This is a genomic window from Streptomyces sp. NPDC008086 (assembly GCF_042957325.1).
Classification (GTDB): Bacteria; Actinomycetota; Actinomycetes; order Streptomycetales; family Streptomycetaceae; genus Streptomyces.
Genome location: NZ_JBIBIA010000001.1, coordinates 1 through 57,671, shown reverse-complemented (window position 1 = coordinate 57,671; position 57,671 = coordinate 1). Strand labels below are relative to the sequence as shown.

Sequence of the window (57,671 nt, the reverse complement as noted above, 5' to 3'; positions counted from 1 at the left end):
GCTGGCCTTGTCGAACGAAGGTCGAAGTGACGAGCAAGGGTGCTGCTCCCGGTCGTTGCTCCCTGCGTTCCCGGGACCCCTCCCGTGGACGGAGGCGCATCATGCGGGTACGCCCGACGAGCCCACGCCCCGAGGAGACCCGCGATGACCCTCTCCACCAGCCTCGCGCGTGGTGTCGCGCCCACCACGCCCGGGACCCTGCACGCCCGGACGGTCACCGGCGAGCTGAGCGCGCCGCCCCGGCCGGGGCTCACGGTCCGTTTCGGGCGCGGTGAGAAACCGGACGTGGATCTGGGGGTCGGCGTGGACGACCTGCGGGTGAGCCGGCGGCACGGGGAGCTGACGTACCGTCAAGGGCTGTGGTGGCTACGGAACACCGGGCAGCAGCTCGTCCGGCTGCCACGCGGCCGGATGATGCACCTCAGCACCGAACCCATGCCGCTCGACACCGGCTACACCCCGCTGTTCGTGAAGGGCTCCGGCTACCGCGAGCACCTGGTGGAGCTGTACGTGGCGGGCCACGACGACCAGGGACCCCTGTCCCGGCGGCGCGCCGAGACCATCCGCCCGGAGACCTGGGCGCTCAACGACGACGAACGGCTGCTGCTGGTCGTCCTCGGCCAGCGGTATCTGCTCTACGAGGAGGACCCGCGCCCCCTGTCGTACGCCACGGCCGCCAAGCAACTCGGCTACCTCCGCCCGGAGGCGAAGTGGACGGAGCGCAGGATCGAGCACCGCATCGAGGCCGTACGCCACCGGCTCGACCGCACGGGCTTCCGGTACCCGCTGATCCACGACAAGTCACAGGGCCGCCCCGGTGACAACAGCCTGCTGCACAACCTGATCAAGGGCCTGGTGGAGTCCACGACGCTCGTACCGCCGGACCTCGACCTCATGGAGGACGACGCGGCCTGGCCCGACTCCGCGCCCTGAGTCTCAGCCGCGAAGCCTGCCGGCGGCGGAGGCCGCGAGGTCCCTGACCATCCCGCAGAGCTGGTCCGTGGGCCGCTTCCCGCCGACCTCCAGGCGCACCATCTCCGCCGCGGTCTCGGCGTCCTGGCCGCTGTACCTGCGGTACTCCACGAACGCCGCGCAGGTGTCCCCGTCGTCGCCCTTCTCGACGACGGTGCGGTGCCCGCCGAGGCTGAGGGGCGTGCCCTCCTCGGCCGACTTGGGCTGATCGCGGAAGAAGCTCACCTCCGCGTCCAGTTCGTCGACGTCGCTCGACCACTCGCAGCTCCAGTTCGCGACGCCGACCTCCGGCACGTCGACCTGGATCCCGGGAACGGCGGACAGCGCCTCGGCGTCGAGCAGTTCGCAGGCGTTCCGCCAGGCCAGCGAGGCCGGGGGGTAGGCGGGCGAACGGCGCTGGAGCGGGCCCCGGTCGAGGACCCCGGCCGCCGCCCGGGCGGCCTTGTCGGCGACCGTGCACAGGGTCGCGGTGCCGCCGACCACGGAACCCTTGCCCATGTTGACGCGGACCCCGACCAGGGTGTCACCGGAGTCGCCGTCGGCCGTCAGCAGCAGCTTGCACTCGTCGTCCTCGGCCCGCTCCTCGCGGATGCCGATCCGTCCCACGGTGCTGGAGGGCTTCGACCCCTCGGGCGGGGAGCCCTTGCGCAGGCTCACCGAGACGTCGATACGGGTCTTGTCGTCGACTCCCACGAGCACGTCGCAGCGGTCGAAGTTGCCGTAGTCCACGTCCACACGGATCTCCCCGTCGCCGAACTGCTCGAACGCGGCGGGGTCCGCCAGGGCGCACACGTCGGCCGTGTGCGGATCGCCGATCAGGGCCCGCGGCGCACCGTCCGAGGCACTCCCGTCGAGCCGGCTCCGGCTCTCACCGGGCTGCGGAGCGGCCTTGCCGTCGTCGTCGCCCTCCGGCAGGGCGACGAGCCCCACGGCCAGCGCGGCGGTGACGCCGAGTGCCGCGGCGACCAGCAGCGGCCGGCCGCGCCATCGCCCGCGCCCTCTGACCGGAGCGGTGGTGCCCGGGTCCCGGGAGGGCGCCGGCCCGGACCCGGCGACCTCCTCCAGGAGCCGCTTGACCTCGGCGGCCTCGGGGCGCTGCCGGGGATCGCGGCGCAGCATGGAGGTGAGCACCGGGTACAGCGGGCCGACGGCGGCGGCGTCCAGCTCGACGACACCCTGCTCGGCCTTCCAGTACCGCAGCCGCTCGGCCTCCTCCTCGGTCCCCGTCCCGGCCGGGGCGGCGTCGTCCACGGGGGCGCCACCGCGCGGCGGCGCGCCGGTGACCAGCGCACAGAGGGTGGCCGCCAGACAGAACACGTCCGAGGCGGGCCGTGGGACGTTGCCCCGGGCCAGCTCGGGGGCGGCGTAGTCGGGGGTGAAGCTGAACGGGCCGTTGACGGTGATGGTCTCGGCGCCGCCGACCCGGTAGGCGGCGCCGAAGTCCAGTAACTTCGCGGTGCCGTGCCGGGTCAGCCCGACGTTGGCGGGCTTGACGTCGCAGTGGACGATGCCCGCCTCGTGCAGGGCGGCCAGCGCGTCGGCGAGCTCGGCCCCGATCCGGGCCGCCCGCACGGGAGAGACCGTCGGCTGCCGGTCCAGGCCGCCGCCGGGGACGTACTCCATGACGAACCAGTACGTCTCCGGGCCGTCGCCCCCCTTCGGCGCGGTGATGACGTCGAACAGTGTCACGACATGCGGATGGTCGCGGAACTTGGCCATGGCGCGCGGCTCGCCCAGCAGCCGGCGCACCGCGGTCTCGCCCTCGCCGTCCGCCCGCTCGGGTTTGAGGGCGACGTCCTGGCCCACCACCGTGTCGTGGGCCAGCCACACATCGCCGCCCCGACCCGCGCCGATGACCTCCTTGAGGACATAGCGGTCGGCGAACTCGTCCCCGGAACGCACGGATCTTCCCCCTCGGTCGCATCCCGAACGCGGCACGGCCCAGAACCGCACGCGTGGATCGCATCGAACCTAACGCGTGGGGCGGACCGTACGCAGGGTCTACCCAGAGCCTTCATCAGTCGCACGCATGCGCAGGTGTCCCGGGTGTGCAGATGCGGTGGGACCACCGGTGTCGGGAGGGGGCCCGCCGATTTCCGGGAGGGGTCCCGGCGATCGCGCGTACCGTACGCGCGGCCCGAACCGCGCAGGGCTTTCACGGCACCCCCAGGCGACCCCGACAGAAAGGCACTTCTCCATGCCCAGCACCCGGACCCTCGTGGTGGCCGGTCTCACCGCGGCCCTCTCGACCGCCACGCTCACCCTGTCCACGCACGCCGGCGCGCAGACCCCGCCCGGGCGGGCGGCCGCCCGGTGCGCCCACCCCGCCGACGTCCTCGATCTGACGAACTGGAAGCTGACACTGCCCACCGGCGAGGACGAGGACCCCACCGAGATCACCCAGCCCGAGCTGGCGACCTTCTCCGCGAAACCCTGGTTCCGGGTGGAGGCCGGCTGTGACGCGGTGCGGTTCCGGGCCGCCGTCAACGGCGTGACGACCTCAGGCTCCAGCTACCCCCGCGCCGAACTGCGGGAGATGACCGACGGCGGCGCCGACGAGGCCGAGTGGTCCACCACCGAAGGCACCCACACCCTCGTGGTCCGCGAGGCGTTCACGGCCCTGCCCGAGGAACGGCCCTACCTGGTCGGCGCGCAGGTCCACGGCGGGGACGACGACGTCACCGTCTTCCGCCTCGAAGGCAGCAGCCTCTACATCACCGACGGCGACGACCGGCACGCCCACCTCGTCACCGACGACTACGAGCTCGGCACCGAGTTCGAGGCCCGGTTCGTGGCCCGGGACGGGGAGATCGACGTCTACTACAACGGCCGCCTGGAGACCACGGTCTCCCACGACGGCGACACCAACTACTTCAAGGCGGGCGCCTACACGCAGGCCAACTGCGACAACTCCGAGCCGTGCACCGACGACAACCACGGCGAGGTCCGCATCTCCCGCATCGAGGTCACCCACTCCTGACCGGCCGCCGGCGTCCGGGAGGGGTCCCGGGCGGAGCGTGGCACGGTGAGGCGACCTCAGGGGACGGAAGGGGCGGTGGATGACGGGGGACACGACGGGCGCGGGGAAGGCACTGCTGACCCGTGGGCAGCGGGTCAACTCCGCGCTCGTCGTGGACCGCAGGCTCGGCGAGGGCGCCTTCGCCGAGGTGTACCGGGTACGGCACCACATCCTCGGCTGGCAGGCGCTGAAGCTCTTCAAGCACGTGGCCTCGCTGGCGGCGACCTCCCGGATGTTCGACGAGGCCCGCATCCTCTCCACCCTGGGGCACCCCAACATCATCCGCGTCTTCGACGCGGGCACCGTGCAGACCTCCGAGGGGGTGCGCGGCTACATCACCATGGAGTACGTCGCCGGCGGCAGCCTGGAGCGGCTGATCGCCTCGCACTCGGGCGCCGTACCGGTCGGTGAGGCCACGGCCGTGCTGCGGCAGGCCGCCGAGGGACTCGCCGTCGCCCATGAGCGACAGCACCCCATCGTGCACCGCGACCTGTCGCTGGCCAACGTGCTCATCACCTACGACGAGTCCGGACTGCGGGTCAAGGTCAGCGACTTCGGGCTGGCCAAGGAGACCGACCCGGGCACGAGGGCCGCCAGCGCCCAGGGGACCGTCGCCTACATGCCGCCGGAGGTGCTGCGCCGGGGCACGGGCTACTCGTGCGCCGGGGACGTCTGGGCGCTCGGCACCATCGCGTACTTCCTGCTCACCGACCACTTCCCGTACGACGGCGGCGACCCGGTGCAGTCCTTCTCGCTGGAGCGGTTCAGTCGGCCGCTGCCACCGCCGAGCTCCTTCAACGACGACGTCGGGCCCGCACTGGACCGGCTCGTCCTGGACATGCTGCGCACCGACCCGACGGACCGGCCCGCCACCGCCAGGGCGGTCGCCGAACGCGCGGAGACCCTGCGGGCGGCAGAGGGGCCGCGGTCGTCCCGGCAGGGGCCGGCGGTGGTGGAGCGGTCCGTCGAGGAGCTGGTGCGGGCGGCCATCGCGCTCTCCCGGATGCCGGGCCGGCTCGCCGACGCGGCCAACCAGCTGGAGGAGGCCGTCAGCCGCCATCCCCGGCTCCGGGAGCGGCACATGGCGCGGCTGATGACGTGGCGCCGAGGGGTGGTCATGTGAGGGGCGGCCCGGCGCACGAGACGCGGACGTACCAGCGGCGGACGTCTGCACGGCGGACGTATGGAGAGGCGATGGACAAGACGACCACGGGCGGCCGGGCGGGCGAGCCGTCCGCCGCTCGCAGCGGCACCGGCAGCCTGTCCCGCTGCACCGACCTGGCCGGGACGCGGCTGTACCGCGACAACGCCTTCGCCGTCACCGGCCTCCCCGCGAACGCGCGAGGACGGGCCGTACGGCAGCACCGACAGCGCCTCGACGCGCGGCTCGCGGTGCGGGACACGCTGCCCCCGGACCCCGACTCCCCGCTCGTGGGCGGGCCCCGCAAGGAGGAGGTCCGGGCCGCGTTCGAGGAGTTCCAGGACCCGCGGCGACGGCTGGTGGACGAGCTGCTGTGGCGGTGGGGTGACGCCGACCTGAAGTGCGGCTGCCCCCGCGCCCTGCACGAGGAGCACGACGACGCGGTGCGCTTCCACGCCATGGCGCTGGAGGCGGAGGCCGGCCGGGGCAGCGCCACCGCGGAGGGACGGGACACGCTGTGGCGGGGCGCGGCGAGCGGCTGGGGACTGCTGCTGGGGCGGCCGGAGTTCCGGCAGCACATCGCCCGCCGGATCGAGGACCTGGACGACCCTCGGCTGGGCGGGCACACCGCCGACACCTTCCTCGCCGCGCTGCCCGCCCTGCTCGTCTCCCCGCTCCGGGAACTCGCCGCCGACGCCGACTTCCGGCCCCGGCTCGCCGGGGTCTGCGCGGCCTGGTCGGAACACGAGGTGTTCGCGGGGCTCTTCACCCCGCTGTTCGAGGAGACCGTGGAGGACACGGTCGAGCAGATCACCGAGGGCCTGCTCGCCGCCAAGCGGCAACAGGAGGCCGGACGGTACGACGACGCGGTCCTGACCCTGCGCGAGCGGGTCCTGCCCACGTTCGAACGGCTCGGGGAGTTCCGGGCGTTCGTCTCGGAGTGGCGGTACGAGGAGGTCGCGCACGTCGTCGCCGTGGGCCTGAACAACCTCGCCGTGGCCCTCGCGGACCACCACCTGCACCGGAGGCCGACCGCCCGGCAGCGGCAGACGATGGTCGAGCTCACGGAGGCGGCGTACGAGATCGCCCCCGACCGCGACATCCAGGGCATCGAGGCCAACTGGGACGCCATCCACTCCCAGTTCGGGCAGCACGCCCGGGACGTCGAGGCCGGGGGTTCCCAAGACGTGTGGGGCGGCCTGCGGCTGGGCTGTCTCCTCGTTCTGCTCGTCATGGTGCTGCCCGCCCTGATCGCCTACCTGGCCAACCGCTGAGTCACCGGTGCCATGACCACGGCACAGAAGGAGGAACCCATGCAGCGCCCCGTGGCACCCCAAGCACGGGAATTCCTACGCCAGTTGAGGCAGCCACGGCAGTTCCGCATCCCCCGCCCGCCGCTGGACCCCGCCCAGGCCGAGTGGATCGCCGCGGTGCTCGACGAGGTGGCGGCGGCCGAGGCCCTCGCCGAACAGGCCCGTGCCCCGCGGGGCGCCGGGACCGACGCGCTGCTCGGGGCCGCCGTCGGCATCTGGCGTGCCCTGCGCAAACTCGACCGGCAGAGCGGCGCCCTCTCGGCGGCCGACCTGCGACAGGTGCGCCGCCAGGTCCACGCGAGCCGCCAGGCGCTCGCCGACGACGGGCTGGAGATCCAGGAGCACGACGGCATGCCCTTCGACTCCGGCCAGTCCCTGGAGGCCCTGGTGTTCCAGGACGAGCCGGGACTGGACCGTGAGGTCGTCCTGGAGACCGTACGGCCCTCGGTCTACTTCCGCGGCGAACGCATCCAGATGGGCCAGGTCATCGTCGGCCGCCCCGCGCCCGACCACCCAACGGCCCCCGAGGACGGACCCGTACCCGAGGACACACCGGTCCCCGAGCAGTCCCCGGCCCCCGGCACCTGAACGACCAAGGAGACCGACCATGCGCGAGACCATCGACTTCGGCATCGACCTCGGCACCACCAACAGCGCCATCGCGGTGGCGGAGGACGACGGTGTCCGGGTCGTCAAGAACAACGACGGCTGGGAGTTCACGCCCTCCGCCGTGTGGATCCCCAAGGAGGGGGTGGTCCACGTGGGACGGCGGGCCCGCGAGCGCACGGAGAGCGATCCCGACAACGCGTACGCCGAGTTCAAGCTGGAGATGGGAGCGGCCGGCGCCCACCGCCTCTTCCACCGCACCGGCGCGTCGCTGACGCCCGAGGAACTCTCCGCCGAAGTGCTCAAGTCCCTGCGGCAGGACGCCGCCCACGAGTACGGGTACCAGCCGGAGGCGGCCGTGATCACCGTCCCGGCCTCCTTCGCCCTGAACCAGAACAACGCCACCAGCTCGGCCGCCGCCCTCGCCGGGCTCGGCGAGCAGTGTCCGCTGGTGCAGGAGCCGACGGCCGCCGCGATCGCGTACGGCGTGCAGGACGCCTCCGAATCCGCCCACTGGATGGTGTTCGACCTGGGCGGCGGCACCTTCGACGCGGCCCTGATGAGCAAGCGCGACGGCGAGCTGCAGCTGATCCAGCACGCGGGCGACCCCTACCTCGGCGGCAAGCTCATCGACTGGGCCCTCGTCGACGACCTCCTGGCCCCCGCCGTCCGCGCCGACCTGGGACTGGCCGACTTCACCCGCAACAGCCCGCGCTGGCGCAAGAACTTCGCCAAGCTCAAGCTGGAGGCGGAGAACGCCAAGATCGCCCTGTCCCGCACGGACTCCGTCGAGATCTCCGTCGACCTGGACGACGGCAGCGGCGGCATCGAGCCCTTCGAGTACGTCCTGACCCGCGGCGCCCTCGACGACCTCGCCCTGCCCTTCTACACCCGTGCCGTCCGGCTCTGCCGCGACGCCCTCGCCCAGAGCGCGCTGCGGCCCGACCACATCGACCGGCTGCTCCTGGTCGGCGGTGCCACCCTCAGCCCCGGCCTGCGCGAACTCCTCGCCGACCCTGTCGAGGGACCCGGCATCCCCCTGGACCACAGCCAGGACCCCACCACCGTGGTCGCGCGCGGAGCCGCCGTGTTCGCCCGCACCGTCCGGCTGCCGAGGAAGCCGCAGAAGGCGGCGCAGGGCGAGTTCGCGATCGAGCTCCACTATCCGGCGCAGTCCGTCGACACCACCGGCATCCCCGTCTCCGGCAAGGTGAGCAGCGGCAGCGCGGTCGACTGGACCAGGTTCGCCGTCACCCTCAGCAATCCCGACGGCCGGCCGCCGTTTCGTGGACCGCTCACCGAGATCGGCGCGGACGGCACCTTCTACACCGAGGTGGCCATCGACGCCGACACCCGCTCCCGGTTCACCGTGGAGCTCACCGACACCTCCGGCACCCGGCGCAAGCTCGCGGGCGACACCTTCTCCATCACCCACGCGGCCGTCCTCCCCGGCGACGCCGTGCTCACCGGCACCCTCGGCATCGGCAAGGCCGACGGCTCCTTCGACCCGGTGCTCCGCAAGGGCACCACCCTGCCGGCCCAGGTCACCAAGCCCTACCGCACGACCATCCCGCTGCGCCGCGCCCAGCCGGACGCCGTCATCCGCATCCCCCTGCTGGAGGGGGAGCGCAGGCGGGCCGACCGCAACACCCGGGTCGGACTCATCGAGATCCGTCCGCGCGACATCCGCATCGACCTGCCCGCCCAGAGCGAGGTCGAGGTGACGTTCGAGATCCAGGCGAGCAACCGCGAGGTCCTCGTCACCGCCGACATCCCCCTGCTGGAGCAGCAGTTCGAGGCGACGATCAACCGCTCCGAGCTGCTGGCACCCGAGCACGACGAGCTGGTGGACCGTCTGCACGACCTGGAACAGCGGGTACGCCTCCTGCAGGACCAGGCCGAGGACGTGTACTCCGACCAGGCGCGGGAGCAACTGGCCGACCTCGCCGAGCAGAAGACCATCCCCCAGCTCCGCAAGGAGGTCGACGCGGCCGCCGTCGACACCGGTGCCGCCGTCACCAGCGAGCGCCGCATCCGCGACGTGGAGGCCCAGCTCGACGACATCGAGCAGGCGATCGAGATCCCCGGACTGCAACGCGAGCTGTGGGATCTGCTCAGCGCCTGCGAGGACGTCATGGAACAGACCGGCGGCGGCCCCACGGACCGCCGGGAGCTGCAGAACATGCGCGACCGGGCCGGCTCGCTCGGCGACGACGCCACTCCCGCGGACCTGCGGCGGCTCGTCAAGCGGGCCGGGGAGTTCCACGTGGAGCTGCTGCGCCGTACCGACCAGTGGGAGTACGTGGTCTTCCACGCACTGGTCGAGATGCGGGACGACATGTTCTCCCGGGCGCAGGCGGACGCCGCGATCCTGGAGGGCCGCCGGGCCGTCGCCGCGGGGAACCGCCGAGCCCTCGCCGGGGTCAACGAGCGGCTGCGCCGGCTGCTGCCGCCGGGGGCCGCCGAGGAGGCCGAGCGGATGTCCGGTGGCATCAACTAGCCGGACCGAGAAGAGGAGTTGACGGTGTCCGCATCACCCACCCCGGTCCGGCGAGCCGACGAGCTCCGGGTCGTCCTGCTCGTCTCACGTGCTCGTGCGGCGGCCCGCTCCGGTGACCTGGACGGCGCGCTGCGGCTGCTGGACGAGGCCGACGATCCCGCCCTCGCCGGCCATCGCGACGTACTCGACCTGCTCGCCCGGGTGCACGCCCAGCGGGGCGAGCCGGCCCGGGCGGCGGAGTACTGGCGCAGGGTCCAGGAGCAGCAGCCGCGGGACCCGGCGGCGTCGGCGGGGCTGGCCAGGCTCGACCGGCTCGGCCGACGTGGCCCCCGCGCGGCGCTCGCCCGGCACCGCGCCGGCACCGCACTGGCCGCCGCGGTCTGCGCGGTGGCCGCGATCACGGCCGGCACGGTCGTCCTCACCGACGACGCGGACGGGCCACCCGAGCGATCGGCCCCGTCGCTCACCGACCGGGCAGAACGACTTGCCCAGCGCCTCGACGCCGAGCATCGGGCGCGGCAGGAACAGGAACGGGCCCGCGCTTCGGCCCGCCGCGCGGACGCGGTGGCGGCGCTGGCCCGCGAGCTGCGCGCACCGGGCGTCGACGCGGCCGTGCGCGGGGACGCGGTGGAAGTCACCTTCACCGACGGGCTCTTCGCGGAGGCCGACCGGCTCACTCCGGTCGGCGCCGACCGGCTCGCCGTCCTGGGCGGCCGTCTCGCGGGACGGCAGGCCGACGTCGAGATCCTCGGCCACACCGCCGCCGTCCCCGGCGCCCCGGACAGCGGCGGCTCCGTCCTCGCCCTGTGGCGTGCGCTCGTCGCCGCACGCGAGTTGAGCGCCGCCAGCGGCAGGCCACTGACGGCGTTCACGACGGCGAGCGCGGATCAGCAGGACGCGCCGTACCCGGGCCTCGCGCGGAACCGGACGGTCACGGTGCTGGTCACGCCCGATTGACCGGACGGTGACGCGGCGACGGAACGCCGCACGCTCAGCGGGTGACCAGCAGTCCCCGGCCCCGCAGTACCTTCCGCTCCAGCGGACTGAAGATCAGCAGGTCGATGGCGATACCGACGAGCAGGATCAGGAAGATGGCGAGGAAGACCTGGGACATGCTGCTGTTGGTGCGCCCCTGCTCCAGCAACTGCCCCAGCCCGATGCCCAGGTCGGGCGAGGTGGCGATGATCTCGGCGGCCATCAGGGACCGCCAGGAGAAGGCCCAGCCCTGCTTGAGGCCCGCCAGATAGCCGGGCAGCGCGGCCGGCATCACGATATGCCGGGCCTCGCGCAGACCGGTCGCGCCCAGCGTGCGGCCGGCGCGCAGGAACAGCGGGGGGATCTGGTCGATGCCGGAGACGAGGCCGTTGGCGACGGAGGGGACCGCGCCGAGCAGGATCACCGCGTACATCATCGAGTCGTTGAGGCCCAGCCAGATCACGGCCGGCGGTACCCAGGCCACCGACGGGAGCGACTGGAGGCCGGAGAGGATGGGGCCGATGGCCGCGCGGACGAACCTCACCCGGGCGACCAGCAGGCCGAGCGGCGTGCCGATCGCGAGCGCCAGCAGGAAGCCCATCAGGCCGCGGGAGACGGACGTCCAGATGTAGTCGAAGAGCGTGCCCTGCAGCCAGGACTGGCGCACCTCGCCCCACACGTCGGACGGCGAGGGCAGCTTGTAGTCGGGCGCGACCTCGGCCCACACCAGCAGCTGCCAGACCGCCAGCACCAGCGCGACGGCGACGACCGGCGGCAGCACCTTGCGGACCAGGGTCTCGCGCAGCGGCGTACGGCCGACCTGCACCGAGTCCAGGGCGTCGAGCCCGGCCTCCAGCCCCGCCAGATCGTCCTGCGCGGCCCCGGCCGCCGGGGAGCCCTTCTTCGTGACGTCGACCTCGATGTCGACGCCGTTGTCAGTGCTGGCCATGGCGGCGGATCTCCCCACGCAGTTCTTCGGTGATCTCGACGGACAACTCGGCGACCTCGGCGTCCTCGATTCGGCGCGGCTGCGGGATGCCGACCGTCCACTCCCGGGCGATGCGGCCCGGGCGGGACGACAGCAGCACGACCCGCTGGGCGAGCCGCACCGCCTCGCGCACGTTATGGGTGACGAACAGCACCGACAGGCCCGTCTCCCGCCAGATCCGGGTCAGTTCGTCGTGCAGCACGTCGCGCGTGATCGCGTCCAGCGCCGCGAACGGCTCGTCCATCAGCAGCAGCCGGCTGTCCTGAGCCAGGGCGCGGGCCAGCGCGACCCGCTGCCGCATACCGCCGGACAGCTCGTGCACCCGCTTGCCGTACGCGCCCTTCAGCCGGACCAGTTCGAGCAGCCGCTCCGCCTCGGGCCGGCGCTCGGCCTTGGGTACGCCCCTGAGCTTGAGGGCGAGTTCGATGTTCTTGCCCGCGGTCAGCCACGGGAACAGGGCGTGCTCCTGGAACATCAGGGCGGGCCGGCCGTCCGTACCGATCGTGCCGGCGGACGGCCGGTCCAGCCCCGCGACCAGGTTGAGCAAGGTGGACTTGCCGCAGCCGGACGCCCCGAGGAGGGTGACGAACTCGCCGGGCGCGACATCGAGCGTGATGTCGTCCAGGACGAGCTGCCGGCCCGCGGGGCCGGCGAAGGACTTCGAGACATGCTCGATCCGGGCGGCGTACGTCGCCGTCTTGGCGTGCTCGGCGACCTCGGCGGTCGTGGCCGTCGGAGTGGCCATGGTCGTCACCTCCTGGGGAACGTCGGGTGCGGGGTGTGGGCGGGGGTGTTACCCGACGCCGAGACCGGCGTCGTCGACCTCGTCCTTGCCCTCGGCCTTGAGGACCTTGTTGAGCGGCGCGAGGTCGTAGATGCCCTTGAGGTCGGGCTTCTCCAGCAGGCCGGCCTGGACCGCGTGGTCCGCCTCGGTGTCGAGGGTCGCGGCCAGCGGGTCGTCCAGGAAGGTGATCGACTTCCAGGCCGGGTCGATGACGTCGGCGGGCAGCGCCTTGCCGGAGAGCTGCTCCAAGGCCTTGTTCGCGGCGGCCTTGGCCTTGTCCGGGTTGGCGTTGATCCACGCGTTGGTCTTCACCGAACCGCGCAGCACGGCCTCGACGACGTCCGGGTGCTCCTTCAGGAAGTCCTGCCGCACGATGATGTTCGTGATCACGAACTTCTTGTCGGGCCACAGGTCGGCCTCGTCGAGGAGCACCTTGGCCCCCTCGGCGACCAGCTTGGACGCGGTCGGCTCCGGCACCCACGCGCCGTCGATCGAACCGGACTTGTAGGCGTCCGGGGTGATCTTGTTGTCGGTGCGGATGACCGAGACGTCACCCTTGCCGCTCTCCGCGTCGACCTTCCAGCCCTGCTCGGAGATCCAGTTGAGCAGCGCCACGTCCTGGGTGTTGCCGAGCTGCGGGGTGGCGATCCTCTTGCCCTTGACGTCCTTCAGGGACTTGATCTTCTCCGGGTTGACGACGAGCTTCACGCCGCCCGAGGCCGAACCGGAGACGATCCGCAGGTTGGTGCCGTCCGCCTTGGTGTAGCCGTTGATGGCGGGGGAGGGGCCGATCCAGCCGATGTCGATCGACTTGGAGTTCAGCGCCTCGATCTCCGACGGCCCCGCGTTGAACGTGGACGGCTTGATCGTGGTGCCGCCGAGCTCCTTCTGGAACAGGCCCTCCTGGACGCCCACCAAAGCGGTGGCGTGCGTGAGGTTGGGGAAGTAGCCGATCTTCACCTCGTCGGCGGAGAGCTTCTTGGCGTCCGCCGCGACCTCGGCCTGCTTGCCGTCGTCGGTGGACTCGGCGCCGTAGCCGCAGGCGGTCAGCAGCAGGGGGAGCGCCGTGATGACGGCGAGGGTGCGCAGGGTGGTGAGCGGTCTTGCGGCAGACACGGAGGTGTCCTCTCACGGAAAGGGTGATCAGGGAGGTACGGCAGGGGGCGTGAAGCCCGCGGGTGCGCACCGGCACACCACTCGCCCGCCGTCCCGGTGGGACAGCAGGGGGCGTAGCGGTGTGGGGGGACGGCCGGGAGGCGCGGAGGGACTCAGACGAGCCGACAGATGGCGCTGGCCGTCCGGCCGAAGTCGATGTGGCGGCGTGTGGTCAGGAGGGGCGACAACGGGTCCGTGTGGTCGCGCGTGCTCATGGCCACCCCACCCCACCGATTCCTAGTTTTCCTACCTGGTTGATAGGGATCGTGGCAGAACCGAGCCGCTACCCCAAGAGGCTTTTCATATAATGGACACTTCCTTCTCGTCATTCGAGAAGCCCCAGCTCACGTGCCCGGCGCCAACGGCGCGCAGAACCGCGCGCGCCACCGCGTCGTTCTGGCGGAAGGCGGGCGCGTCGGTGCGGGGGCGGGCGAAGGCGGCCACGGCCCGGCTGTTGGTCGGGGCGCCGAGCGCGATACGGCGTGGATGCGTGCCGCCGACGGACGGGTCGAGGAGGTGGCCGTCCGTGGGGGAGACGGCGAGCAGTCCGGAGCGGTGGGTGTGGGTGGCGTCGGCGATGACCTCCTCGGTGAGGGCGCCCGACCGGTGCAGCTCGCGCAGGAGGGGGTCCTCGGTGCGGTCGAGGGAGGCGGCGGGCAGATACGCCTCGATCAGCGCGGGCGCGTGCACGGTGTGGCCGGGGACGGTGGGGCTGGTCGCGGTGAAGGTGCCGGTGGTCTCGTCGGTGCCGATCCGGATGCCGGCGCCGAGGAAGCGGACGACGCCCGCCCGGGACAGGGCCAGCAGCTGGCGCAGTCGGAAGCCGGGCGGCCCGGACGCCAGGAAGCTGAAGAAGCCCTGCCACCAGCCGTCGAGCTGCTCGGCGACGGACCGAGCGGTCAGCCGCCCCGCCGCGACCAGCCGGGGCAGCTGCCCGTACAGCGAGAGCAGGGCGAGGAACGCCCCGAGGTCGGCGCTGAACCCCGGATCCTCGCGCCGGGTCACGTCCCGGGCGACGTGGTCGCGCAGATGCTCCTGGAAGGCGTCCGGGCCGGGGAAGGAGAGGCCGTCCAGGGGGTGGTCCAGGGCCTCGAGGTCCAGCCGGTCCGCCGGGTCCGGTACGGCCCCGGCGACGAGGACCGTCATCTCGGCGCCGTACCAGTCCAGTCGGTCGTACGCGGCGGCGAAGTCCGGCCAGGGCAGGGCGGTGCGCCCGGGGTGGGCGTGGAAGAGCTCGTGGTAGTGGCCGAAGCCGATCTCCTTGGCCATCAGCGGCCACACGTCGCGCCGCAGATCCAGCGGGCGGCCCCCGGCGAGCAGCCCGTCGACCGCCTCGGGGCCGAAGTACCGGGGCAGCGGGGGCCGCGGCCCCTGGAGCCGGTAGCGGGTCTTGGAGTGGTACGGCACCCCGCGCCTCGATCCGACGTGCAGGACGGGCTCGCGGCCGGACGGCAGGTAGGTGAGGGTGCCGTCCGGCTCGGTGCGGTAGGTGCCGCCGCGGCCCTCGGTGAGCAGGGACATCAGGTCGATGAAGGCGAGCCCGAAGCCGCGCAGGATGACGTGTTCGCCGGGGCGCAGCGCGGACAGGTCGGCGTCGGCGGAGAACTCCGGCGGGAGATGGAAGCGGCCGTGCCGGCGGGCGAAGGCGGCGTGGTCGCGGTGCTCGGCGGCGGGGAGCGAGCCGATGTGCCCCTGGGCGAGGACCACCAGGTCGGCGGTGAGCGGGGTGGCGCGGTCGGCCAGGTGGACCTGCTGGGGGCCGTCGGCAGGGCCGGTGACGGCGGTCGCCGTGGTGCGGTGCCACTCGACGGTGACGGTGGGCGGCAGTTCGGCCAGCGCCCTGCGGAACACCCAGTCCAGGTAGGCACTCTGGGCGCGGCGGGTGGGGAAGTCGCTCCCGGCCAGCGAGCGCAGCTCGGCGAGCACGTCCGGGTCGGCCGGTTCGACGTAGGGCGTGTGGCGCGGGCCCCGGCCGGAGAACTGGGCCGCCCACTCGGCGAGCGAGGGGCCCGGCCGTACCGGGCCGTCGATGGTGGACGACTCGTCGGTGAACATCGTGACGTCCTCGGCCATCGAGTTCATCCGTAGCAGCCCCGACTGCTCGTTCCGCCAGACGCGCCCCGGCCCCGGCGGGTGCGGGTCCACCAGATGGATCCGCAACTCCCGCCGCCCGTCCCAGAGTTCGGGCGCGTTGGCGGCGATCCGCTCCAGCAGCCCCGTGGCCCGCGGGCCCGCGCCGACGACGACCAGCACGGCCGTGGAAGGGCGGCCGCTCACCGGTCGCCGCCGATCGCCGGGCGGGCGTCGGACGCCGTCGCCGCCCGCAAGCGGAGGCGTACGGCGGTCAGGTGGCCGCGCAGCCGCCGCAGCGGAGTGGGCGGCAGGGCACGGGAGTTGCCGCGGGCGTAGTACCGCTCGACGTAGAACTGGCCGGCGCTCAGCACCGTGGTCACGGCGATGTACCACAGCGTGGCGACCATCAGCAGTGGGATCACCTGGTACGTCTGGTTGTAGATCAGCTGCACCGAGTACAGCAGGTCGTGCACGGCCAGCACGCTGACGATGCTGGTGCCCTTCAGGGTGCCGATCAGCATGTTCCCGGCGGTCGGCACGATGGAGCGCATCGCCTGCGGGACGACGATCCGGCGCAGGGCGCGGCGTCTGCTCAGGCCGAGTGCCTGGGCGGCCTCGGTCTGCCCGGCGTCCACGGAGAGGATGCCGCCGCGGACGACCTCGGCGGCGTAGGCCGACTCGTGCAGGGTCAGGCCGATCACGGCGGTGAGGGTCGGGCCGAGCAGGTTGACCGTCCTGACGGTGAGGAACTCCGGGCCGAACGGGATGCCGAGGCCCAGCGTCGGGTACAGGGCGCCGATGTTGAACCAGAACAGCAGCTGCACCAGCAGCGGCGTGGACCGGAAGACCCACACATAGCCCCAACTCAGCGTGCGCAGCACCGGGTTGGCGGAGAGCCGCATGACCGCGAGCACGGTACCGAGCAGAAAGCCGAGCACCATCACGACCGCGGTCAGCCACAGCGAGAGCAGCAGTCCGTCGAGCACGGCCGCGGTGGTGAAGTACCGGCCCACCACGTCCCATTGGAACGCCTCGTTGCGGACCACGGAGTTGAGCACCATCGCGAAGAGCAGCAGGGCGACGGCGGCGGTCAGCCACCGGCCGGCGTGCCGGCGTGGCACGATCCGGGGCAGGTCGGGGGCCGGGGTGTCGGGTGCCCGCGGGGTCTTCGCGACAGGCGTGGAGGTGACTTCGGGCGGCGTGACCATGAGGAGGCTCTCCGGGGGAGGGAACGCGGACGTGGGTGACCCGGGGCAGCGCGGTGCGGCCGGGCTTCGGTGTCGTCACGCCGCCGCGTCCCTCAACGCGGCCGGAGAGGCTGCCGCGCGGTGCGGAGCCGGTCCGCCTTCGATCGTATGTGCCCATGACGTCGATGTGTCAACAGCGCGCCGTGCGACGCCGGTCGTGGCGGTCCGGTATCCGGGGCTCGCTTGACGGGAGCCGGGATGTCCTGCTCAATTGGTCGCATGAATGCCCAGCAGCGCTTGGTCACGCGCGATCACATCGACTTCGGTCGGGTGTGGTCCGCGGCGTGTTGCGTCTGACTCGGCAGCGGGCCGTCTGACCGGCCCTTCCCTCCCTCGGTGACCCCGTCGCGGGCCGACCTCTCCCTTCGCGCGCTGCCGCCGCACTCCCTTCTTCTCCCCTCGACGCCCGGCGTCGTCACGCCCGCACCAGAGCCGTCAGCCGTCGACTGACGGATCGTCATTCATGCCTGTGCGCAAGGCAGTTCAGCACCGTCCCGGCTGCCCGCAGGGCCATCCGGCCGGCCTGCCTGTCTGCCCGTGCGCCGCATTCCCGAAAGGCCACCCCATGCCCGTGGAGTTCCTCGGCATCGCCGCCACCAACGACGGCTCCGAAACCACGCCGCGCTCCGGCGCCGCGTTCGACAAGGAGTACACGCTCCGGCTCGCCCGGGCGCACGAGGACCACGGTTGGGACCGGGTGCTGTTCGCCTACGGCTCCGGCTCGCCCGATCCGGCGCCGGCCGCCGCGTACATCGCCAGCCGGCTGGACCACCTCCAGATCCTGCTCGCCCACCGGCCCAACGTGTCGTACCCCACCTTCGCCGCCAAGACCTTCGCCACCCTCGACCAGATCAGCGAGGGCCGGCTGACCGTGCACTTCATCACCGGCGGCAACGACCACGAACAGGGCCGCGAGGGCGACACGCTCACCAAGGACGAGCGCTACGCCCGCACCCGCGAGTACATCCGCGTCGTCAAGAAGATCTGGACCACCCACGAGCCCTTCGACCACGAGGGCGAGCACTACCGCTTCCACGACTTCGTCAGCGACGTCTTCCCCGTCCAACAGCCCCGCCCCGGCGTGTCGTTCGGCGGTTCCTCGGACGCCGCCTACGCCGCCGGCGGCGCCGAGGCCGACGTCTACTGCCTGTGGGGCGAACCGCTGGCGAGGACCGCCGAGCAGATCGAGCGGGTGAAGGCCGCGGCCAGGGCCGCCGGTCGCACCGACCTCCCGCGCATCCAGGTCGCCTTCCGCCCGATCATCGCCCCGACCGAGGAGCTGGCCTGGGAGAAGGCCCACCGCACGGTCGGCGCCATCAAGGCCCGCAAGGAGCGCGGAGAGGCGATCACCAAGCGCCACAACGGGCTCGCCCAACCGCAGAACACCGGCTCCCAGCGCCTCATCGCCATCGCCGAGGCGGGCGAGCGCTACGACCGCGCCCTGTGGACCCCGACCGCCGCCGCCACCGGAGGCGCGGGCAACTCCAACGCCCTGGTCGGCACCCCGGAGACGGTCGCCCAGGCGCTGCTCGACTACTACGACCTCGGCGTCGACATCCTCTCCGCCCGCGGCTACGACCTGCTGGGCGACGCCATCGACTTCGGCCGGCACGTCATCCCGATCGTCCGCGAGGAGGCCGCCAAGCGCGACGCCGAGCGGGCGGCACGCGGCACGCAGCCCTTCACGGCGGTGAACGGATGACCTCGGCACCGGAGCTGACGGTCATTCGGGTTCCCGTCTCCGATCCCCGGGTCGAGCCGCTGCTGCGCGAACTCGGCCACGAGTACTCCACCCGCTACGGCGAGGACGCGCAGGACGAGATCGCCCGCTACCCGGACGAGGAGTTCACCGAACCGTACGGCGGTCTGCTCCTGCTGCTGCTCGAACGCGGCGAGCCCGTCGCGGGCGGCGCCTTCCGCCGGTACGACACGGCCACGGCCGAGCTGAAGCGCATCTGGACCCACTCCGCCCACCGCGGACGCGGTCTCGCCCGGCGCGTCATCGCCGAGCTGGAGCGCGCGGCGCGGACCGGCGGCTACCGGCGGCTCTATCTGACCACCGGGCCACGCCAGCCCGAGGCCCGCGGCCTGTACCTGGCCACCGGCTACACACCTCTCTTCGACACCGAGGCCGACCCGGAGACCATCGGGTCGCTGCCCTTCGAGAAACACCTCGCAGTCCGGGAACGCACGGGAAAGGCCCCCGACCAGTGACCATCCGCACGATCAGAACCCGTCTGCGCGGCGCCGCCGCCCTCGCCCTGCTCCCGCTGCTCGCCCTGACCGCCTGCGGTTCCGGCGACGGTGACGGCACGGCGGCCGTGGGCGCCCAGGGCTCGCCCGCGCCGACCGACGACCCGGTCGCCGCCGTACACAAGGTGGACTCCGTCGCCGCCCTGCTCCCGGCCGACGTGCGCGAGGCGGGCACGCTGCGGGTCGGCAGCTCGGTCGCGGGCCCGCCCAGCGCCTACTACCCCAACGGCACGGACAAGGAGCCCGCGGGCCTGGACATCGACCTCGCCGACGCCGTGGCCAAAGTGCTCGGCGTGCGGCTGGAGCGCCAGGACGCCTCCTTCGAGACGATCCTGCCCGCCCTCGGCAGCGGCAAGTACGACGTCGGCACCGGCAACTTCGGTGTCACCAGCGAGCGCCTGAAGACCATCGACTTCGCCACCTACATCGACGACGGCCAGGGCTTCGCCGTGAAGAAGGGCAACACCACGCTCAAGAAGAAGGTCACCGACCTCACCGAGCTGTGCGGGCTGACCATCGGCACCGGCGCCGGCACCACCTTCGAGGCCACCCTCACCGCACACAAGGGGGTGTGCGACAAGGCGGGCAAGAAGCCGTACGACGTGAAGGTCTACTCGGAGAACGGAGCGACGCTCACCGCGCTCCAGCAGGGCCGTATCGACGTGATCATGTCGACCATCAACGGACTGCGCCACCAGGCCGCCCAGGCCGCGTCACAGACCACGTTCCTCGGCGAGTTCCACCGTCTCGACGTCGGCTTCGCCTTCAAGAAGGGCTCCCCGCTCACCAAGGCCTTCCAGGCCGCCGTCAACGAGCTGATCAAGGACGGCGCCTACGCCCGGATCCTCACCAAGTGGGGCACGGCCGCGTCCGCGATCGACACGTCGCGGATCAACCCGGCCGAACACAGGTGACCCATGCGCCGGTTCGTGATGAAGGAGATCTCTTGAGTGCCGTCATGGTGGACGTCCACGGCGTCCACAAGAGCTTCGGTCCGCTGGAGGTCCTGCGCGGCGTCGACCTCCAGGTCCGGGCCGGCGAGGTCACCGTGATCCTCGGCCCGTCCGGCTCCGGGAAGTCCACGCTGCTGCGCACCATCAACCACCTGGAGAAGGTGAACAGCGGCTGGGTCAGCATCGACGGCGAACTCATCGGCTACCGCCGCTCCGGGAACAAGCTGCACGAGCTGAGGGAGAAGGACGTCCTGAAGCAGCGGACGAACATCGGGTTCGTCTTCCAGAACTTCCATCTCTTCCCGCATCTGACCGTGCTGGAGAACCTCGTCGAGGCCCCCCTCTCCGCGCTGCGCCGCCCGCGCAAGGAGGCGGAGGACACCGCACGCCGGCTCCTCGACCGGGTCGGCCTCGCCGACAAGGTCCACACCTACCCGCGTCAGCTCTCCGGCGGCCAGCAGCAGCGTGTGGCCATCGCCCGCGCGCTCGCCCTCGAACCGAAGGTGCTGCTCTTCGACGAGCCCACCTCGGCCCTCGACCCGGAACTCGTCGGCGAGGTCCTCGACGTCATCAAGGACCTCGCCCGTACCGGCACCACCATGATCGTCGTCACCCACGAGATCGGCTTCGCCCGCGAGGTCGCCGACACCGTGGTGTTCATGGACGGCGGAGTCGTCGTGGAACAGGGCCCGCCCACGGCCGTCCTGGACCACCCCCGCCAGGAACGCACCCGCGCGTTCCTCTCGAAGGTCCTCTGACTCCACTGACCAACCCCGGGCCGCGCGGTGGAGAAGGGTCGCGGCCCGGTCAGGCAGCTCGCGTCCGGTGGGTACGGGCGTTGCGCACGAACAGCTCGTCGAGATCGCGCACCGCGCGGGGCACGGACACGGAAGGGCGGCGCTGCAGCACCAGCAGCACCTCGGTCGCGTCGCCCGCGAGCGGCCGTACCGTGATCGCGCCCCGCCGCTCCAGCGGGTCGCCGAGGACACTGAAGTCGGGCAGCACGGTCGCCCCCAGTCCCTCGGCGACCATCAGCTTGCCCATCTCGGCGCCGTCGGTGGAGTAGGAGAACGAGGGCGTACGGCCGTCGAGCAGGCGGTGCAGGAAGCGGTGCATGACATAGCCGGACCGCATCACCACCAGCGGCTCGGCCAGCAGGCTGTCCGCGTCCACCGCCTCCAGCGCGGCAAGCGGACTGTCCGGGCGCACGCACACCACCGGCCGGCCGCGCAGCAGCTCCGTGGTCTCGAAGCCGGGCGGCAGGTCGTCGCCGCCGAGGTAGTTCACCAGCCCCAGATCGAACGCCCCCTCCAGCAGCCCGCGATGGATGTCCGACTGCTGCGCGCCGACCAGTTCGACCTGGGTGAGCGGGTGCGAGGACCGGAACTCCCGCACCGTCGGGATGACCAGCGGCACGGTGGCCGTGTTGACCGTGCCGAGCCGGACCATCCGGCTGATGCGGTGCTGGTCGCCGGCCGCGCCGCGCAGCCGGTCGACCGCGTCCAGCACGCTCATGATGTGCGGCAGCAACTCCCGCCCCTCGTCGCTGATCTTCGCGCCGGACCGCTTGCGCTCCAGCAGGTCCACGCCCAGCTCCCGCTCCAGGTTGCGCACGGTCTCGCTGAGCGCCGGCTGGGAGAGGTGCAGTTCCTCGGCGGCCCGCCGCAGCGATCCCAAACGCGTGACGGCGGCGATGTATTCGAGCTGTTCGATACGCACCACAGGAGAGTGCGCCGGGCCGCGGACCGAGTTCAAGGGAATCCCTGTCACAACCTCGTGAATAACGACTCTCAACATGTGGAATCACGTCCGGGCATTCTTGACCCGTCGGACTCCCCGCTGCTTTGATCGATGACATGAAGCGACCGGACCTCACGCGGCGACGCCACGTCGACCTCGCGCGTGTCTCCAGCTCCTGCTGTCGCTGTCGGGTCTGAGCACCCGGACCGGCCTCCGAGGGAAACCCTCGCACCCGCGCCGATCTCGCCCCACGCATTTCACCACCGACCGATTTCCGTCGTGAATTCGGCTTTTCCGGGAACAGTGCGCCCGCACGCCTGAATCCCACTCACCGAACACGATTCCCTGCCACGCGCGCGCCGTTTTCCGCGTGCGCAGTCATGCCAGGAGTTCCCCATGCCCGTACCGCCCGGATCCGACCCCGTCCGCTTCGCCTACTGGGTGCCCAACGTCAGCGGCGGCCTGGTCACCAGCACCATCGAGCAGCGCACCGACTGGGGCTACGACTACAACCGCGAACTCGCCGTCCTCGCCGAGAACAACGGCTTCGACTACGCCCTCAGCCAGGTCCGCTACATGGCCAGCTACGGCGCCGAGTTCCAGCACGAGTCGACCAGCTTCAGCCTCGCCCTGCTCCTGGCCACCCAGCGCCTGAAGGTCATCGCCGCCGTCCACCCCGGCCTGTGGCACCCCGGCGTCCTCGCCAAACTCGGCGCCACCGCCGACCATCTGTCGAACGGCCGCTTCGCCGTCAACGTCGTCAGCGGCTGGTTCAAGGGCGAGTTCACCGCGCTGGGCGAGCCCTGGCTGGAGCACGACGAGCGCTACCGCCGCTCGGAGGAGTTCATCACCGCCCTGCGCCGCATCTGGACCGAGGACCACACCGAACTCGCCGGTGACTTCTACCGGTTGCGCGACTTCTCCCTCAAGCCCAAGCCGCTGAACAGCGCCGAGCGCCCGCACCCGGAGATCTTCCAGGGTGGCAACTCCACCGCCGCCCGTGCCATGGCCGGCCGGGTCTCCGACTGGTACTTCAGCAACGGCAAGGACTTCGACGGCGTCACCGAGCAGATCGCCGACGTCCGTGCCGCCGCCGCCCAAGCGGGCCGCACCGCACCGAAGTTCGGCCTCAACGGCTTCCTCATCGCGCGTGACACCGAGGCCGAGGCCCGCGACACGCTCCGCGAGATCGTCGCCAAGGCCAACACCGAGGCCGTGCACGGCTTCCGGGACGCCGTCCAGCAGGCCGGCCCCGCCACCGCCGACGGCAAGGGCATGTGGCAGGACTCGAGCTTCGAGGACCTCGTCCAGTACAACGACGGCTTCCGCACCGGCCTGATCGGCACACCCGAGCAGATCGCCGAGCGCATCGTCGCCTACAAGCGGCTCGGCGTCGACCTCTTCCTCCTCGGCTTCCTGCACTACCTGGAGGAGGTCGAGTACTTCGGCAAGCGGGTGCTACCCCTCGTACGCGAACTGGAGGCCCAGCAGGCCGAGTTCCCGTCCGAGCCCGTCGCCGCCGCCCACGCCTGACCGAAACCCGCAGTCACAGCTGAAAGAGGGTCCCCCATGAGCACCGCCGCACCGGCCGACTTCAAGACCGCCCCCGCCCCGAAGGACGCCGAGGGCTGGCTCGTCCGGGCCGCCGAGGTCGCCGCCGTTCTAGCCACCGACGCGGCCGCCCGCGACAAGGCCGCCGCCACCCCGTACGCCGAGGTCCAGCTACTGAAGGACTCCGGCCTGGTCACCCTCCTCGGCCCCGTCGAGCACGGCGGCGCCGGCCAGCACTGGCCCACCGCCTACCGTGTCGTCCGCGAGGTCGCCAAGGCCGACGGCTCCATCGGCCAACTGCTCGGCTACCACTACCTGTGGAACTGGGCCGCTCGACTGGTCGCCACCCGCGAGCAGTGGGAGCTCGTGGAGGCAGAGGCCGCCCGCCACCAGTGGTTCTTCGGCGGCGCGGTCAACCCGCGCGACCAGGACGTGGTCGTCAAGGACGAGGGCGACACCCTCACCTTCACCGGCCGCAAGACCTTCTCCACCGGCAGCAAGGTCTCCGACGTCACCGTCCTCGAAGGCGTCCTGGAGGGCACCGACGACCACGTCTTCGCCATCGTCCCGTCCGACAGCGAGGGCCTGACCTTCCACGACGACTGGGACAACATCGGCCAGCGCCTCACCGAGAGCGGCGGCGTCACCCTCGACGCCGTACGCGTCCCCTGGTCGGCGGCGGCGGGCTACGTGGACAAGCGGTTCCGGCCGCGCGTCTACAACACCCTCAACGTGCCGACCATCCAACTCGTCTTCGTCAGCTTCTACCTCGGCATCGCCGCCGGCGCCCTGGAGACCGCCGCCACCTACACCCGGACCAAGTCCCGCGCCTGGCTGCACGGCGGCCACGAGCACGCCGTCGACGAGCCGTACGTCATCGACACCTACGGCGACCTCACCGCCAAGCTGTGGGCCGTCGAAGCGCTGGCCGACGCCGTGGCCGCCGAGGGCCAGAAGCTGCACGACGACCCGGACGCCGTCACCGAGCAGGCCCGCGGCGAGTTCGAGGTACGGGTCGCCGCCGTGAAGGCCCGTGCCACCGACGTGGCCCTGGAGGTCACCAACCGCATCTTCGAGGTGACCGGCGCCCGTGCCACCGCCTCCGCCGAGGGACTCGACCGCTTCTGGCGCAACGTCCGCACCCACACCCTGCACGACCCGGTCGCCTACAAGCGCCGCGAGATCGGCCGCCACGTCCTCACCGGCGAACTGCCGCAGCCCACCTGGTACTCCTGAAAGGTCGGTCCTCCCATGGCCACCATCCTCTCCGTCTCCGGCAGCCCCTCCGCCACCTCCCGCACCGCCCGGCTGCTGCGCCACCTGGACGAACGGCTCGCCGCCCAGGGCCACGACGTGATCCCGCTCGACGTGCGCACCCTGCCACCCGAGGCCCTGCTCCACGCCGACTTCCGGCACCCGGCGATCGTCGAGACCACCGCCCTCGTCGAGCGCGCGGACGGCATCGTCATCGGCACCCCCGTCTACAAGGCCGCCTACTCCGGCCTGCTGAAGTCGCTCCTCGACCTGCTCCCGCAGTACGCGCTCGCGGGCAAGACCGTCCTGCCGCTGGCCACCGGCGGCACCACCGCCCACGTCCTGGCCATCGACTACGCCCTGCGCCCCGTCCTGAACTCCATGGGCCCCGCCCACATCACCCCGGGCTGGTTCACCCTCGACAAGGACATCACCGTGCGCGACGACGGCACCCTCACCGTCGCCCCCGGCACCGCCGAGGCGCTGGCCCAGGTCACCGACCAGTTCTCGCTCGCCCTCGGTGGCCGCCCGGCCCTGCTGGCGGCCACCGGATGAGCACCGTGACCGTGATCGCCGACGACGCCGAGGCCCTCGGCATCGCCGCCGAACTGGCCGCGGACTTCCGCAAGGACGCCGCCGAACGGGACGCGCGGCGCCGGCTCCCGCACACGGAGGTGGAGCGGCTGTCCGCCTCCGGGCTGCTCGGGGTGACGGTGCCCGCGCGGTTCGGCGGCGCGGACGTCCGCACGGAGACGCTCGCCGAGATCTTCCGGCTGCTGGCCTCCGCCGACGCCAGCCTCGCCCAGATCCCGCAGAGCCACTTCGTGTACGTGGGCGTGCTGCGCCGGCAGGGCACGCGGGAGCAGCAGGAGTTCCTGTTCGGCGAGGTGCTGGCGGGGAAGCGGTTCGGCAACGCCCAGTCGGAGGCCGGAACCAGCCATGTGCAGGACATTCGGACGCGGCTCAGGCTGCGCCCGGACGGTTCGTACGTCCTCGACGGCGTCAAGCACTACTCCACCGGAGCCCTGTTCGCCGACTGGATCCCCGTCCTCGCCCGCGCCGACGACGACAACCTGCACGTGGCGTACGTCCCGAGGGGTGCCCCCGGCCTCACGGTGGTGGACGACTGGGACGGCATGGGCCAGCGCACCACCGCCAGCGGAACCGTCCGCCTGGAGTCGGTGCCGGTGCCCGCCGACCGGGTCGTGCCGCACCACCTCACCTTCGAGGGACCCCAACTCCACGGCGCCGTCGCCCAGTTGCTACACGCGGCCATCGACGCCGGGATCGCCTCCGGCGCGCTGGCCGAGGCCGTGGAGTTCGTCCGCACCAAGAGCCGCCCCTGGTTCGAGAGCGTCGGCGAAGGACACGCCACCGCGGCCGAGGACCCGCTGCTGATCCAGCGGTTCGGGGAACTGGCGATCCGCGTCCGGGCCGCCGACGCCCTGCTCGCCGCGGCGGCGCGGGCCGTGGACGCCGCCCGCGCAGACCTGACCGACGACTCCGCCGCCGAGGCCTCGATCGCGGTGGCCGCCGCGAAGGTGACGGCGGCGGAGGCGGCCGTGGAGGTCGGCAGTGGCCTCTTCGAGGTGGCCGGCACCCGCTCGGCGCTCGCCTCCCTGGGCCTGCACCGCCACTGGCGCGACGCCCGCACCCACACCCTGCACGACCCGGCCCGCTGGAAGGTCCAGCACATCGGCCGCCACGTGCTCAACGGCACCAGGCCGCCCCGGCACGGGCTGCTGTGACGCACGACCTCGAACGGAGACCCCCCCCCATGGCCCTCACCTTCCACTGGTTCCTGCCCACCAACGGCGACAGCCGCCATGTCGTCGGTGGTGGCCACGGCACCCCGGCCACCGCGTCGGGCCGCGACCGGCCGCCGACGGTCGCCTACCTCGGCCAGATCGCCCGCGCCGCCGAGGACCTGGGCTTCGTCGGCGCGCTCACCCCGACCGGCGCCTGGTGCGAGGACGCCTGGCTGACCACCGCGATGGTCTCCCAGGCGAGCGAACGCCTGAAGTTCCTGGTCGCCTTCCGCCCCGGCTCCGTCTCCCCGACCCTCGCCGCGCAGATGGCGTCCACCTTCCAGCGGCAGACCGGCGGACGGCTGCTGCTGAACGTGGTGACGGGCGGCGAGAGCCACGAACAGCGGGCCTACGGCGACTTCCTCGACAAGGACGACCGCTACCGCCGTACCGGTGAATTCCTCCAGATCGTCCGGGGCCTGTGGGAGGGCAGGACCGTCGACCTGGTCGGCGAGCACCTCCAGGTCGAGGACGCGAAGCTCGCCCGGGTGCCCGACCCGGTCCCCGAGGTGTACTTCGGCGGCTCCTCGCCGATCGCCGGGGAGATCGCCGCCCGGCATGTCGACGTGTACCTCACCTGGGGCGAGCCGCCGGCCGCCGTCGCCGAGAAGATCGCCTGGATCCGGGCGCTCGCCGAGAAGGAGGGTCGCAGCGTCCGCTTCGGCATCCGGCTGCACGTCATCACCCGGGACACGAGCGAGCAGGCGTGGGCGGAGGCCCGGCGGCTGCTGGCCGGCTTCGACACGGAGACCGTACGGGCCGTCCAGGCCGGGCTCGCCCGCAGCGAGTCCGAGGGGCAGCAGCGGATGCTCGCCCTGCACGGCGGTAGCAGCGACGAACTGGAGATCTACCCGAACCTCTGGGCCGGCATCGGCCTGGTGCGGGGCGGCGCGGGCACGGCGTTGGTGGGCAGTCACGACGAGGTGGCGGACCGGATCGCCGAGTACCACCGGCTGGGCATCGACGAGTTCGTGCTGTCCGGCTATCCGCACCTGGAGGAGGCGTACTGGTTCGGCGAGGGCGTGCTGCCGAGGCTGGCGGCCCGGGGGCTGTGGACGCATCCCTTCCCGGGCGCGTCGGCCGCGGCGCCCGCCGCCCAGATCCCGTTCGCGGGCGCCGGGAGCCGGTGACGTCCGGGCCACGGAAGACCATGGGCCCGCCCTCGTGAACTGGCCGGTCGAGGGCGGGAATCGGACACACCCTCGCGCATTCCCTAGATTTCCTATCGAATTACTAGGGAAGTGTTGACCCCCGTCGGTGGAGCGAGTGAGGATGACGCCATGACGATCGCTCCCTCGGCCCCGGCCGCTCCGTTCGACGACCCCGCGCGCGGCGCGGCCGTGCCGTCGGCGGACGCGACCCCATGGGAGACGGGACCGGACGACTGGCGGCACATCGCGCGTGAACTGGCCGACGACCTCGCCACGGACGCGGTCGAGCGCGAACAGGCCGGCGAACCCCCGCTCGACGAGGTCGCCCGGCTGCGTGAGTCGGGACTGCTGACCCTGCTCGTACCGGCCGAACGCGGCGGCGGGGGCGCGGACTGGCGCACGGCCTACGCCGTCGTACGGACCGTCGCCGCCGCCGACGGGGCCGTCGGCCATCTGCTGGGCGGCCACTACTTCCTGTCCTACTGCGCCCGGTTCTTCGCCGGACCCGACCGCGCCGCACGCGTCGAACGGGCCTTCGCGGCGGGGCAGTGGTACTGGGGCGGCGGAATCGCCTCCCAGGAACCGCCGCTGATGCTGACCCCCACCGCCAACGGCTATCTGCTGGACGGCCATCAGCGCTACGGCTCCGGAGTCGGCGTCGCCGACCGCCTGCTGGTCCGCGCCGCTGTACCCGGCACCGGCGAGCCCCTCGCCGTCCTCGTCGACCCCGCCCACCCGGGCCTGGTCAACGGCGGCGCCGGCGACACCTTCGGCCGACGGCTGGCGGCCGCCGGCGGGACGGGCTTCGACGCCGTACCGGTCACGCACGACGACGTGCTCGGCTCCCTCTCCGCCGACGACGGCGCCCTGTCGCCCTTCGCCGGCCTCGCCTCGCCGACCGCACGGCTGGTCTCCGCCCAGTTCTGTCTCGGCGTCGCCGAAGGCCTGCTCGGCGAAGTCCGCGAGCACGGACGGGCGGTGCGGTCGTCGTGGGAGTCGTTCCCTCCGCAGCCGTGGCAGGGACACGCACCACAGGACCCGTACGTGCTGACCGCGTACGGCGAACTCGCCGTCACCGCACATGCCGCGTCCGCACTCGCCGACCAGGCGGTGGCGGCCCTGACCCGGGGCCTGGCGCGGGGCGAGGACCTCGACGACGAAGAGTGCGCGCAGATCGCCGTCCTCGCCAGCGCGGCCGAGGCCGCCGCCGCCCGGGCCGCGCAGGACATCACCACCCGCGCCCTGGACGCCGTGGGCGCACCCGCCGCCCTGGCCCGGCACGGCCTGGACCGCTTCTGGCGCGACACCCGCACCCACACCCTGCGTGAACCGGTCGCCCACCGGCTGCGCGAGGTCGGGGACTACTTCCTCAACGGCGCGCACCCTCCGTTCAGCCTGCCCGCCTGACCCGGGGGCCGGCCGGTGGGGACGGGCGCGGCTGTCGTGGATAATCTCAGCATGCGGATCTCGGCGAGGGCGGACTATGCGGTGCGGGCGGCGTTGGAGCTGGCCGCGGCAGGAGAGGACACCTCGCTCAAGGCCGAGGCGATCGCCGAGGCGCAGGGCATCCCGCACAAGTTCCTCGAGGGCATCCTCGGCGACCTGCGGCGCGGCGGCCTCGTGATCAGCCAGCGCGGCGGCAAGGGCGGCTACCGGCTCGCCCGGCCGGCCGACTCGATCCCCATCGCGGACGTGATCCGGGTGGCGGACGGCCCCCTCGTCTCGGTGCGCGGCGTACGCCCACCCGACCTCTCCTACATCGGTCCCGCGGAGTCCCTGCTGCCGCTGTGGATCGCCGTACGCGCCAACGTCCGCAAGATCCTCGGCGAGGTCACCCTGGCGCACGTGGCCGCGGCCAAGCTGCCCGAGGACGTGCTGAGCCTCGCGGACGACCCCGAGGCGTGGACGAACCCCTGACCGGCCTCCCACCGATCGTCGGCCCTCATGACCCTCGCACAAGCCTCAGTCGGCCAAGCCTCAGTCGGCCGGCTTCTCCCACACCGACACATGGGCGCGGCTCTCGCCGGTGAACGGCTCGCGCTTCCAGTTCTCCCACCGGTCGCGCAGCCGGAGGCCGGCCAGCCGGGCCATCAGGTCCAGCTCGGCCGGCCACACGTACCGGAACGGGATCGACGAGTGCTCGGCGCGCCCGTCGACGATGGTGACGTAGTTGGAGCTCATGGCCTGGGTGGCGGGATCGTAGGTGTCGAACGCCCAGCGGGTGTCGCTGATGTGGAACGGTACGGCGCTCTGCCCGGGCGGCAGCCGCCGCAGTTCGGGCACCCCCACCTCGACCACGAAGCAGCCGCCGGGCCGCAGATGGGTGGCGGCGTTGCGGAAGCAGTCGACCTGGGCGTCCTGGGTCGTCAGATTGTTGATGGTGTTGAAGACCAGGTAGGCCAGCGCGAACTCGCCCGTCACCCGGGTCGTCGCGAAGTCGCCGATGGTCACGCCGATGGCATCGCCACCGGGCTTGGCCCGCAGCCGTTTCACCATCGCGCGCGACAGGTCGACGCCATGCACCGGCACGCCTCGGCCGGCCAGCGGCAGCGCGATCCGGCCGGTTCCGACGCCGAACTCCAGCGCCGCGCCGTCGCCGGCGAGCTCGGCCAGCAGGTCGACCGCCGGGGCCACCGCGTCCGGGCGGGACATGTCCGCCGTGTCGTCGTCGTAGTCGGCCGCGACGTCCTCGCCGAAGTAGCCGTCGTCATCGGTGCGGCCGCTGTCATCGGTGCGGCCGCCGTCATGGGTGGAGACGTTGTCATCGGTCACGTCGGGACCGTACTGCCGCCACCGTGCCCGGGCACCCGAATTTCCGCGCGCGGGGCCGGACTCGGGTGCCGGCACCACCCTGAACGGGGGGCTGGGACGACTGTGCTCGCCGCCTTCGCGACCTAGCTTCGAGACCGACGGAAGAGCGGACGCGAGGCGAGGAGACGTGATGAGCGCGTTGAGCCGAAGGAACGTACTGCGCGGCGGCGTGGTCGCCACGACGGCGGGGGTCGTGGTGCCCGGGGCGCCCACAGGTGGGACGGCGGCGGCCGGGGACGGGACGTCCTTCCCGCCCCCTCCCGGTCCGGCCATGGTCGGACGCGGCGAGCCGCGGTACCGGTCGCTGGCGTCCCGCGGCTACAACCGCCGGTTCGTGGGGAGCCCGGAGCACGTGTGGGTGGTCGGCACGACGGCGCACGTCGTACGGGCCGTGCAGCAGGCGGTCGACAGCGGGCGGCGGATCACGGTCCGCAGCGGCGGCCACGGCTTCGAGAACTTCGTCGCCGACCCGGGCGTCGAGGTGGTCGTCGACATGTCCGCCATGACGGCCGTCTCGTACGACCCCGGCCGGCGCGCCTTCGCCGTCGAGGCCGGCGCGCTGCTGGGCGAGGTGTACCGCAGGCTGTATCTCGGCTGGGGCGTGACGATCCCGGCCGGCTGGTGTGCCGACGTCGGCGTCGGCGGCCATGTCCTGGGCGGCGGCTACGGCCCGCTGTCCCGGCTGATGGGCCTGTCCGTGGACCATCTGTACGCGGTCGAGGTCGTCGTCGTGGACCGCGGCGGCAGGGCGCGCAGTGTGGTGGCCACCCGTGAACCCGCCGATCCGCACCGGGACTTGTGGTGGGCGCACACCGGAGGCGGGGGCGGCAGCTTCGGCATCGTCACCCGCTACTGGTTCCGGACCCCCGGCGCCCAGGGCGACGACCCGTCCGGCCTGCTGCCCGCGCCGCCGTCCGGTGTGCTGAGCTTCTCCCTCTCCTGGGACTGGCAGCAGCTGGACCGGACGTCCTTCGCCCGGCTGGTCCGCAACCACGGCGCCTGGGCCGAACAGCACAGCGCCCCCGACTCGCCGTACCTCGCCCTCTACAGCGAACTCGCCCTGACCCGCCGCCCGTCGGGAACCGTCCTCATGATCGGGCAGGTGGCGGCGGACTCCGGTGCCGAGCGGATGCTGGACGAGCACATCGCGGCGATCAACCGGGGTGTGCGGGTCCAGCCGGTCCGCACGGTACGGAACCAGTCCTGGCTGGCCGCGGCCCTGGCCGGCTCACCCGGCGACCCCGGACCCGTCTACCGGCTGAAGGTCAAGTCGGGCTATCTGCGCCGCCGTTTCACCGACCGGCAGATCGACGTCCTGCACCACCACCTCACCCGGTCCGACTACGACCACCCGGGCGGCAGCGTGAGCCTCTACACCCACGGCGGCAAGGTCAACACCGTGGCACCGGACGCGACCGCGACACCCCACCGCGACGCGAGCATCAAGATGTTCTACGTCAACGGATGGGAGGATCCCCGCGACGACGCCCGGCACATCGGCTGGCTGCGCGAGCTCTACGAGGACCTGTACGCCGACACCGGCGGCGCCCCCGCCGCGGCCGACGGCGCCTTCGTCAACTACCCGGACACCGACCTCGCCGACCCCGCCCGGAACACGGGCGCGCCCTGGCAGACCCTGTACTTCGGCGCCAACCACCACCGGCTCCAGCGGGTCAAGGCGAAGTGGGACCCCCGCGACGTCTTCCACCACGCCCTGTCGGTCAGGCGGCCGACATACGTCAAGGGGTGACTTCGCCGGTGGTCGGAAGAGACCTCACCCTCCACCCCCGATAAGGTGCGTGGGACATATGGAACGGCCGACGTACGTCGCCCTCCCCCGAAGGCGGCGTACGTCGGCGTTTCCCCCGGCGCCGGACCATGGACCGCAGAGTCCGTGCGCGTCAGCGGATCCGTGCCGTCACCAGCACATGATCGCTGTCTCCCCCGATCCCCAGTTGGCATAGAGACGCACCCGGACGAAATACCGGCGGCCCTTGACGAGACGGGCCCGGACGGTCGCGTTGTGCGGGGTGCCGCCGTCGTCCTCGGCGGTCACGTAGCGGGGTTCGCCGTCCCGTTCCTCGAAGACCACCACGACGGTGTCGCTGTCGCCGAAGGTGCCCAGCGTGTACGTGCGGGTCTCAGGCGGCTCGACGACGAAGTCGGCCTGCCCGGCCGGGCCGAGCCGCAGCGGCACCGAACGGAACGGCACCAGCTCGCGCGGACCCGTCGCCGCGGCAGGCGGGTACCAGCGCAGGACGAACTCCTTGTCGGCCTTGGACAGCACGCCGGGCGGGTTCAGACCCGCGCGGAACTGCTCCGGCTCCAGGATCAGCCCGGCCGAGAAGGGATACTCCATGATCGAGTGCGGATCCCAGACGGAACCGTTGACCTCGCTCGGGTCGAGCTTGCGCAGGATGTTGAAGAACGTCCTGTCCCGGCTCCAGTAGTTCGGCGGGCCCGCCAGATCGGTGTACACGGCCTCGTCGTCCCAGTGGATGCCGGCGAACGGGCTCTGGTGCTCGTGCAGCATGCCGAGCGCGTGCCCGATCTCGTGCAGCGCCGTGCCGCGCTCCCCGGGCACGGTCAGGTCCCAGCCGAAGTTCATGGTGCGCTCGTTGATACCGACGCCGAGCGCGTCCTTGCCGATGTGCGACCAGGAGCCGTCGCCCAGCTGGAACCCGATGCGCAGCTCGGCCTCCGACCGGTCGCCCACCTCCACGAAGGACAGCCCGATGCCGAGGTCCCGCCACTGCGCGAAGCACTCGCGCACGACGTCCCGCTGCTCCTTGCCGCCGACCCACGGGACATGCCCGCTCCGGCCGGTAACCGGGTCGGGGATCACGGACCCGTCGCCGTCCCGGTCGAAGAAGTAGTAGTGCAGCACCGTGCCGTTGACCCACATCCGGCTTCCGCCGATGAGCGCACGCAACCGCTCGGCGGCCAGTCCCGGCGCGAACGCGGGGACCGACTGCTGCGCGAGGGAGCAGTACCGTGCGGTCATGCGAACAGGGTGCCGTCGACCCGCCCCGGGCGCCTGAGTCGAGGGCTACTCAAGTACCCCTGTATCAAGGGTGAGTCACCGCGCTCCTACTCCCGTGACGACTTTCGAACGGGACGCCAGGACCCTGGACACGCCCTGGCCCTTCACCGGCCGGGCGGACGAACTCGACCTGGTCCGCGGGTCCCTGGCCGCCGGTCGCAACGGCATCGTGATCACCGGCCCGGCGGGCTGCGGCAAGACCCGGCTCGTCACCGAGGCCGTCCGCGGCGGCGACTGCGCCCGAGTGGTCGGCACCCCTGAGACCCGGGGGATCCGCTTCGCCGCGTTCGCGCACCTCGTCCCCGAGTCGACGTCCCTGCACGGCGCCTTCCAGCACCTTTCCGGCGTACGGCTGCTCCTCGTGGACGACGCGCAGCTGCTCGACGACGCCTCCGCCGCCCTCGTCCACCAGCTGGCCGTGCACGGACGGACCCGCCTCCTGGTCGTCACCACCGACGGCGACCCGGTCCCGGGCGCGATCTCCCGGCTGTGGACCGGCGACCTCCTGCCCCGCCTCACCCTGGAGCCCCTGCCCCGCGAGGAGACCGGCCTGCTGCTGGCTGGCGGAACCGGCATGGGCACCCCCGAGCCGCTCACCGTGAACCGGCTGCACCGCCTGTGCCACGGTGACCTGCGGCTGCTGCGCGACCTGCTGGCCGGGGCACGCGAGCGCGGACTCCTCACCCGCCTCCCGGACTCGGACGAGTGGGCGTGGCGCGGCCCCGTACCGGTCACCACGGCCGTACGCGAGCGCACCGCGCACGCCCTCGACCGCGGCTGCCCCGACGAGCGCGAGACCCTCCAACGCCTCGCCTTCGCCGAGCCGTTGCCCCTGCCGCTGGACGAACTGCCCCTCAGCACCCTGGAACACCTGGAGGCCGACTCCCTGGTCCACGTCGACGACCGGGGCGCCGTCCGCCTCGCCCACCCCCTGCACGGCCCGGTGCTGCGGGCCGCGGCCGGCCGGCTCCGGGCGAGGCGGCTCTCCCGTACTCCGGACCAGTGGATTCCCGCCCTCGACGCCGAGCGGGCCGAGCTGAACCGGCGCATCGCGGAGGCGGACGTACGGGCCATGCCGGCGCCCGTGGGGGAGTGGCTGGTCGGGGAGGGCGTGCGGGTGCCGGCCGGGTACGCGGCCGTACGCGCCCGGTTCGCGCGGCTGCGCGGGGAGCTGAGGGAAGCCGCGGCGTGGGCGCGGGAGGGGCTGCGGGAGCACGGTGACGATCCGTCCTGCCGCCTCGAACTCGCCCTCGCCGCAGCGCAGTCCGGCGCCACGCCGACCGCGCACACGATCCTGGGTGGCCGCTCCCACGGGGGTGGGGCGGTCACCCGGCCGACGACCCGCGGTGCCGCCGGCGAGCCCCTCGGCGACGACGCGTACGACGCCGTCCGCCTCGGCGCCCCCGAGCGTGCCGCGGGCCGGCTGACCGGGGTCTTCGCCGCGCACGCCGACGCGCTCGACCGCGCCGACGGCCCCGCGCTGGACCGGGTGGCCGGCGAACTGGAGGAGCGCGGCTTCCTGCTGTTCGCGGCCGAGGCGCACGCCCAGGCCGTACGGGCCCACCGCGACCCGAGCGCCGCGCGCACCTCACGCACGCGTGCCGTCACCCTCGCCCGCCGCTGCCAGGGCGCCCGCACCCCGGCGCTCTCCGGGCTCGTCCTCGGTGAACTGACCGCCCGGCAACGGCAGATCGTCGACCTGGCGGCGGCCGGCCTGAGCAACCGGCAGATCGCCGAGCGGCTCACCCTGTCCGTCCGCACCGTCGGCAACCACCTGTACAGCGCCTACGCCCGCCTCGGCGCCGGCGACCGCGGCGCCCTGCCGTGGCTGGTGGCTCTGCCGGACGCCCGGTCGGCGTAACGGAGCCGCGCCTCGCCACCGAGTCTCAGGCCGCGCCGAACGCCGAGAACGCCCACCCCGTCGCCTGGTGCAGCGCGTCACCCGGCAGCGCCGCCCGCGCGTCGCGCAGCGCCTCCGCCAGGGACAGCCTCTCGCTCAGCCCCTTGTGCAGGGCGAGCATCAGCGGCACCACCGCGGCGTCGTTGACCGGCGCCGTGCACGCCACCACGCCCGCCGTGCCCAGCGGCAGCAGGGCGGTGACCAGGCCGAGCAGTTCGTCGGCGCCGACGGAGGCGAACCGGGCGGTGTCGCAGCAGGACAGGATGATCCGGTACGGGCTGCGGTCAAGGCGTTCGAAGTCGTGCACGACGATCGGCCCGTCCGCCATCCGCAGCGACGAGAACAAGGGACTGTCCGCCCGGAACGTGCCGTGGGCCGCGATATGGGCCAGCGCGGCACCGTCCAGCTCCTCCAGCACACGCGGCACGCGCGCGTCGGCGTGCTCCAGGACGACGGCACCGCCGTACCGCCCGGCCAGATGCGGCACCTCGGCCCCGCCCGTCGCCAGGCCCGGCCCCCGCACCAGCACCTGCCGGCCGCCCGCCGGCGCCTCGGTCTCCCGGGCACGCAGCCAACTGCTCGCCGACGGCGACACGCTGAGCACCCGCTCCCGCAGCGACGGCAGCAACGCCCACGGCACCCGGTGCAGCCGGGCCGGCGGCACGATGACGACCGGGCCGTCGCCCAGATGCGCCGCGGCCGGACCGAGCAGCAGCTTCTCCAGGCACCGCCCCGCGGCCTCCACCACCGCGAGCCGTCCCTCCGCGCCCGGGTGGGCCAGCCGCCGCAGCCCGGCCTGGACATGCTCGGCCTCGGTCTCCGCGTCGGCCAGCAGCCCGGCCTCGAACCGACGCACCCGCCCCTGCCCGCACAGCAGCACCTGCACCCGCCCGTCCAGCACCGCCAGTTCGACCAGCCGCACGCCGTCCTCGCCCAGCCGCTCCAGCAGCCGGCCCGCGTCGAAGCGGTAGCCGTCGCCGGGCGCGTCGCCGCGCAGGTGCAGGGTCCGGGAGCGGATCTCCCGCTCCAGGCGCCGCTGTTCACGCTCCAGCGTCAGGATCGGCCGGTCCTCGCTGCGGGCCTCCTCGGCCCGCGCCGCGATCTCCCGGAACGCCGTCAGAGCGCTCTGGAGCTCCGGGTCGGCCGGGGGCCGGGTCGGCGGGGTCGACAGCGCGGTGGCCCGCCAGCGCTCGCTCCACACCAGCAGCCGGCGCGGACTGCCGGAGTCGAGGCTGGCCTGCTGGGCCAGCGCGGCGAGCTCGGCGCCCTGCGCGGTCGCTCGCGCCCTCAGCTCCGAGGCGCCCAGCGTCATCCGGTGCGCGTCGAGCACGTCCAGGCCACGCCGGCAGGCCTCCAGGACCCCGCGCCCCGACCCGGCCGCCCGCGCCCGCAGCGCCTGCGCCGCCCAGCCCGTCATCCGCGCCAGCGGCGGCCCGCTGCGTCTGCTGCGGGCGGCGTCGCGCAGATGCCGCTCGGCATCGGCCCGCCAGCCCAGGGCGAGCGCCATCCGGCCCGCGAGCAGCGAGGCCTCCGGCGCGGCCGGTGCGCCGAAGGAGGCCAGCCGCTCCGCGACCGCCGCCGTGTCGGCCACCAGCCGCCCCGAACTGCGCCCGGCCGCCACCCGCGCCTCGATCAGCACCAGCCGGGCATGCGTCTCCCACCAGCTGCGCCGCTGCCCGGCGAACAGCCGTACGGCCATGTCGGCGCGTGCGATGGCGGTGTGCGCGTCACCCGCCAGCCGGGCGGCCCGCGCGGCGGCCAGCAGCAGCTCGGCCTTGCGGGTGGACTGGCCGCCGATGCCGTCGAGCACCCCGATCGCCGCGTCCGCCTCGGCCAGCGCCTCCGGGGCGAGACCCGCGGCCATCAGCACCTCGCAGCGGCGGATGTTCAGCATGAACGTCGGCGTGCCGAGCTTCGCGTACCGCTCCTCCGCCTCGTCCAGCAGCCGCAGCGCCGCCGGGACGTCGCCCGACCGGAACGCGGCGAGCCCCCGGCTCTCCACCGCGTCCGCCTTGTCGTGCTCCTGGCCCGTGGTGTCCCACAGCGCCTCCGCCGCGGTGAAGTCGGCGTCCGCCCGGTCCACCGCACCGAGCGCCAGATGCACGGTGGCGCGCAGCGTCAGCGCCCGCGCCGTCCAGATCACGTCGTCCATCTGCCGCAGCACGGGTATCGCCCGGCGCACGTCCTCCAGCGCCTCCCGGTGCTGGCCCAGCACCCAGCGGGCGTAGGCCCGGCGGAACAACACGCGCGCGCGGGTGTGCCCGCTGCCCCGCTCGACCCCGCGCTCCAGCGCCGCCAGCCCCTGCTGGGTGCGGCCCGCGTGCACCAGCGCGACACCGAGCGCGGCCAGGACGTCCGCCTCCCGGTCGGCCGACTCCGCGCGGGCCGCGAGATCCCGGGCACGCCGCAGGTGGTACAGGGCGATGCGCATGTCGCCCCAGTCCCGCTGCCAGATGCCGATCACCTGGTGGGCGACGGAGGCGTGCAACGGCGACGGGTCGGCGTCGAGCACCCCTTCCGCCCTCGCCAGCGCGTCGTTCGGGGCGGCGAACACCATGGGCAGCAGTTCGAGAACCGAGTCGCTTCCCGCTGTCACTCCACGGATGGTAGTTGCAGCGGAACCGTGTCACACCGGTTTGGCGCTGTATCAATCGGCGACCGCACGGCTCTGACTGACGAACGCCGCCTCAGGGGGAGGACCCGCCATGGCACCACAGCGATTCCACGAGCAGTTCGAGCAGATCCAGCGCTCCATGCCCGACGTCCCCCTCGCGATGGGACCGGACGACTCCGCCGAGTTCATCTACGAGAAGGGGTATGTGCTGGTCCGCGACGGCGAGGACGCCCGCGTCGTGGAGGACACCGTGCGGGCGCACTTCACCGCGGACCCCGACCTGGTCCAGGACCATGTGCGCCGCGCGGGCCCGCGGACCAACCGCTCGGGCATCACCCGCATCCAGGTCGGCGACCCCGGCGCGGGCGACCGCGGCGGCGACCCCACCGTCGCACACGCCCTGCGCGCCCTGCGGGAGACCGAGGGCCGGGCCGGACGGCGGCTCGTCAGCCGCAACCACCTCGTGGGGATCACGGGGGGCGTGAACTCCTGTCCCGGTGACGAACCCGCGCCTGCCGCGCCGGCCGACGGCACCAACCCCACGGCGGCCGAGGGCGCCCACGACCCGGACAGCGCCGTCGGCGTCCTCGTCATCGACACCGGCCTCACGCACGACTACCGCTCCTTCCCGCTGCTCGCCCACACCGAGGGCGACTTCCAGGTCCAGGAGTGCGACGACCAGGGCGTGCTCCGGCAGTACGTCGGCCACGGCACCTTCATCGCCGGGCTCGTCGCCGCCGTCGCGCCCAACACCGACATCACGGTCCGCAACACCCTGCAGGACGCGGGCGCCATCCTGGAGTCCGAGTTCGGCGAGAAGCTCTTCGAGGCCGTCGACGCGGGCGGCTGGCCCGACATCCTCAGCCTCTCCGCCGGCACCTCCAACGGCCGCACCGACGGCCTCCTCGGCGTCGATGCCTTCATGCGGGAACTGCGCGACCAGCGCACCCTCCTGGTCGCAGCGGCCGGCAACAACGGCAGCGCCACCCCGTTCTGGCCCGCCGCCTACGCCGACCTGCCCGACTACCAGGACGTCGTGCTGTCGGTCGGAGCACTGCGCGGCGACGGCGAGTTCGGCGCCTGCTTCAGCAACCACGGCGGCTGGGTGAAGGCGTACGCGCCCGGCGAGCGCCTCACCAGCGCCTTCACCGGCTTCGACGGACCCGTGCCGTACGTGTACCAGCACTCCACCTACGACACCTGCCGCTACGGCTTCGGCTACGCCTGCACCTGCCTCTCCCCGCGCCACACCGGCGTGTTGAGCGAGTCGGGGGACACCGCGGAGCCGGACCAGGTGACGTTCGAGGGGTACGCGCGGTGGAGCGGCACCTCGTTCGCCACGCCCCTCGTCGCCGGGATGATCGCCGCCCACATGAGCGCGCAGACGGAGCGGGACCCGCGGGTCGCACGGTACAAGATGCTCGCCGCGAACTCCGGCTACGCCGAGGTGCGGGGGGCGCATGTGCCGGCCCTTCGCCCCCCGACCTGGCGCCCTGTCTCCGTCACACCGCCGGCTCCTCGCTCATGAGGGTCGGAACCGTCCCCTCCGCGGCGTACGATGACTTGCCGTACACGAGGGGTGGGACTGTGGACCGTGCAGATGTCGGTGCGTTGGTCCAGTCCGCCGTCGACGGTGACGCGGCGGCCTGGAAGGCGCTGGTGGAAGGGCTGAGCCCACTGGTGTGGTCCGTCGTGCGCGCGCACCGGCTGGGGGACGCCGACGCCCATGAGGTGTACCAGACGGTCTGGTTCCGCTTCGCCCAGCACCTCGGGCGGATCCGCGAACCCGAGAAGGCCGGATCCTGGCTCGCCAGCACCGCACGGCACGAGTGCCTGAAGGTGCTCAAGAGCATGCGGCGGCTGACCGTGACCAGCGACCCGCAGCTGCTGGACCGGGTCAGTGAGGACCGTACGCCCGAGCAGTCGGTCCTGGACTCCGAGGAGGCCGCCGCCGAGTCCGAGCGCATCCGCTGGATGTGGCAGGAGTTCGAGGAACTCGGGGAGCGCTGCCGCCAGTTGCTGCGCGTCCTGATGGCCTCGCCGCCGCCCAGCTACCAGGAGGTGTCCGCCGCACTGGGCATCGCCGTGGGCAGCATCGGGCCGCTGCGCCAGCGCTGTCTGCGCCGCCTTCGGGCCCGACTCGACGCACGGGGAGCGCTGTGAACGACGACATGCACGACGAAGTGACGGGCGAGGAGCCCTTCGGCGACGACGGGTTCGACGTGGAACTGCTGGAGGAGGAGCTCCGCCAGGCCGCCGCCATCCTGGACCCCGTGCCGGCCCAGCTGCGGCAGAGCGCCGTCGAGGCCTTCGCGTTGCACGACCTGGACGCCCGGATCGCCGAGCTGACCTTCGACTCGGTGGTGGACGCCATTCCGGTCCGGGGGGCCACGGACGTGCCGCGGATGCTGACCTTCCGGGCGGGCGAGGTGACCGTCGACGTGGAGGTGACCGCACAGGGCCTGATGGGGCAGGTGCTGCCCCCGCAGCAGGCCCGGATCGAGGTGCTGGGCGGCCCGCAGACGGCCGTTCCGGTCGTCGCCGACGACATGGGCCGCTTCATCAGCGACACCCCGCCGGGCGGCCCGTTCGCCCTGCGGCTGCGGACCGGCGGCGAGGTCGTCGTCACGGAGTGGCTGCGGGCCTGAACCCTTGGGTCAGGGGGAGACGGCGTCCACCAGCGCCGCCAACGCCCCGGCGAGCCGGGTGAGTCCGGAACCGACCGGTCCACCCGGCTCCGCCATGTACGTGTCCCTGCGGATCTCGACCATCAGCGCGCTGACACGCGGCTCCCCGCCGTAGAACTCCAGCGGGACGTAGGTACCGCTGAACGGGCTGTCGAGCCCGGTCTCCCACTCGGCGAACGCCTCCCGGGCGGCGGCGAGCAGGGCGGGCGGGGTGTGGAAGGAGTCGGTCCCCAGGCAGACCGCGGGACGTGGGCCCTCGGCGTGCAGTTCGTAGGGGAGCGGCGCGGTCGGGTAGGAGTGGACGTCGACGATCACGGCCCGGCCGGTGGCGGCGAGACGGTCGGCCACGGCATCCGTCACCGCCCGCGCGTACGGCCGGAAGTACCGCTCGACGAGCGGGGCGGGGTCGGTGTCGGCGGGCCGCAGCGGCCCCTTGTGCGTGGTCCGGGTGTAGACGGCACCCATGCCCACGGCCAGCATCTCCTCCCGCTCGTCCGGGAACCGCTCCGGGTCGACGACCAGCCGGGACAGCCGGTTCACGAACCGCCACGGGGGGCACTGCGCTGACTTGGCCGACATCTCCGCGAGGTCGGCGGTGTGCGCGTCGACGATGTGGTCCAGCTCGCGTTCCAGGGCGGTGTCGTCCAGGACGATGCCGGTGCGTACGTCGGGGGGTATCCGGCGCGAGGAGTGCGGTATGTGCAGGATCACCGGCGAATCGGGCGCGCCGGGGAGCAGTTCGAACGAGGGCATCACGGTCGCTCCGGGCGTTGTCGGTCGTGTGCTGCGCCGTTGGGGCCGGGCTGTGCACCGCCCCCGAAAGAACAGGGGCGGTGCACAGCCCGGCCCTCATAGAGCTCCGCCCCGACCGGTACACACAACCGGTCGGGGCGGAGCCTCAGTCAGCGAAGGCGCGTCAGCTCAGGGACGCCAGCGCGGCGTTCCAGGTGGCGGACGGGCGCATGACCGCGGCGGCCTTGGCCGGGTCCGGCTGGTAGTAGCCGCCGATCTCGGCAGGCTTGCCCTGGACGGCGTTCAGCTCGTCGACGATCTTCTGCTCGTTGGCCGCGAGCGTCTCGGCGAGCGGGGCGAAGGCCTTCGCCAGGTCCGCGTCGTCGGTCTGCGCGGCCAGCTCCTGCGCCCAGTACAGGGACAGGTAGAAGTGGCTGCCGCGGTTGTCGATGCCGCCGACGCGACGGGTCGGGGACTTGTCCTCGTTGAGGAAGGTCGCCGTGGCGCGGTCGAGGGTGTCGGCGAGGACCCTCGCGCGGGCGTTGCCCGTGGCCGTCGCGTACTGCTCCAGGGACGGCACCAGGGCGAAGAACTCACCGAGGGAGTCCCAGCGCAGGTAGTCCTCCTTGACCAGCTGCTGGACGTGCTTCGGCGCGGAACCGCCGGCGCCCGTCTCGAACAGGCCGCCGCCCGCCATCAGCGGGACGACCGACAGCATCTTGGCGCTGGTGCCCAGCTCCAGGATCGGGAAGAGGTCGGTGAGGTAGTCGCGCAGCACGTTGCCGGTCACCGAGATGGTGTTCTCGCCGCGGCGGATGCGCTCCACCGACAGCTTGGTGGCCTCGACCGGGGCGAGGATGCGGATGTCCAGGCCCTCGGTGTCGTGCTCCGGCAGGTAGGCGTTGACCTTGGCGATCAGGTTGGCGTCGTGCGCGCGGGTCTCGTCCAGCCAGAACACGGCCGGGTCGCCGGTGGCGCGGGCGCGGGTGACGGCCAGCTTCACCCAGTCCTTGATCGGCGCGTCCTTGGTCTGGCAGGCACGGAAGATGTCGCCCTCGGCGACCGGCTGCTCGATGACCACGTTCCCGGCCTGGTCGACCAGACGGACCGTACCGGCCGCCTTGATCTCGAAGGTCTTGTCGTGGGAGCCGTACTCCTCGGCCTTCTGCGCCATCAGGCCGACGTTCGGGACCGAGCCCATCGTCGACGGGTCGTAGGCGCCGTTGGCGCGGCAGTCGTCGATCACGGCCTGGTAGACGCCCGCGTAGGACGAGTCCGGCAGCACCGCGAGGGTGTCGGCCTCCTGGCCGTCCGGGCCCCACATGTGGCCGGAGGTGCGGATCATGGCCGGCATCGAGGCGTCGACGATCACGTCGGACGGCACGTGCAGGTTGGTGATGCCCCGGTCGGAGTCGACCATGGCCAGCTCCGGGCCCTCGGCGAGCTCGGCGTCGAAGGAGGCCTTGATCTCCTCACCGAGGTGCGGCAGGGTCTCCAGGCCCTTGAAGATGCCGCCCAGACCGTCGTTCGGGGACAGCCCGGCGCCGGCGAGGACCTCGCCGTACTTCGCGAAGGTCTTCGGGAAGAAGGCGCGCACGACGTGGCCGAAGACGATCGGGTCGGAGACCTTCATCATCGTGGCCTTGAGGTGCACGGAGAACAGCACGCCGTCGGCCTTGGCCTGGGCGATCTGCGCCGTCAGGAACTCGCGCAGCGCGGCGACGCGCATCACGGAGGCGTCGACGACCTCACCGGCGAGAACCGGTACGGACTCGCGCAGGACGGTGGTGGTGCCGTCCTCGGCGACGTGCTCGATGCGCAGCGCGCCGGCCTCGGAGATCACGGCGGACTTCTCGGTGGAGCGGAAGTCGTTCTGGCCCATGGTCGCCACGTTCGTCTTGGACTCGGGGGTCCAGGCGCCCATGCGGTGCGGGTGGGTCTTGGCGTAGTTCTTGACCGAGGCGGGGGCGCGCCGGTCGGAGTTGCCCTCACGCAGGACCGGGTTCACCGCGGAGCCCTTGACCTTGTCGTAGCGGGCCTGGATCTCCCGCTCCTCGTCGCTCTTCGGGTCGTCCGGGTAGTTCGGCAGTGCGTAGCCCTGGCCCTGGAGCTCGGCGATGGCCGCCTTGAGCTGCGGGATCGACGCCGAGATGTTCGGCAGCTTGATGATGTTGGCCTCGGGCGTCTTCGCGAGCTCACCGAGCTCGGCGAGGGCGTCCGGGATGCGCTGGTCCTCGGCCAGGTACTCCGGGAACACCGCGATGATGCGGCCGGCCAGCGAGATGTCACGCGTCTCCACGGTGACACCCGCCTGCGAGGCGTACGCCTGGACCACCGGCAGGAAGGAATACGTCGCCAGGGCCGGGGCCTCGTCAGTGTGCGTATAGATGATGGTCGAGTCAGTCACCGGGTGCTCCGCTCCACGTCTGCAACATTGCTCGACATCAAGATATCTCGTGATCGACCTGGGCTCGACAGGGGTCCGCACACGGGTGCGGGAAGTCGGCCGGGATACCGGATCCGCGCAAACGGAGTAATCGCCTCCGTGCAACCGGGTCGGCCGGTCCCGCAGTCATGGAGGGGAGATCACCGATCCGGTGGCCGGGCCTGACCATCCGGCCGCCCCAGCGAAAGCGGACCATGAGATATCGCAGCAGAGTGACGGCCCCCGCGGCCGCCCTGATCGGCACGGCAGCGGCCCTCGCCGCCGCCCCCTCCGCCCTCGCGGCACCGACGAGCACGGGGACGCCGGCCGCCAGGACCCACGGCACCCCGGGCCCCGAGACCCTCGGCGACCCCGTCTACCCGGCCCTCGGCAACGACGGCTACCGCGTCACCGCCTACCACCTCGACTTCTCCTACGACGCCACGACCCGCCTGGTCGACGCCACCGCGACCCTGAAGATCCGCACCACCCAGGCACTGAGCCGCTTCTCCCTCGACGCCCTCGGCCTCGACATCCGCTCCGTCCGCGTCGGCGGCCGTACGGCGGCCTTCGAGCAGGTGGCCGAGAAGCTGCGCGTCACGCCCGCACGGACGCTGCCGAACAGGTCCTGGGTGACCGTGTGCGTCGAGTACTCGGCGGACCCGCGTCGTATTCCGCAGCCGCACACCGGCTGGGTCGACACGCTGGACGGGTTCGCGGTCTGCTGCCAGCCGAACCTGGCCCACACGGTCTTCCCCGGCAACGACCACCCCTCCGACAAGGCCGACTTCACGTTCCGCATAACCGTCCCCGACGGCCTGCGCGGCGTGGCCACCGGCATGCTCATACGCACCGAGAGCCTCTCCGGCGGCCGTACCGCGTACACGTACCGCTCCCGCGAGCCCATGGCCACCGAACTGGTGCAGATCACGGTCGGCGACTACGTGATCAAGGACCGGCAGGGCCCGCACGGCCTCCCGCTGCGCGACGTCGTCCCGGTCGCGCGCGCCGAGGCACTGGAACCGGCGCTCGCGCTGACGCCGAACCTGGTCGAGTGGCTGGAGGCGCGACTCGGGGCCTACCCCTTCGAGACGTACGGCCTGCTGCCCTGCAACTCCGACGCTCCGAACGCCTTCGACTTCACCGGCCTGGAGACCCAGACCCTGACCATCTACAAGCCGAACTATCTGCTCCAGCCGGAGCCGAAGATCGGCTCGCACATGATGCACGAGCTGGTCCACTCCTACTTCGGCAACAGCGTCAGCCCCGCCACCTGGGCCGATCTGTGGATCAACGAGGGACACGCCGACTTCTACGGGCTGCTGTACCGCTACGAGCGCGGCTGGGCCGACTCCCTGGGTCTCACCACCATGGAAGCCCGGATGAAGGACACCTACGCCAAGGGCGACCAGTGGCGCCGCGACTCGGGGCCGGTCGCGGCGCCGAACGCGGTCAACCTCTTCGACAACCAGCGCTATCTGGGCGGCGTCCTGGTCCTGTACGCGCTGCGCAACCTCGTGGGCGAGCAGGCCTTCAACGCCCTGGAGCGCGCTTTCCTCGCCCGCTACCGCAACGCCTCGGCGTCCACGGAGGACTACATCGCCGTCGCCTCCGAGGTCTCCGGCCAGGATCTGACCGGATTCCTGCGGGACTGGCTGTACGGCACGAAGACGCCGCGGATGCCGGGGCACCCGGACTGGACGGTCACCCCGGTGAACCCGGCGCTCGCCGCGCCGCGCCGCCGTAAGGGCAGCCGCCACCACGAGAACTCGGCCACCCTGTAGGCACGTTCGGGCCGGTCAGTCGAGGCGGACGGGAGGCATCTCGTCCGCCTCCTCGGGACCGCGCTGCTGCGGGATCGCCAGCGTGCCCTGCTGGATCGCCACCGTGCGCGTCGGCGCGGGGATGCGGATGCCCTCCTTGCGGTAGCGCCGGTGCAGGCGCTTGATGAACTCGTGCTTGATCCGGTACTGGTCGCTGAACTCGCCGACGCCAAGGATCACGGTGAACCCGATCCGGGAGTCGCCGAAGGTGTGGAAGCGGATGATCGGCTCGTGGTCCGGCACCGCCCCCTCGACCTCGGCCATCACCTCGCCGATGACGTCGTTCGTCACCCGCTCGACATGGTCCAGGTCGCTGTCGTAGGCCACGCCGACCTGGACCAGGATCGTCAACTGCTGCTCGGGGCGCATGAAGTTGGTCATGTTGGTCTTCGCGAGCTCCCCGTTGGGGATCACGACCAGGTTGTTGGACAGGTTGCGGACCGTCGTCTGGCGCCAGTTGATGTCCTCGACATAGCCCTCCTCGCCGCTGCTCAACTGGATGTAGTCGCCGGGCTGGACGGTCTTGGAGGCGAGGATGTGGATGCCCGCGAAGAGGTTGGCGAGCGTGTCCTGCAGGGCGAGCGCGACCGCCAGACCGCCGACGCCCAGGGCGGTGAGCAGCGGCGCTATGGAGATGCCCAGCGTCTGGAGCACCACCAGGAAGCCGATGGCCAGGATCAGGATCCGGGTGATGTTGACGAAGATCGTGGCCGATCCGGCGACCCCGGGCCGGGACTGGGTGACCGTCCGCATCAGCCCGGCGATCCCGCGGGCCACCGCCAGGGTCACGACGAAGATCAGCAGCACCGTCAGGATCTGGTTGACGTTGTGCTGGACCGTCCGGGTCAGCGGCAGCGCCGCCCCGGCGGAGGCCGCGCCGCCGAGGAAGGCCGCCCACGGCACCACGGTCCGCAGGGTGTCCACGATCAGGTCGTCGCCGCTCCAGCGGGTGCGGTCGGCGTGCTTGCCCAGCCAGCGCAGCAGCATCCGCAGCAGGAAGGCGGCGAGCAGCCCCGCGGCCACCGCGATCCCGGCGACGACCAGGTCGTCCACGGTGAGCGCCCGGTTCACCGGTCACCTCCGGTAACCAAAGCTGCGGCGAACCCCTTCGCCGACGGCCCGATGTGAAGTCTCGTCACGTTGTCACCTGCTCGATTCCGCGATGTGCCGTCGCGCCGGCCACCCCATCCCCCGAGACCGGCACGAGGGCTCATCCTGCCGTATCGGGTACACGTGTTCGTGCCAGGAGCGTCGGCCGGACGGTCCGCATCGACCGCTTTCGGGCATTCTCCCTCGGACCGACGCTTCCCCGGAGGGTCGAACGGCCGCACGCCGGGGCTCAATCGATGCGCGACCGCGGCACACGGGGCGCACGCCCCGCTTCCTCGTCACATGTCCGTGAACGAACCATGCCGTCCGGCGCCGGAGGCGAAACGGGCCGCACCCTCCAGGCTCTCGGCCAGCACGTCCCTCCCGTGCGCGAGTTCCCCGCGCATCGCGTCCGCCTCGTCCAGCCCGTCCTGCTCCAGCACCGAGGCCCGGTCGGCGCGCAGACACGCCTGCGGGAACCGCGCGATCGTGGCGGCCAGCTCCTCCGCCTCGGCGCGGGCGCGTCCGGTCGGGACCAAGCGGCTGGCGAGCCCGATGTCGTACGCCTCACGGCCCGGTACCGCCCGGCCCGTGAGGATCAGGTCCAGCGCGCGGCTCGTGCCGATCAGCCGGGGCAGCCGTACCGTGCCGCCGTCGATCAGCGGCACGCCCCAGCGGCGGCAGAACACCCCGAAGACGGCGTCCTCCTCCACGACCCGCAGATCGCACCACAGGGCCAGCTCCAGGCCACCGGCCACGGCATGCCCGGCGACGGCCGCGATCACCGGCTTCGACAGCCGCAGCCGGGTCGGCCCCATCGGGCCGTCGCCCTCCTCGGCGACCCGGTTGCCCCGCTCGGTGCCGAGCGCCTTGAGGTCGGCTCCCGCGCAGAACGTGCCGCCCTCACCCCACAGCACGGCCACCCGCGCCTCGTCGTCCGCCTCGAACTCCCGGAAGGCGGACACGAGTTCGGCGGCCGTGGGGCCGTCGACCGCGTTGCGGACCTCGGGCCGGGAGAGGACGACGGTACTGACGTGTCCCTGGCGCTCGACACGGACCGGCATGGCGGGGCCCCTTTCGGTGGGTCGGACCCCGCACGTTATTCACCGGTCACATGGCCTGCCACCGGGGCCGGACGCTCGGATCACCGTCCACGGGGACTGGACGCTCGGATCACCGTCCCCCCCGAACCGGCCGTTCAGATCACCGTCCACCCGAACCGGCCCGCTCAGATCACCGTCCGCCCGAACCGGCCCGCTCAGATCACCTTCCACCGCACCAGCGCCCCCAACGTCAACGCCCCCGGCAGCAGTGGCAGCCACACCGTGATGATGCGGTACGCCAGGACCACCGCCGTCGCCACCGCCACCGGGCCGCCCGCCGCCACCAGCGCCAGGATCAGCGCCGCCTCCACCGAGCCGATCCCGCCCGGCGTGGGCACGAGGGCGACGGCGACGGTCGCCGCGAGGTACGCGAGCGCCATGTGGGCCGGCGGCACGTCCAGCCCCAGCGCGAGGCCGACCAGGACCAGCCCGGCCGCCTGAAGCGCCGGGAAGGCCAGGGACCCGCCCCACAGCGCCAGCGCCCGCGACGGGCGGGTGTGGACCGAGCGCGCCTCGCCCAGCGCGGTCCGCAGGAACGACAGCACGGCGGTGCGCAGCCGGCGTACCAGCGCGAAGACGGCCACCACCACGAGCGCCGCCGCACCGGCGATCAGCAGCAGCGGGCCCCAGGCGCCGTCCGGGAGGAGCGGCCCGAGCCGCAGGGCGTGCGGGAAGGCGACGAGCAGCGCGGCCAGCAGGCCCACCCGGGCCACGCTCTCCGCGAGCAGATACAGCGCCAGCGCCGCCGAGGAACGGGCGAGCGGCAGTCCGCACACCGTCATGAACCGCAGATTGACGGCGCTCGCGCCGAGCCCGGTGGGCAGCAGATGGTTGGCCGAGCCCGCCGCGAACTGCGTGACGAGCAGCCGCAGTCGGGGCAGCCGGTCGACCACGGCGCCCTGCCGGGTGACCGCCGCCGCCACCCAGGTCAGACAGGTGACGCAGGCCGCCGCGAGGAGCCAGGGCCACTTGGCCGTCGCCAGATGGCCGATGCCCTCGGCGAGCACGGCCCGGTTCCGCACCGCGACCACGGCGACGAGGACGAGCGGGAGCAGGCACAGGATCCGGCGCAGCGGGAGCCGCCCGAGCAGGCGTCCCGCGGGGAGTCGTACGGCTGTCACATTCGCAGAGGTTCCCCACACCGCGCCAACGGCGGGTTGCGGCCGTGGGGACGGCGCCTTACGGACCGGCTGCGGGCGCCTGTTGACCTCAACGTCGCTTGAGGTTCTACGGTCCTCTCCATGAGCATGGAGACCACAGCCTGGACACAGCTGTACAGCGTCATGAACGCCCAGCGGGAGCGGCGTCCGTTCGCCCGCGCCACGCTGCGCCGCATCGGCGCGTTCGCCCGCCCGCACCGCCGCAGGATCGCGCTCTTCGTCGTGCTCGGGATGATGACCGCGCTGCTCGCCGTCGCCACCCCCGTACTCGCCGGACATGTCGTCGACGCGATCGTGACGGGTGACGACGAGGGCACCGTCGTCCGCCTCGCCCTGCTGATCGCCCTGATCGCGCTCGCCGAGGCAGCCCTCGGGATCCTCGCCCGGAGGCTGTCGGCCACCCTCGGCGAGGGCCTGATCCTCGATCTGCGGACGGCTGTGTTCGATCATGTGCAGCGCATGCCGGTCGCGTTCTTCACACGTACTCGTACGGGAGCCCTCGTCTCCCGTCTCAACAACGACGTGATCGGCGCGCAGCGCGCCTTCAGCAACACCCTGTCCGGCGTGGTCAGCAACCTCGTCACGCTGCTGCTCACGGTCGCCGTCATGCTCACCCTGTCCTGGCAGATCACCCTGCTCGCCCTCGTCCTGCTGCCGGTGTTCGTCTTCCCGGCCCGGCGCATGGGGCACCGCATGGCCCGGATGCAGCGGGAGGCCGCCGGCCTCAACGCGGCGATGGGCACCCGTATGACCGAGCGCTTCTCGGCCCCCGGCGCCACCCTCGTCAAGCTCTTCGGCCGCCCGGAGGAGGAGTCGGAGGAGTTCGCGAGCCGGGCCAGGCGGGTCGCGGAGATCGGCGTACGCACCGCCACCGCGCAGTCGCTGTTCATCACCGCGCTCACCCTGGTGTCCGCCCTGGCCCTCGCCCTGGTCTACGGCCTCGGCGGCTGGTTCGCCCTGCGCGGCACGCTGGAGCCGGGCGCCGTCGTCTCGCTGGCCCTGCTGCTGACCCGTATGTACGCGCCGCTCACCGCGCTGGCCGGCGCCCGCGTCGAGGTCATGAGCGCCCTGGTCAGCTTCGAGCGGGTCTTCGAGGTGCTCGACCTCAAGCCGCTGATCGAGGAGAAACCGGACGCGAGGAAGGTCCCGGACGGCCCGGTGTCGGTGGAGTTCGACGACGTCCGCTTCGGCTACCCGTCCGCCGACAAGGTCTCCCTCGCCTCCCTGGAGGAGGTCGCGACCCTCGACACCCGCGGCGGCGCCGAGGTGCTGCACGGCGTCTCCTTCCGCGCCGAGCCCGGACAGACCGTCGCCCTGGTCGGCTCGTCCGGCGCCGGCAAGTCGACCGTCGCCCAACTGCTGCCGCGTCTCTACGACGTCGACGAGGGCGCCGTGCGCGTCGGCGGCGTGGACGTGCGCGATCTGAGCGCCGAGTCCCTGCGCTCCACCCTCGGCATGGTCACCCAGGACGGCCACCTCTTCCACGACACCGTCCGCGCCAACCTGCTGCTGGCTCGCCCCACCGCCACCGACGCCGAACTCTGGGACGCCCTGCGCCGCTCCCGCCTCGACGCCCTCGTACGGTCCCTGCCCGACGGCCTGGACACCGTGGTCGGCGAGCGCGGCTACCGGCTCTCCGGCGGCGAACGCCAGCGCATGACCATCGCCCGGCTGCTGCTCGCCCGCCAACGCGTCGTCATCCTCGACGAGGCCACCGCCCACCTCGACAACACCTCGGAGGCCGCCGTACAAGAGGCCCTCACCGAGGCCCTGGAGGGCAGGACCGCGCTCGTGATCGCCCACCGGCTGTCCACCGTGCGGGCTGCGGACCTGATCCTGGTGGTCGAGGCCGGCCGGATCGTCGAACGCGGCACGCACGACGCGCTGCTGGCGGCTGATGGACGCTATGCGGAGCTGTACCGGACGCAGTTCGAGCAGGGTCCCGGCGGGAGGGCCGAGGTCGCCTCGGCGGGGGAGGCCGCCTGACGAGCCGCGGGCGGGCGCACGGCCGCGATTCGGCCAACGTCGGCGGCAGGACTCGTCAGGAACACACAAACATCGACAGCATCATTGCTTCAGCTGTGTTCACAACCTAGTGTGCGTTCGGTTTCCCAACAGCACCGCACAGGATCTGACGTTCCCTCAAGTCACTCAGCGCTCGCGCTCTGCCGTCCCGAGGAAGGCCACGTCATGCCGCACGCTCCCGAGTCTCCTGTCGGCCACACGTCCCACCCCCAGGGCGTGCCCGTCAGCCGGCGTCGTCTTCTGGAGGGCGGGGCCGCCGTCCTCGGCGCGCTCGCCCTGTCCGGACCGCCCGCCGCCGCGGCCGACGGGACCGGGGCCGCGGCGGCCACCCCGGAGTGGAACGGGCAGATCGACCTGTTCGAGGTCGGGGCCGAGCCGCCGCACACCACGCTGATGCCTTATGCGGACGTCAGACAGGCGCTGGCCGCCGACCGCACCCGCTCGCCGTACCGCCTGAGCCTCGACGGCAAGTGGAAGTTCGCCTACGCGGACCGGCCCGACGCCCGCGACGCCGACTTCTACCGCACCGACGTCGACGACCGGGACTGGGACACCATCCCGGTCCCCTCGGTCTGGCAACTGCACGGCTACGACTTCCCGATCTACGTCAACATCACCTACCCCTACTGGGGCCCCAACGGCCTCGGCGAGGACCCGCAGCCACCCGCCGCGCCCACCCGCTACAACCCCGTCGGCCAGTACAGGCGCACCTTCACGGTCCCGAAGGACTGGTCGCGGCGGCGCACCTTCCTGCACTTCGAGGGTGTCAAGTCAGCCCACTACGTGTGGATCAACGGCGAGTTGGTGGGCTACAAGGAAGACTCCTTCACTCCCGCCGAGTACGACATCACCGAGCACCTCAGGCCCGGCACCAACCAGATCGCGGTCGAGGTGTACCGCTACTCGGACGGCGACTGGCTGGAGGACCAGGACATGATCCGGCTGAGCGGCATCTTCCGCTCGGTCTATCTGTACTCCACCCCGGTCGTGCACCTGCGGGACTTCAAGCTGGACACGCCCCTGAGCGACGGGTACAAGACGGCCGCCCTGTCGGTGACCGCGAGCGTGCGCGCCTACGCGGACGACGGCGCCGGGCGGTACACGGTCGAGACGCAGCTGTACGACGCGGCGGGGCACCCGGTCTGGTCCCGCCCTCTCCAACAGCGCGTCGACGTGGGTGCCGTCGGCGAGGACGTGACCGTGCGGGCGGAGAAGGACGTCCCCGCTCCGAAGCTCTGGTCGGCCGAGCACCCCTATCTCTACACGGCCGTCCTGCGACTGCGCGATCCGGCCGGAAGGCTGATCGAGACACTGTCCCACCGCGTCGGTCTGCGTGAGTTCGCGCTCAGGGACGGCCTGATGCGCATCAACGGCAAACCCGTCTCCTTCCGGGGCACCAACCGGCACGAGATGCACCCCGACCGCGGCATCGCGCTCACCCGCGCAGACCTGGTCGAGGACATCGAGGTCATCAAGCGGATGAACATCAACAGCGTCCGCACCTCGCACTACCCGAACAACCCTCTGTGGTACGAACTCGCCGACGAGTACGGCCTCTACCTGGTCGACGAGACCAATCTGGAGACCCACGGCATCCGCGGCGAATACCCGGGCAACCACGCCGACTGGTCCAAGGCCTGCGTGGCCCGCGCCCAGAACATGGTCCACCGCGACAAGAACCATGCCTCCGTGGTCATCTGGTCGCTCGGCAACGAGGCGGGCGGCGGCAGCACTTTCGTCGCGATGCACGACTGGATCAAGTCGTACGACACCACGCGCGTCGTCCAGTACGAGGGCGACGACCGGCCGACGGTCAGCGACATCCGCTCGGAGATGTACGACAGTCCCTCGCGCGTCGAGGCCCGGGCGAAGGACACCGCCGACACCCGACCGTACGTCATGATCGAGTACTCCCACGCGATGGGGAACTCCAACGGCAACTTCAAGAAGTACTGGGATCTGATCCGCCGCTACCCCGTCCTCCAGGGCGGCTGGATCTGGGACTTCGTCGATCAGTCACTGAGCTGGCCCACCCCAGTGCGCAAGCAGTTCACCGAGGCCGGCCCTGGTTCCCTGCGCGGCGAGATCCTCGCGCCGAGCGGCACCTTCGACCGGGTCGAAGGCGTGTCGGGCGGCACGGTCTTCGCCCGCGACCCTCGCCTGGACCTCACCGGTTCCCTCACGCTTGAGGCGTGGATCACCCCGAAGGTCCTCGGTTACCACCAGCCGATCATCGCCAAGGGCGACACCCAGTACGCCCTGAAGCAGTCCGACGAGAAGCTCGAGTTCTTCATCCACGGCGGCGGCCAGTGGATCACCGCGAGCTGGGCGCTGCCCGACGACTGGACCGGCACCGAGCATCACGTCGCGGGCGTGTTCGACGCGAACGCCGGCACAGTCACCCTCTACGTCGACGGAGCGGCGAAGGCGACCCGAACCACCACCCAGAGGCCCGCCAACAACACCGCCTCCCTCGCGCTCGCCACCGACACGGACAACCCCAGCCGGGAGTTCAGCGGCACCATCCGGCGCGCCCGCGTCTACGCCCGCGCCCTGAGCGCCGCCGAGCTGGCCTCCGACAGCCGTCGTCCCGGTGACGACGGAGTGCGCTTCTGGTTCGACGCGGCGACGGTCGCGGTCACCGAGAAGCGGCCGAAGGCGAAGACGTTCTTCGCGTACGGCGGCGACTGGGGCGACAACCCCAACGACTTCAACTTCGTCGCGGACGGCATCGTCACGGCCGACCGCCGGCACACCGGCAAGGCCGCCGAGGTCAAGCGCATCTACCAGACGATCAACGCCGCCCCGGCCTCCGGCGACCGGCTCGCGCCCGGCGCGGCCGTCACGCTCACCAACGAGAACCTGTTCACCAACCTCCGTGAGTTCGAAGGCCGTTGGGCGCTGGTCGCCGACGGCCAGGTCGTCCAGCGAGGGAAGCTGAACCGCGCCCAGCTGGACGTCGCGCCGCTGTCCGGCAAGGACGTCATCGTGCCCTTCGAGGTGCCGGGGAACCCGGCGCCGGGCACCGAGTACTTCCTGGAACTCTCCTTCACCACGAAGGAGACGACGAAATGGGCGAAGGCCGGCTTCGTGGTGGCCAAGCAGCAGCTCGCCGTCGACGCGGGCAGCCCGGCGGTGACGCCGCTGCCGCTGGACGGGGTCCCGGCGCTCACCTACGAGGACGAGGCCGAGGCCGTCACCGTCCGGGGTGAGGGCTTCTCCGTCGCCGTCGACAAGAAGCGCGGTGTCATCACGTCGTACAGGGTCCGCGGCGCTCAGCTGATCTCCTCCGGTCCCGCACCGAACTTCTGGCGGGCACCGACGGACAACGACAAGGGCAACGGCCAGCACGTACGCAACCAGACCTGGCGTGACGCCGGCGCGGAACGCGAGGTCACCGGCGTCGGGGTGCGCGGCCTGCGGGACAGGGCCGTCGAGATCAAGGTCAGCGGCACCCTGCCCACGACCACGGAATCGACGTACACCACCACCTACACGGTCTTCGGCAATGGTGAGATCAGGGTCGACAACACACTGCATCCGGGCGCGGCCTCGCTGCCCTACATCCCCGAGGTCGGCACCCTCCTCTTCCTGCCCGGCCGCCTGGACCGGCTGCACTACTACGGGCGCGGCCCCGAGGAGAACCACTGGGACCGCAACAACGGCACGGACGTGGGCCGCTACTCCGGGACCGTCTCAGGGCAGTGGGAACCCCATATCCGCCCCCAGGAGAACGGCAACAAGACCGACGTCCGTTGGGTGGCCCTGACCGGCCGTGACGGCCGTGGGCTGTTGGTCTCGGGTGAGCCGCTCCTGGAGGTCAGCGCCTCGCACTTCACGCCGGAGGACCTGTCGGTGGGCGCGCGGCACGACTACCAGCTGACACCGCGCGACGAAGTCGTCCTACGGCTCAGCCACCGGCAGATGGGAGTGGGCGGCGACAACAGCTGGGGCGCCCACACCCACGACGAGTACAAGCTGTTCGCGAACCGCGACTACTCCTACACCTACCGGCTGCGCCCCTTGACCGACCTCGACGCGGCGACGAGGGCGTCACGCAGGCCGACCGCCGCGGAGTAGCCGAAGTGAGCGGGGTCCGGGTGCGGTGCCGGGGCCCCGCCCGCTACTGCGGGAGTCACTCCGTGCGCAGGCCCTCCGGGCGCATCATCCGCAGCAGCGGCGGCAGGCTGAGCAGCGTGACCACGCCGACCACGGCCGCGCCCACGCCGGTCATGGTCAGGACGCTCGGCCAGTCCATGACCACCGGCGTACGGGTCATCTTCAACAGCACCGAACCGAGGGTGACGCCCACCGTCGTGGCCAGGATGAGGCCGAGTCCGACCGGGAGGGCCGTCTGCCACAGCACCGACAGGCTCAGCGTGCGGCGCCGCGTGCCGAAGGCGACCAGCGCGGAGAGCAGCTTCCTGCGCTCGCGCAGCTGCTCCAGCTGGGAGACCAGCAGACTCGCGCCGATCAGCGCCAGCACGAAGGCGGAGCCGACGTACAGGCCGGTGCGGATGGAGGTGTACTTCGCGTCCTCCTGGGTCGCCGACCAGGAGTAGGTGCGGGCCAGGGGATCGATCCGGGCGACGACGTTGCGTACGTACTCCCGTGAGTCGGACACCGACGGGTCCAGCCGCAGGTAGACCCCCTCCGAGAACAACGCGGGCGCGGCCTCGGCGGGCAGGGCGGCGGGGGTGACCAGCAGACCGTTGTAGTCCTGCAGCGAGTCCTTGCGAGCCTCCACGACCCGCACCTTCGCCGGTACGGTCCAGGCCGCCTCTATGCCGCGTTCGGTGGTGTCACCGCTGTACGACGGGTCGATGTAGAGCTTCCGACCGGGCTTGACCCTCGCGATCTCGTCCGCGTTGCCGGGGGAGCCGTAGTGACTCCGCGTCCGCGTGACGAACACGTCGCCGTCCTCGCACGAAGGCAGCGTGGCGAGTTCGCGCAGGGCGGCGCAGTCGCCCACGGTCAGGCCGTTGGTGTTCTCCGGGTCACGACGCGCGTCCCCGTACTGCAGGTTGGCCAGGTTCACCGCGGCCCGCACCCCCTTGGTGCCGCTGAACTCGCGCTCGATACCGGACAGCGGCTCGCGGTCGCTGAAGGCGACCTCCATCTGGACCCGGCCGGGGTCCTCGCCGGTCGCCTTCGTGTACTGGCTCTGTGTTCCCGTGAACAGCATCTGCAGGGCGATCGCTCCGGCCACGGCGACGGCGATGCCGTTGACCATGCGCGCGGCGGTTCCGCTGCTCAACTGCAGCCGCCGTACCGCGAGCTGCCAGGACAGCGCGCCCTTGCCGAGGCGGACGACGACCGCCTCCACGACCCAGGGGAGCAGCGCGGTGATGCCGACCAGCAGCAGCAGTACGCCGCCGATGACGAGGTACTTGTTGAAGTCGCCGTTCGTGCGGCCCTTGCCGATCATCGGGTAGAGCATCGCGAGGCCGGCCAGCGGCGGCAGCAGGCGCCACCACAGCCGGCGGCGGCGCTGCCTGGCCGCGCGCACGACGCCGAGCGGTTCCACCACCACGCCGCGCATCGCGAGCAGCGTGACGAGTACGGCGGCGACCGGGACCGCCACCGCGACCAGCGCGGCGAGCGCGGGCGAGGGATCGAGGTAGCTGGGCCAGACGCTCACGCCCAGCACCTCGGTGGCGCCCAGCGTCTGACGGCCCAGGAGGAAGAAGCCGCTACCGACGACCAGGCCGAGCAGGGCGCCGGCGAGTGCCTCGCCCGCCGCGATCCGCCGGGTCATGTGGCTGTCCGAGCCGACCAGGCGCAGCGCGGCCAGCCGTCGGTCGCGGCGCTCGCCACCGAAACGGACGGCGGCGGCGATGAACACGGCGACCGGGGTCAGCAGCACCACGAACACGACCAGGACCATGAGCAGCAGCACCGGATCGGTCTCGCCGGGTTTCTCGTCCGGCTTGCCGTACTCGGTCAGCCGGTGCACCGGGGAGAACTCCGTGAGTCTCAGCCCCGAGGCACCCGCGTAGTAGGCCAGTTCATGGGAGCCGATGAGCCCGCTCTCACCGATCGTGCCGGTGATCCTGTAGGGCAGTCGCTCACGCAGCAGCTCGGTGCCGCCCGAGGCGAGCAGGTCCCGCAGCGCGGGGGAGACCACCATCTCGCCCTTGCCCGGGAAGCGGTCGACCCCCGGGGGCAGCGGCGCCCGCCCGCCCTCGGGTTCGAGCAACCGGCCGCGGATGTCGTCGTCGCGCCAGGTGGTGTCGGTGTCGGCGATCAGGAAGGTGTTGTCGGCCTTCGGCGGGGTCTTCTCGGAGTACGCGTAGTCGAAGCGGGCGTCCTCCACCTTGGCGCGGGCGGCGAACACGTTGGGCAGGGCGGTGCACAGCAGGAGCAGCGCCACGCCGAGGCCGACGCCGACGGCGGTGAGGGTCATCCGGACCCAGCCCTCGCGTCCGCCGGTGACGGCGAAGCGGGCGCCCATGGCCAGGTCTGTGGCCCACTGGCGAACACTCATACGGCGCGCTCCAGGTCGCGGGACCTGCCGTCGCGGACGACGATCTCGCGGTCGGCGTAGGCGGCCACCCGCGTCTCGTGGGTGACGAGGACGACGGCGGCGTTGGTCGACCGTGCGGCCTCCGTCAGCAGCTCCATCACGCGTTCGCCGTTGAGGGAGTCGAGCGCGCCGGTGGGTTCGTCGGCGAACAACAGGCGCGGGTCGGTGACCAGCGCACGGGCGACGGCGACGCGCTGCCCCTGACCGCCGGAGACCTCACCGGGTCGCTTCTTGCGCAGGTCGTCGACCT

The 57,671-nt window shown here is 72.2% G+C and carries 45 protein-coding genes; 27 read left to right on the top strand and 18 right to left on the bottom strand.

Features of this window, described 5'->3' with window-relative positions; translation table 11 throughout:
• Positions 1-144: 144 nt before the first annotated feature.
• Positions 145-933 (top strand): FHA domain-containing protein, encoded by a 789-nt coding sequence (locus ACFZBP_RS00225; RefSeq protein WP_391409091.1) that lies wholly within the window; start codon positions 145-147, stop codon positions 931-933.
• Between the two features lie 3 nt (positions 934-936).
• Here ACFZBP_RS00225 and ACFZBP_RS00220 read toward each other — a convergent pair whose 3' ends face one another.
• Positions 937-2,874 (bottom strand): protein kinase, encoded by a 1,938-nt coding sequence (locus ACFZBP_RS00220; protein ID WP_391409090.1) that lies wholly within the window; start codon positions 2,872-2,874, stop codon positions 937-939.
• Positions 2,875-3,169: 295 nt separating this feature from the next.
• On the opposite strand from ACFZBP_RS00220, the gene ACFZBP_RS00215 reads away from it, so the two are divergent.
• From ACFZBP_RS00215 to ACFZBP_RS00190, 6 genes are all read left to right on the top strand, one after another.
• Positions 3,170-3,952 (top strand): polysaccharide lyase family 7 protein, encoded by a 783-nt coding sequence (locus ACFZBP_RS00215; RefSeq protein WP_383455140.1) that lies wholly within the window; start codon positions 3,170-3,172, stop codon positions 3,950-3,952.
• A gap of 79 nt (positions 3,953-4,031) precedes the next feature.
• Positions 4,032-5,114: a protein kinase gene (locus ACFZBP_RS00210; RefSeq protein WP_391409089.1), complete on the top strand. Its 1,083-nt coding sequence runs from the start codon at positions 4,032-4,034 to the stop codon at positions 5,112-5,114.
• Positions 5,115-5,185: 71 nt separating this feature from the next.
• Positions 5,186-6,406, top strand: a complete 1,221-nt coding sequence (locus tag ACFZBP_RS00205; protein WP_391409088.1) for a hypothetical protein — start codon at positions 5,186-5,188, stop codon at positions 6,404-6,406.
• Between the two features lie 39 nt (positions 6,407-6,445).
• Entirely contained in the window at positions 6,446-7,033 is a 588-nt protein-coding gene (locus ACFZBP_RS00200; protein WP_391409087.1) for a hypothetical protein, read from the top strand.
• Between the two features lie 19 nt (positions 7,034-7,052).
• On the top strand, positions 7,053-9,551 hold the full coding sequence (locus ACFZBP_RS00195) for an Hsp70 family protein (RefSeq protein WP_391409086.1): 2,499 nt from the start codon (positions 7,053-7,055) through the stop codon (positions 9,549-9,551).
• Between the two features lie 24 nt (positions 9,552-9,575).
• On the top strand, positions 9,576-10,508 hold the full coding sequence (locus ACFZBP_RS00190) for a hypothetical protein (protein WP_391409085.1): 933 nt from the start codon (positions 9,576-9,578) through the stop codon (positions 10,506-10,508).
• A gap of 34 nt (positions 10,509-10,542) precedes the next feature.
• Here ACFZBP_RS00190 and ACFZBP_RS00185 read toward each other — a convergent pair whose 3' ends face one another.
• The 6 genes from ACFZBP_RS00185 to ACFZBP_RS00160 form a co-directional block, all read right to left on the bottom strand.
• Positions 10,543-11,475, bottom strand: coding sequence for an ABC transporter permease subunit (locus ACFZBP_RS00185; RefSeq protein WP_391409084.1), 933 nt, complete (start codon positions 11,473-11,475; stop codon positions 10,543-10,545).
• Positions 11,462-12,259 (bottom strand): ATP-binding cassette domain-containing protein, encoded by a 798-nt coding sequence (locus ACFZBP_RS00180; RefSeq protein ID WP_391409083.1) that lies wholly within the window; start codon positions 12,257-12,259, stop codon positions 11,462-11,464. The genes ACFZBP_RS00185 and ACFZBP_RS00180 overlap by 14 nt, the downstream gene beginning before the upstream one ends.
• A 48-nt stretch (positions 12,260-12,307) precedes the next feature.
• Complete coding sequence (locus ACFZBP_RS00175; protein ID WP_391409081.1) at positions 12,308-13,414, bottom strand: aliphatic sulfonate ABC transporter substrate-binding protein; 1,107 nt, start codon at positions 13,412-13,414, stop codon at positions 12,308-12,310.
• A 152-nt stretch (positions 13,415-13,566) separates the two neighbouring features.
• The gene (locus ACFZBP_RS00170) at positions 13,567-13,668 is read right to left on the bottom strand and encodes a putative leader peptide (RefSeq protein ID WP_383455114.1); all 102 of its coding nucleotides are present in this window, start codon (positions 13,666-13,668) and stop codon (positions 13,567-13,569) included.
• Positions 13,669-13,753: 85 nt separating this feature from the next.
• Complete coding sequence (locus ACFZBP_RS00165; RefSeq protein ID WP_391409080.1) at positions 13,754-15,730, bottom strand: FAD/NAD(P)-binding protein; 1,977 nt, start codon at positions 15,728-15,730, stop codon at positions 13,754-13,756.
• Entirely contained in the window at positions 15,727-16,734 is a 1,008-nt protein-coding gene (locus tag ACFZBP_RS00160) for an ABC transporter permease subunit (protein WP_391409079.1), read from the bottom strand. The genes ACFZBP_RS00165 and ACFZBP_RS00160 overlap by 4 nt, the downstream gene beginning before the upstream one ends.
• Before the next feature lie 604 nt (positions 16,735-17,338).
• Here ACFZBP_RS00160 and ACFZBP_RS00155 point away from each other — a divergent pair.
• Genes ACFZBP_RS00155 through ACFZBP_RS00140 form a run of 4 tightly spaced genes read left to right on the top strand, consistent with a single transcriptional unit; the run spans position 17,339 to position 20,737 of the window.
• Positions 17,339-18,475 (top strand): LLM class flavin-dependent oxidoreductase, encoded by a 1,137-nt coding sequence (locus ACFZBP_RS00155; protein WP_391409078.1) that lies wholly within the window; start codon positions 17,339-17,341, stop codon positions 18,473-18,475.
• Positions 18,472-18,987 carry a GNAT family N-acetyltransferase gene (locus ACFZBP_RS00150; RefSeq protein WP_391409076.1) on the top strand — a complete coding sequence of 172 codons (516 nt, stop codon included), beginning with the start codon at positions 18,472-18,474 and terminating at the stop codon, positions 18,985-18,987. Before ACFZBP_RS00155 ends, ACFZBP_RS00150 begins: the two co-directional genes overlap by 4 nt.
• A gap of 2 nt (positions 18,988-18,989) precedes the next feature.
• Positions 18,990-19,940 (top strand): transporter substrate-binding domain-containing protein, encoded by a 951-nt coding sequence (locus ACFZBP_RS00145; RefSeq protein ID WP_391410294.1) that lies wholly within the window; start codon positions 18,990-18,992, stop codon positions 19,938-19,940.
• A gap of 44 nt (positions 19,941-19,984) precedes the next feature.
• Positions 19,985-20,737, top strand: coding sequence for an ATP-binding cassette domain-containing protein (locus ACFZBP_RS00140; RefSeq protein ID WP_391410292.1), 753 nt, complete (start codon positions 19,985-19,987; stop codon positions 20,735-20,737).
• A gap of 49 nt (positions 20,738-20,786) precedes the next feature.
• Here the strand turns inward: ACFZBP_RS00140 and ACFZBP_RS00135 are convergent, their stop codons facing one another.
• Positions 20,787-21,698 (bottom strand): LysR substrate-binding domain-containing protein, encoded by a 912-nt coding sequence (locus tag ACFZBP_RS00135; protein WP_391409075.1) that lies wholly within the window; start codon positions 21,696-21,698, stop codon positions 20,787-20,789.
• Between the two features lie 137 nt (positions 21,699-21,835).
• On the opposite strand from ACFZBP_RS00135, the gene ACFZBP_RS00130 reads away from it, so the two are divergent.
• The 8 genes from ACFZBP_RS00130 (at position 21,836) to ACFZBP_RS00095 (ending at position 29,400) form a co-directional block, all read left to right on the top strand.
• Positions 21,836-21,916 carry a putative leader peptide gene (locus tag ACFZBP_RS00130; protein WP_383455484.1) on the top strand — a complete coding sequence of 27 codons (81 nt, stop codon included), beginning with the start codon at positions 21,836-21,838 and terminating at the stop codon, positions 21,914-21,916.
• Positions 21,917-22,115: 199 nt separating this feature from the next.
• Positions 22,116-23,252 carry a dimethylsulfone monooxygenase SfnG gene (sfnG, locus tag ACFZBP_RS00125; protein ID WP_391409074.1) on the top strand — a complete coding sequence of 379 codons (1,137 nt, stop codon included), beginning with the start codon at positions 22,116-22,118 and terminating at the stop codon, positions 23,250-23,252.
• Between the two features lie 36 nt (positions 23,253-23,288).
• The gene (locus ACFZBP_RS00120) at positions 23,289-24,506 is read left to right on the top strand and encodes an acyl-CoA dehydrogenase family protein (protein WP_391409073.1); all 1,218 of its coding nucleotides are present in this window, start codon (positions 23,289-23,291) and stop codon (positions 24,504-24,506) included.
• A gap of 15 nt (positions 24,507-24,521) precedes the next feature.
• Positions 24,522-25,079 (top strand): NADPH-dependent FMN reductase, encoded by a 558-nt coding sequence (ssuE, locus tag ACFZBP_RS00115; protein ID WP_391409072.1) that lies wholly within the window; start codon positions 24,522-24,524, stop codon positions 25,077-25,079.
• The gene (locus ACFZBP_RS00110) at positions 25,076-26,272 is read left to right on the top strand and encodes an SfnB family sulfur acquisition oxidoreductase (protein WP_391409071.1); all 1,197 of its coding nucleotides are present in this window, start codon (positions 25,076-25,078) and stop codon (positions 26,270-26,272) included. Before ssuE ends, ACFZBP_RS00110 begins: the two co-directional genes overlap by 4 nt.
• Positions 26,273-26,301: 29 nt before the next feature.
• The gene (locus ACFZBP_RS00105) at positions 26,302-27,462 is read left to right on the top strand and encodes an LLM class flavin-dependent oxidoreductase (RefSeq protein ID WP_391409070.1); all 1,161 of its coding nucleotides are present in this window, start codon (positions 26,302-26,304) and stop codon (positions 27,460-27,462) included.
• A 150-nt stretch (positions 27,463-27,612) separates the two neighbouring features.
• Entirely contained in the window at positions 27,613-28,890 is a 1,278-nt protein-coding gene (locus ACFZBP_RS00100; RefSeq protein WP_391409069.1) for an acyl-CoA dehydrogenase family protein, read from the top strand.
• 51 nt (positions 28,891-28,941) lie between these two features.
• Positions 28,942-29,400: an Rrf2 family transcriptional regulator gene (locus tag ACFZBP_RS00095; RefSeq protein WP_391409068.1), complete on the top strand. Its 459-nt coding sequence runs from the start codon at positions 28,942-28,944 to the stop codon at positions 29,398-29,400.
• Positions 29,401-29,460: 60 nt separating this feature from the next.
• On the opposite strand, the gene ACFZBP_RS00090 is transcribed toward ACFZBP_RS00095, so the two are convergent.
• The gene (locus ACFZBP_RS00090) at positions 29,461-30,255 is read right to left on the bottom strand and encodes a methyltransferase domain-containing protein (RefSeq protein WP_391409067.1); all 795 of its coding nucleotides are present in this window, start codon (positions 30,253-30,255) and stop codon (positions 29,461-29,463) included.
• A 169-nt stretch (positions 30,256-30,424) separates the two neighbouring features.
• Between ACFZBP_RS00090 and ACFZBP_RS00085 the strand changes: the two genes are divergently transcribed.
• Positions 30,425-32,044: an FAD-binding protein gene (locus ACFZBP_RS00085; protein WP_391409066.1), complete on the top strand. Its 1,620-nt coding sequence runs from the start codon at positions 30,425-30,427 to the stop codon at positions 32,042-32,044.
• Between the two features lie 168 nt (positions 32,045-32,212).
• Here ACFZBP_RS00085 and ACFZBP_RS00080 read toward each other — a convergent pair whose 3' ends face one another.
• Positions 32,213-33,298 carry a M12 family metallopeptidase gene (locus ACFZBP_RS00080; RefSeq protein ID WP_391409065.1) on the bottom strand — a complete coding sequence of 362 codons (1,086 nt, stop codon included), beginning with the start codon at positions 33,296-33,298 and terminating at the stop codon, positions 32,213-32,215.
• 94 nt (positions 33,299-33,392) lie between these two features.
• On the opposite strand from ACFZBP_RS00080, the gene ACFZBP_RS00075 reads away from it, so the two are divergent.
• The gene (locus ACFZBP_RS00075; RefSeq protein WP_391409064.1) at positions 33,393-35,198 is read left to right on the top strand and encodes a LuxR C-terminal-related transcriptional regulator; all 1,806 of its coding nucleotides are present in this window, start codon (positions 33,393-33,395) and stop codon (positions 35,196-35,198) included.
• A gap of 25 nt (positions 35,199-35,223) precedes the next feature.
• Here the strand turns inward: ACFZBP_RS00075 and ACFZBP_RS00070 are convergent, their stop codons facing one another.
• Positions 35,224-37,794, bottom strand: a complete 2,571-nt coding sequence (locus tag ACFZBP_RS00070) for a CHAT domain-containing protein (RefSeq protein ID WP_391410290.1) — start codon at positions 37,792-37,794, stop codon at positions 35,224-35,226.
• 148 nt (positions 37,795-37,942) lie between these two features.
• Here ACFZBP_RS00070 and ACFZBP_RS00065 point away from each other — a divergent pair, with 148 nt between their 5' ends.
• Genes ACFZBP_RS00065 through ACFZBP_RS00055 form a run of 3 tightly spaced genes read left to right on the top strand, consistent with a single transcriptional unit; the run spans position 37,943 to position 40,499 of the window.
• Positions 37,943-39,379, top strand: a complete 1,437-nt coding sequence (locus ACFZBP_RS00065) for a S8 family serine peptidase (RefSeq protein ID WP_391409063.1) — start codon at positions 37,943-37,945, stop codon at positions 39,377-39,379.
• A 59-nt stretch (positions 39,380-39,438) separates the two neighbouring features.
• On the top strand, positions 39,439-40,014 hold the full coding sequence (locus tag ACFZBP_RS00060) for an RNA polymerase sigma factor (protein WP_062716120.1): 576 nt from the start codon (positions 39,439-39,441) through the stop codon (positions 40,012-40,014).
• A gap of 8 nt (positions 40,015-40,022) precedes the next feature.
• Positions 40,023-40,499: a hypothetical protein gene (locus ACFZBP_RS00055; RefSeq protein WP_391410288.1), complete on the top strand. Its 477-nt coding sequence runs from the start codon at positions 40,023-40,025 to the stop codon at positions 40,497-40,499.
• 9 nt (positions 40,500-40,508) lie between these two features.
• Here ACFZBP_RS00055 and ACFZBP_RS00050 read toward each other — a convergent pair whose 3' ends face one another.
• Together ACFZBP_RS00050 and ACFZBP_RS00045 are read right to left on the bottom strand one after the other, a co-directional pair.
• On the bottom strand, positions 40,509-41,291 hold the full coding sequence (locus ACFZBP_RS00050; protein ID WP_391409062.1) for an N-formylglutamate amidohydrolase: 783 nt from the start codon (positions 41,289-41,291) through the stop codon (positions 40,509-40,511).
• Between the two features lie 163 nt (positions 41,292-41,454).
• On the bottom strand, positions 41,455-43,677 hold the full coding sequence (locus ACFZBP_RS00045; RefSeq protein ID WP_391409061.1) for an NADP-dependent isocitrate dehydrogenase: 2,223 nt from the start codon (positions 43,675-43,677) through the stop codon (positions 41,455-41,457).
• 233 nt (positions 43,678-43,910) lie between these two features.
• On the opposite strand from ACFZBP_RS00045, the gene ACFZBP_RS00040 reads away from it, so the two are divergent.
• Positions 43,911-45,479: a M1 family metallopeptidase gene (locus ACFZBP_RS00040; RefSeq protein ID WP_383455055.1), complete on the top strand. Its 1,569-nt coding sequence runs from the start codon at positions 43,911-43,913 to the stop codon at positions 45,477-45,479.
• Positions 45,480-45,494: 15 nt separating this feature from the next.
• Here ACFZBP_RS00040 and ACFZBP_RS00035 read toward each other — a convergent pair whose 3' ends face one another.
• The 3 genes from ACFZBP_RS00035 to ACFZBP_RS00025 form a co-directional block, all read right to left on the bottom strand.
• Positions 45,495-46,589: a mechanosensitive ion channel domain-containing protein gene (locus ACFZBP_RS00035; RefSeq protein ID WP_391409060.1), complete on the bottom strand. Its 1,095-nt coding sequence runs from the start codon at positions 46,587-46,589 to the stop codon at positions 45,495-45,497.
• Positions 46,590-46,906: 317 nt separating this feature from the next.
• Positions 46,907-47,671 (bottom strand): crotonase/enoyl-CoA hydratase family protein, encoded by a 765-nt coding sequence (locus ACFZBP_RS00030; protein WP_391409059.1) that lies wholly within the window; start codon positions 47,669-47,671, stop codon positions 46,907-46,909.
• 194 nt (positions 47,672-47,865) lie between these two features.
• The gene (locus ACFZBP_RS00025; protein WP_383455046.1) at positions 47,866-48,831 is read right to left on the bottom strand and encodes a YbhN family protein; all 966 of its coding nucleotides are present in this window, start codon (positions 48,829-48,831) and stop codon (positions 47,866-47,868) included.
• Between the two features lie 120 nt (positions 48,832-48,951).
• On the opposite strand from ACFZBP_RS00025, the gene ACFZBP_RS00020 reads away from it, so the two are divergent.
• Together ACFZBP_RS00020 and ACFZBP_RS00015 are read left to right on the top strand one after the other, a co-directional pair.
• A complete protein-coding gene (locus tag ACFZBP_RS00020; protein WP_383455043.1) occupies positions 48,952-50,856 on the top strand; it encodes an ABC transporter ATP-binding protein in 1,905 nt (634 codons plus the stop codon).
• A gap of 204 nt (positions 50,857-51,060) precedes the next feature.
• Entirely contained in the window at positions 51,061-54,975 is a 3,915-nt protein-coding gene (locus tag ACFZBP_RS00015; RefSeq protein WP_391409058.1) for a glycoside hydrolase family 2 TIM barrel-domain containing protein, read from the top strand.
• A 55-nt stretch (positions 54,976-55,030) separates the two neighbouring features.
• On the opposite strand, the gene ACFZBP_RS00010 is transcribed toward ACFZBP_RS00015, so the two are convergent.
• Together ACFZBP_RS00010 and ACFZBP_RS00005 are read right to left on the bottom strand one after the other, a co-directional pair.
• Positions 55,031-57,382: an FtsX-like permease family protein gene (locus ACFZBP_RS00010; protein ID WP_391409057.1), complete on the bottom strand. Its 2,352-nt coding sequence runs from the start codon at positions 57,380-57,382 to the stop codon at positions 55,031-55,033.
• Positions 57,379-57,671: ATP-binding cassette domain-containing protein (locus tag ACFZBP_RS00005; RefSeq protein ID WP_391409055.1), on the bottom strand; the 293-nt coding region annotated here is incomplete at its 5' end. The genes ACFZBP_RS00005 and ACFZBP_RS00010, both read right to left, overlap by 4 nt.

Coding starts and splice junctions, on each gene's coding strand:
- ACFZBP_RS00225 (WP_391409091.1), top strand. CDS start 145: ATGACCCTCTCCACCAGCCTCGCGCGTGGTGTCGCGCCCACCACGCCC.
- ACFZBP_RS00215 (WP_383455140.1), top strand. CDS start 3,170: ATGCCCAGCACCCGGACCCTCGTGGTGGCCGGTCTCACCGCGGCCCTC.
- ACFZBP_RS00210 (WP_391409089.1), top strand. CDS start 4,032: ATGACGGGGGACACGACGGGCGCGGGGAAGGCACTGCTGACCCGTGGG.
- ACFZBP_RS00205 (WP_391409088.1), top strand. CDS start 5,186: ATGGACAAGACGACCACGGGCGGCCGGGCGGGCGAGCCGTCCGCCGCT.
- ACFZBP_RS00200 (WP_391409087.1), top strand. CDS start 6,446: ATGCAGCGCCCCGTGGCACCCCAAGCACGGGAATTCCTACGCCAGTTG.
- ACFZBP_RS00195 (WP_391409086.1), top strand. CDS start 7,053: ATGCGCGAGACCATCGACTTCGGCATCGACCTCGGCACCACCAACAGC.
- ACFZBP_RS00185 (WP_391409084.1), bottom strand. CDS start 11,475: ATGGCCAGCACTGACAACGGCGTCGACATCGAGGTCGACGTCACGAAG.
- ACFZBP_RS00180 (WP_391409083.1), bottom strand. CDS start 12,259: ATGGCCACTCCGACGGCCACGACCGCCGAGGTCGCCGAGCACGCCAAG.
- ACFZBP_RS00170 (WP_383455114.1), bottom strand. CDS start 13,668: ATGAGCACGCGCGACCACACGGACCCGTTGTCGCCCCTCCTGACCACA.
- ACFZBP_RS00160 (WP_391409079.1), bottom strand. CDS start 16,734: ATGGTCACGCCGCCCGAAGTCACCTCCACGCCTGTCGCGAAGACCCCG.
- ACFZBP_RS00155 (WP_391409078.1), top strand. CDS start 17,339: ATGCCCGTGGAGTTCCTCGGCATCGCCGCCACCAACGACGGCTCCGAA.
- ACFZBP_RS00150 (WP_391409076.1), top strand. CDS start 18,472: ATGACCTCGGCACCGGAGCTGACGGTCATTCGGGTTCCCGTCTCCGAT.
- ACFZBP_RS00140 (WP_391410292.1), top strand. CDS start 19,985: ATGGTGGACGTCCACGGCGTCCACAAGAGCTTCGGTCCGCTGGAGGTC.
- ACFZBP_RS00130 (WP_383455484.1), top strand. CDS start 21,836: ATGAAGCGACCGGACCTCACGCGGCGACGCCACGTCGACCTCGCGCGT.
- sfnG (WP_391409074.1), top strand. CDS start 22,116: ATGCCCGTACCGCCCGGATCCGACCCCGTCCGCTTCGCCTACTGGGTG.
- ACFZBP_RS00120 (WP_391409073.1), top strand. CDS start 23,289: ATGAGCACCGCCGCACCGGCCGACTTCAAGACCGCCCCCGCCCCGAAG.
- ssuE (WP_391409072.1), top strand. CDS start 24,522: ATGGCCACCATCCTCTCCGTCTCCGGCAGCCCCTCCGCCACCTCCCGC.
- ACFZBP_RS00110 (WP_391409071.1), top strand. CDS start 25,076: ATGAGCACCGTGACCGTGATCGCCGACGACGCCGAGGCCCTCGGCATC.
- ACFZBP_RS00105 (WP_391409070.1), top strand. CDS start 26,302: ATGGCCCTCACCTTCCACTGGTTCCTGCCCACCAACGGCGACAGCCGC.
- ACFZBP_RS00100 (WP_391409069.1), top strand. CDS start 27,613: ATGACGATCGCTCCCTCGGCCCCGGCCGCTCCGTTCGACGACCCCGCG.
- ACFZBP_RS00095 (WP_391409068.1), top strand. CDS start 28,942: ATGCGGATCTCGGCGAGGGCGGACTATGCGGTGCGGGCGGCGTTGGAG.
- ACFZBP_RS00085 (WP_391409066.1), top strand. CDS start 30,425: ATGAGCGCGTTGAGCCGAAGGAACGTACTGCGCGGCGGCGTGGTCGCC.
- ACFZBP_RS00080 (WP_391409065.1), bottom strand. CDS start 33,298: ATGACCGCACGGTACTGCTCCCTCGCGCAGCAGTCGGTCCCCGCGTTC.
- ACFZBP_RS00070 (WP_391410290.1), bottom strand. CDS start 37,794: ATGGTGTTCGCCGCCCCGAACGACGCGCTGGCGAGGGCGGAAGGGGTG.
- ACFZBP_RS00065 (WP_391409063.1), top strand. CDS start 37,943: ATGGCACCACAGCGATTCCACGAGCAGTTCGAGCAGATCCAGCGCTCC.
- ACFZBP_RS00055 (WP_391410288.1), top strand. CDS start 40,023: ATGCACGACGAAGTGACGGGCGAGGAGCCCTTCGGCGACGACGGGTTC.
- ACFZBP_RS00050 (WP_391409062.1), bottom strand. CDS start 41,291: ATGCCCTCGTTCGAACTGCTCCCCGGCGCGCCCGATTCGCCGGTGATC.
- ACFZBP_RS00040 (WP_383455055.1), top strand. CDS start 43,911: ATGAGATATCGCAGCAGAGTGACGGCCCCCGCGGCCGCCCTGATCGGC.
- ACFZBP_RS00030 (WP_391409059.1), bottom strand. CDS start 47,671: ATGCCGGTCCGTGTCGAGCGCCAGGGACACGTCAGTACCGTCGTCCTC.
- ACFZBP_RS00020 (WP_383455043.1), top strand. CDS start 48,952: ATGAGCATGGAGACCACAGCCTGGACACAGCTGTACAGCGTCATGAAC.
- ACFZBP_RS00015 (WP_391409058.1), top strand. CDS start 51,061: ATGCCGCACGCTCCCGAGTCTCCTGTCGGCCACACGTCCCACCCCCAG.
- ACFZBP_RS00010 (WP_391409057.1), bottom strand. CDS start 57,382: ATGAGTGTTCGCCAGTGGGCCACAGACCTGGCCATGGGCGCCCGCTTC.